At 72.2% G+C, this 57,027-nt stretch carries 51 protein-coding genes and 2 tRNA genes; 27 read left to right on the top strand and 26 right to left on the bottom strand.

Translation table 11 applies throughout. From position 1 onward, the window contains the following. The first annotated feature begins 187 nt into the window (after window positions 1-187). On the top strand, window positions 188-1,480 hold the full coding sequence (locus ABTW72_RS26250; RefSeq protein WP_350862821.1) for a L,D-transpeptidase: 1,293 nt from the start codon (window positions 188-190) through the stop codon (window positions 1,478-1,480). Between the two features lie 110 nt (window positions 1,481-1,590). Here the strand turns inward: ABTW72_RS26250 and ABTW72_RS26245 are convergent. Together ABTW72_RS26245 and orn are read right to left on the bottom strand one after the other, a co-directional pair. After that, window positions 1,591-1,666: transfer RNA gene (locus ABTW72_RS26245), tRNA-His, on the bottom strand. 104 nt (window positions 1,667-1,770) lie between these two features. Beyond that, a complete protein-coding gene (orn, locus tag ABTW72_RS26240) occupies window positions 1,771-2,361 on the bottom strand; it encodes an oligoribonuclease (protein WP_350862818.1) in 591 nt (196 codons plus the stop codon). Window positions 2,362-2,433: 72 nt separating this feature from the next. Between orn and ABTW72_RS26235 the strand changes: the two genes are divergently transcribed. Continuing rightward, a complete protein-coding gene (locus tag ABTW72_RS26235; protein WP_350862815.1) occupies window positions 2,434-3,717 on the top strand; it encodes a glycosyltransferase 87 family protein in 1,284 nt (427 codons plus the stop codon). Between the two features lie 182 nt (window positions 3,718-3,899). Here ABTW72_RS26235 and ABTW72_RS26230 read toward each other — a convergent pair whose 3' ends face one another. The 3 genes from ABTW72_RS26230 to ABTW72_RS26220 all read right to left on the bottom strand — a co-directional run bounded on the left by ABTW72_RS26230 (window position 3,900) and on the right by ABTW72_RS26220 (window position 7,488). Then, on the bottom strand, window positions 3,900-4,919 hold the full coding sequence (locus ABTW72_RS26230; protein ID WP_350863201.1) for a hypothetical protein: 1,020 nt from the start codon (window positions 4,917-4,919) through the stop codon (window positions 3,900-3,902). 149 nt (window positions 4,920-5,068) lie between these two features. After that, window positions 5,069-5,803: a YcnI family copper-binding membrane protein gene (locus ABTW72_RS26225; protein WP_350862813.1), complete on the bottom strand. Its 735-nt coding sequence runs from the start codon at window positions 5,801-5,803 to the stop codon at window positions 5,069-5,071. A 17-nt stretch (window positions 5,804-5,820) separates the two neighbouring features. Continuing rightward, entirely contained in the window at window positions 5,821-7,488 is a 1,668-nt protein-coding gene (locus ABTW72_RS26220) for a copper resistance CopC/CopD family protein (protein ID WP_350863198.1), read from the bottom strand. A 172-nt stretch (window positions 7,489-7,660) separates the two neighbouring features. Between ABTW72_RS26220 and ABTW72_RS26215 the strand changes: the two genes are divergently transcribed. Genes ABTW72_RS26215 through ABTW72_RS26200 form a run of 4 tightly spaced genes read left to right on the top strand, consistent with a single transcriptional unit; the run spans window position 7,661 to window position 10,614 of the window. After that, complete coding sequence (locus ABTW72_RS26215; protein ID WP_350862810.1) at window positions 7,661-8,251, top strand: sigma-70 family RNA polymerase sigma factor; 591 nt, start codon at window positions 7,661-7,663, stop codon at window positions 8,249-8,251. A 32-nt stretch (window positions 8,252-8,283) separates the two neighbouring features. Then, on the top strand, window positions 8,284-8,808 hold the full coding sequence (locus tag ABTW72_RS26210) for a MauE/DoxX family redox-associated membrane protein (RefSeq protein ID WP_350862807.1): 525 nt from the start codon (window positions 8,284-8,286) through the stop codon (window positions 8,806-8,808). Continuing rightward, window positions 8,801-9,517, top strand: a complete 717-nt coding sequence (locus tag ABTW72_RS26205; RefSeq protein WP_350862804.1) for a DsbA family protein — start codon at window positions 8,801-8,803, stop codon at window positions 9,515-9,517. Before ABTW72_RS26210 ends, ABTW72_RS26205 begins: the two co-directional genes overlap by 8 nt. Beyond that, window positions 9,514-10,614, top strand: a complete 1,101-nt coding sequence (locus ABTW72_RS26200; protein ID WP_350862801.1) for a hypothetical protein — start codon at window positions 9,514-9,516, stop codon at window positions 10,612-10,614. Before ABTW72_RS26205 ends, ABTW72_RS26200 begins: the two co-directional genes overlap by 4 nt. Window positions 10,615-10,761: 147 nt before the next feature. Here ABTW72_RS26200 and ABTW72_RS26195 read toward each other — a convergent pair whose 3' ends face one another. From ABTW72_RS26195 to ABTW72_RS26180, 4 genes are read right to left on the bottom strand one after another with little or no spacing between them, the layout of a single operon-like run. Beyond that, the gene (locus ABTW72_RS26195; protein ID WP_350862798.1) at window positions 10,762-11,520 is read right to left on the bottom strand and encodes an energy-coupling factor ABC transporter ATP-binding protein; all 759 of its coding nucleotides are present in this window, start codon (window positions 11,518-11,520) and stop codon (window positions 10,762-10,764) included. Continuing rightward, window positions 11,517-12,287 carry a cobalt ECF transporter T component CbiQ gene (gene cbiQ / locus ABTW72_RS26190; protein ID WP_112601774.1) on the bottom strand — a complete coding sequence of 257 codons (771 nt, stop codon included), beginning with the start codon at window positions 12,285-12,287 and terminating at the stop codon, window positions 11,517-11,519. The genes ABTW72_RS26195 and cbiQ overlap by 4 nt, the downstream gene beginning before the upstream one ends. 14 nt (window positions 12,288-12,301) lie before the next feature. Further along, on the bottom strand, window positions 12,302-12,727 hold the full coding sequence (locus tag ABTW72_RS26185) for a PDGLE domain-containing protein (RefSeq protein ID WP_350862795.1): 426 nt from the start codon (window positions 12,725-12,727) through the stop codon (window positions 12,302-12,304). Continuing rightward, window positions 12,724-13,440 carry an energy-coupling factor ABC transporter permease gene (locus ABTW72_RS26180; RefSeq protein ID WP_350862793.1) on the bottom strand — a complete coding sequence of 239 codons (717 nt, stop codon included), beginning with the start codon at window positions 13,438-13,440 and terminating at the stop codon, window positions 12,724-12,726. Before ABTW72_RS26180 ends, ABTW72_RS26185 begins: the two co-directional genes overlap by 4 nt. Window positions 13,441-13,639: 199 nt before the next feature. Between ABTW72_RS26180 and bcp the strand changes: the two genes are divergently transcribed. From bcp to ABTW72_RS26160, 4 genes are all read left to right on the top strand, one after another. Beyond that, window positions 13,640-14,116: a thioredoxin-dependent thiol peroxidase gene (gene bcp, locus ABTW72_RS26175; RefSeq protein ID WP_091393498.1), complete on the top strand. Its 477-nt coding sequence runs from the start codon at window positions 13,640-13,642 to the stop codon at window positions 14,114-14,116. A gap of 30 nt (window positions 14,117-14,146) precedes the next feature. Then, window positions 14,147-15,070, top strand: a complete 924-nt coding sequence (locus tag ABTW72_RS26170) for an HNH endonuclease (RefSeq protein ID WP_350862790.1) — start codon at window positions 14,147-14,149, stop codon at window positions 15,068-15,070. Further along, window positions 15,056-15,138 (top strand) — tRNA-Leu (locus ABTW72_RS26165). Before ABTW72_RS26170 ends, ABTW72_RS26165 begins: the two co-directional genes overlap by 15 nt. A gap of 150 nt (window positions 15,139-15,288) precedes the next feature. Continuing rightward, complete coding sequence (locus ABTW72_RS26160) at window positions 15,289-15,816, top strand: GNAT family N-acetyltransferase (protein WP_350862787.1); 528 nt, start codon at window positions 15,289-15,291, stop codon at window positions 15,814-15,816. 4 nt (window positions 15,817-15,820) lie between these two features. Here the strand turns inward: ABTW72_RS26160 and ABTW72_RS26155 are convergent, their stop codons facing one another. From ABTW72_RS26155 to ABTW72_RS26145, 3 genes are all read right to left on the bottom strand, one after another. After that, on the bottom strand, window positions 15,821-16,810 hold the full coding sequence (locus ABTW72_RS26155; protein WP_350862785.1) for an expansin EXLX1 family cellulose-binding protein: 990 nt from the start codon (window positions 16,808-16,810) through the stop codon (window positions 15,821-15,823). 111 nt (window positions 16,811-16,921) lie between these two features. Continuing rightward, on the bottom strand, window positions 16,922-17,740 hold the full coding sequence (locus ABTW72_RS26150) for an MOSC domain-containing protein (protein WP_350862782.1): 819 nt from the start codon (window positions 17,738-17,740) through the stop codon (window positions 16,922-16,924). Between the two features lie 4 nt (window positions 17,741-17,744). Next, window positions 17,745-18,578, bottom strand: a complete 834-nt coding sequence (locus ABTW72_RS26145; RefSeq protein WP_350862779.1) for an O-methyltransferase — start codon at window positions 18,576-18,578, stop codon at window positions 17,745-17,747. A gap of 239 nt (window positions 18,579-18,817) precedes the next feature. Here ABTW72_RS26145 and ABTW72_RS26140 point away from each other — a divergent pair, with 239 nt between their 5' ends. The 6 genes from ABTW72_RS26140 to ABTW72_RS26115 all read left to right on the top strand — a co-directional run bounded on the left by ABTW72_RS26140 (window position 18,818) and on the right by ABTW72_RS26115 (window position 26,513). Then, window positions 18,818-19,891: an LCP family protein gene (locus ABTW72_RS26140; protein ID WP_502892246.1), complete on the top strand. Its 1,074-nt coding sequence runs from the start codon at window positions 18,818-18,820 to the stop codon at window positions 19,889-19,891. Window positions 19,892-19,979: 88 nt separating this feature from the next. After that, complete coding sequence (locus tag ABTW72_RS26135; RefSeq protein WP_350862776.1) at window positions 19,980-21,695, top strand: exopolysaccharide biosynthesis polyprenyl glycosylphosphotransferase; 1,716 nt, start codon at window positions 19,980-19,982, stop codon at window positions 21,693-21,695. A gap of 88 nt (window positions 21,696-21,783) precedes the next feature. Then, window positions 21,784-22,749 (top strand): glycosyltransferase family 2 protein, encoded by a 966-nt coding sequence (locus tag ABTW72_RS26130; RefSeq protein WP_350862774.1) that lies wholly within the window; start codon window positions 21,784-21,786, stop codon window positions 22,747-22,749. After that, the gene (locus ABTW72_RS26125) at window positions 22,749-23,816 is read left to right on the top strand and encodes a glycosyltransferase (protein WP_112619611.1); all 1,068 of its coding nucleotides are present in this window, start codon (window positions 22,749-22,751) and stop codon (window positions 23,814-23,816) included. The genes ABTW72_RS26130 and ABTW72_RS26125 overlap by 1 nt, the downstream gene beginning before the upstream one ends. Continuing rightward, a complete protein-coding gene (locus ABTW72_RS26120) occupies window positions 23,813-25,174 on the top strand; it encodes a lipopolysaccharide biosynthesis protein (protein WP_350862771.1) in 1,362 nt (453 codons plus the stop codon). Before ABTW72_RS26125 ends, ABTW72_RS26120 begins: the two co-directional genes overlap by 4 nt. A 1-nt stretch (window position 25,175) precedes the next feature. Further along, complete coding sequence (locus tag ABTW72_RS26115) at window positions 25,176-26,513, top strand: O-antigen ligase family protein (protein ID WP_350862768.1); 1,338 nt, start codon at window positions 25,176-25,178, stop codon at window positions 26,511-26,513. 3 nt (window positions 26,514-26,516) lie between these two features. Here ABTW72_RS26115 and ABTW72_RS26110 read toward each other — a convergent pair whose 3' ends face one another. Continuing rightward, complete coding sequence (locus tag ABTW72_RS26110; RefSeq protein WP_350862765.1) at window positions 26,517-28,694, bottom strand: sialate O-acetylesterase; 2,178 nt, start codon at window positions 28,692-28,694, stop codon at window positions 26,517-26,519. 143 nt (window positions 28,695-28,837) lie between these two features. Here ABTW72_RS26110 and ABTW72_RS26105 point away from each other — a divergent pair, with 143 nt between their 5' ends. Continuing rightward, window positions 28,838-29,866: an acyltransferase family protein gene (locus ABTW72_RS26105; RefSeq protein ID WP_350862762.1), complete on the top strand. Its 1,029-nt coding sequence runs from the start codon at window positions 28,838-28,840 to the stop codon at window positions 29,864-29,866. Here ABTW72_RS26105 and ABTW72_RS26100 read toward each other — a convergent pair. Continuing rightward, window positions 29,863-31,803: a trypsin-like peptidase domain-containing protein gene (locus ABTW72_RS26100; protein ID WP_350862759.1), complete on the bottom strand. Its 1,941-nt coding sequence runs from the start codon at window positions 31,801-31,803 to the stop codon at window positions 29,863-29,865. The two genes, ABTW72_RS26105 and ABTW72_RS26100, sit on opposite strands and share 4 nt — an antisense overlap. A 141-nt stretch (window positions 31,804-31,944) precedes the next feature. After that, on the bottom strand, window positions 31,945-33,549 hold the full coding sequence (locus tag ABTW72_RS26095; protein ID WP_350862756.1) for a DUF6541 family protein: 1,605 nt from the start codon (window positions 33,547-33,549) through the stop codon (window positions 31,945-31,947). Window positions 33,550-33,681: 132 nt separating this feature from the next. Between ABTW72_RS26095 and ABTW72_RS26090 the strand changes: the two genes are divergently transcribed. Genes ABTW72_RS26090 through hutH form a run of 6 tightly spaced genes read left to right on the top strand, consistent with a single transcriptional unit; the run spans window position 33,682 to window position 41,542 of the window. Continuing rightward, window positions 33,682-34,533, top strand: a complete 852-nt coding sequence (locus ABTW72_RS26090) for a MurR/RpiR family transcriptional regulator (protein ID WP_091393544.1) — start codon at window positions 33,682-33,684, stop codon at window positions 34,531-34,533. A gap of 17 nt (window positions 34,534-34,550) precedes the next feature. Beyond that, entirely contained in the window at window positions 34,551-36,209 is a 1,659-nt protein-coding gene (gene hutU, locus ABTW72_RS26085; RefSeq protein ID WP_350862753.1) for a urocanate hydratase, read from the top strand. Window positions 36,210-36,262: 53 nt separating this feature from the next. Continuing rightward, window positions 36,263-37,465, top strand: a complete 1,203-nt coding sequence (locus tag ABTW72_RS26080; RefSeq protein WP_350862750.1) for an allantoate amidohydrolase — start codon at window positions 36,263-36,265, stop codon at window positions 37,463-37,465. Further along, the gene (locus ABTW72_RS26075; RefSeq protein WP_350862747.1) at window positions 37,456-38,823 is read left to right on the top strand and encodes a formimidoylglutamate deiminase; all 1,368 of its coding nucleotides are present in this window, start codon (window positions 37,456-37,458) and stop codon (window positions 38,821-38,823) included. The genes ABTW72_RS26080 and ABTW72_RS26075 overlap by 10 nt, the downstream gene beginning before the upstream one ends. Continuing rightward, window positions 38,820-40,007, top strand: a complete 1,188-nt coding sequence (gene hutI / locus ABTW72_RS26070) for an imidazolonepropionase (RefSeq protein WP_350862744.1) — start codon at window positions 38,820-38,822, stop codon at window positions 40,005-40,007. The genes ABTW72_RS26075 and hutI overlap by 4 nt, the downstream gene beginning before the upstream one ends. Then, on the top strand, window positions 40,004-41,542 hold the full coding sequence (gene hutH / locus ABTW72_RS26065) for a histidine ammonia-lyase (protein ID WP_350862741.1): 1,539 nt from the start codon (window positions 40,004-40,006) through the stop codon (window positions 41,540-41,542). Before hutI ends, hutH begins: the two co-directional genes overlap by 4 nt. 31 nt (window positions 41,543-41,573) lie before the next feature. Here hutH and rdgB read toward each other — a convergent pair whose 3' ends face one another. The 11 genes from rdgB to ABTW72_RS26010 all read right to left on the bottom strand — a co-directional run bounded on the left by rdgB (window position 41,574) and on the right by ABTW72_RS26010 (window position 50,752). After that, a complete protein-coding gene (gene rdgB, locus ABTW72_RS26060) occupies window positions 41,574-42,191 on the bottom strand; it encodes an RdgB/HAM1 family non-canonical purine NTP pyrophosphatase (protein ID WP_350862738.1) in 618 nt (205 codons plus the stop codon). Beyond that, window positions 42,188-42,913, bottom strand: coding sequence for a ribonuclease PH (gene rph / locus ABTW72_RS26055; RefSeq protein WP_091393564.1), 726 nt, complete (start codon window positions 42,911-42,913; stop codon window positions 42,188-42,190). Before rph ends, rdgB begins: the two co-directional genes overlap by 4 nt. 9 nt (window positions 42,914-42,922) lie before the next feature. Further along, the gene (locus tag ABTW72_RS26050; RefSeq protein WP_350862736.1) at window positions 42,923-44,092 is read right to left on the bottom strand and encodes a glycosyltransferase; all 1,170 of its coding nucleotides are present in this window, start codon (window positions 44,090-44,092) and stop codon (window positions 42,923-42,925) included. Further along, window positions 44,089-45,234 carry a glycosyltransferase family 4 protein gene (locus tag ABTW72_RS26045; protein ID WP_350862733.1) on the bottom strand — a complete coding sequence of 382 codons (1,146 nt, stop codon included), beginning with the start codon at window positions 45,232-45,234 and terminating at the stop codon, window positions 44,089-44,091. The genes ABTW72_RS26050 and ABTW72_RS26045 overlap by 4 nt, the downstream gene beginning before the upstream one ends. Window positions 45,235-45,343: 109 nt before the next feature. Continuing rightward, window positions 45,344-46,087, bottom strand: coding sequence for an MBL fold metallo-hydrolase (locus ABTW72_RS26040; RefSeq protein WP_350862731.1), 744 nt, complete (start codon window positions 46,085-46,087; stop codon window positions 45,344-45,346). A 223-nt stretch (window positions 46,088-46,310) separates the two neighbouring features. Further along, window positions 46,311-47,276, bottom strand: coding sequence for a PLP-dependent cysteine synthase family protein (locus ABTW72_RS26035; protein ID WP_350862729.1), 966 nt, complete (start codon window positions 47,274-47,276; stop codon window positions 46,311-46,313). 11 nt (window positions 47,277-47,287) lie between these two features. Continuing rightward, complete coding sequence (locus ABTW72_RS26030) at window positions 47,288-47,659, bottom strand: MoaD/ThiS family protein (protein WP_112698734.1); 372 nt, start codon at window positions 47,657-47,659, stop codon at window positions 47,288-47,290. Between the two features lie 65 nt (window positions 47,660-47,724). After that, a complete protein-coding gene (locus ABTW72_RS26025) occupies window positions 47,725-48,213 on the bottom strand; it encodes a M67 family metallopeptidase (protein ID WP_030487200.1) in 489 nt (162 codons plus the stop codon). Window positions 48,214-48,265: 52 nt separating this feature from the next. Continuing rightward, window positions 48,266-48,766, bottom strand: a complete 501-nt coding sequence (locus ABTW72_RS26020; protein ID WP_091393575.1) for a DUF2017 domain-containing protein — start codon at window positions 48,764-48,766, stop codon at window positions 48,266-48,268. Further along, entirely contained in the window at window positions 48,763-49,053 is a 291-nt protein-coding gene (gene clpS / locus ABTW72_RS26015) for an ATP-dependent Clp protease adapter ClpS (protein WP_088946433.1), read from the bottom strand. Before clpS ends, ABTW72_RS26020 begins: the two co-directional genes overlap by 4 nt. Window positions 49,054-49,201: 148 nt before the next feature. Next, window positions 49,202-50,752: a P-loop NTPase family protein gene (locus tag ABTW72_RS26010; RefSeq protein ID WP_350862724.1), complete on the bottom strand. Its 1,551-nt coding sequence runs from the start codon at window positions 50,750-50,752 to the stop codon at window positions 49,202-49,204. 194 nt (window positions 50,753-50,946) lie between these two features. Between ABTW72_RS26010 and ABTW72_RS26005 the strand changes: the two genes are divergently transcribed. Genes ABTW72_RS26005 through ABTW72_RS25990 form a run of 4 tightly spaced genes read left to right on the top strand, consistent with a single transcriptional unit; the run spans window position 50,947 to window position 56,849 of the window. After that, on the top strand, window positions 50,947-53,625 hold the full coding sequence (locus tag ABTW72_RS26005; RefSeq protein WP_350862721.1) for a LuxR C-terminal-related transcriptional regulator: 2,679 nt from the start codon (window positions 50,947-50,949) through the stop codon (window positions 53,623-53,625). 16 nt (window positions 53,626-53,641) lie between these two features. Beyond that, on the top strand, window positions 53,642-54,928 hold the full coding sequence (locus tag ABTW72_RS26000) for a nicotinate phosphoribosyltransferase (protein ID WP_350862718.1): 1,287 nt from the start codon (window positions 53,642-53,644) through the stop codon (window positions 54,926-54,928). Between the two features lie 51 nt (window positions 54,929-54,979). Beyond that, window positions 54,980-55,561 carry an isochorismatase family protein gene (locus ABTW72_RS25995; RefSeq protein ID WP_350862716.1) on the top strand — a complete coding sequence of 194 codons (582 nt, stop codon included), beginning with the start codon at window positions 54,980-54,982 and terminating at the stop codon, window positions 55,559-55,561. 40 nt (window positions 55,562-55,601) lie between these two features. Then, window positions 55,602-56,849, top strand: coding sequence for an MFS transporter (locus tag ABTW72_RS25990; protein WP_350862713.1), 1,248 nt, complete (start codon window positions 55,602-55,604; stop codon window positions 56,847-56,849). Window positions 56,850-57,027 lie beyond the last annotated feature (178 nt).

Raw genomic sequence — 57,027 nt, 5'->3', positions numbered from 1 at the left:
CGCTCGATGGAAGCGCGGCGACCCCCGCACTCCCGGCACGGAGACGAACCAGACTCACGAAACGCCGAATAGTAGCAGGATTCGGGCACTATTGATGGCGTGTTTCGGTTCACCCTCGGCAACCGGGACCGGCTCTGGCGCGTCAGTAAGAGACGATGGGGCAGCGACCACAACTGTGAGGGAATTCATGCGAGCTAGCCAGGACCAGCTGATCAGGCCCGGTGGGCGACGCCGCGTGTTCGCGGCGGGGCTCCTCGCCGTGGCGCTGGCCTTCACCTCGGCCTGCACCGACGGCGACGGCGGCAAGCCGTCCTCGTGGCACGGTGGCGGCGAGAACCCGGCACCGAAGGCCGCCGCGACGATCAGTGAGCCGGCGGCCGACGCCAAGGACGTGCCCGCGTCCACCGGCATCACCTTCACCACGAAGGACGCCGTGGAGACCGCGGTCGAGCTGAAGGACGCCGCCGGCAAGGCGGTCGAGGGCGCCCTCGCCAAGGACGGCAAGTCGTGGCTGCCGACCGGCGCGCTGGCCTACGGCACGAGCTACACGGCCACCGTGACCGCCAAGGGCGACGACGGACGTCCGGCCACGGCGACGAGCACCTTCACCACCATGGCCAAGCCCGGCAATCAGGTACGGGTGAGCAGCTTCCTCGGTGATAACCAGGTGGTCGGGGTGGGCATGCCGCTGATCGTGAAGTTCAGCCGGGCCATCCCGGAGGACTACCGCGACGACGTGCAGCGCCGGATGACCGTCACCTCGACCCCGGCGCAGGAGGGGATCTGGCACTGGGTCAGCCCCACCGAGATCCGGTACCGGCCGAAGGAGTTCTGGAAGCCCGACAGCAAGGTCTCCTACCGGGTGCAGGCCGGCGGCCTGCCGATGGGTGCGGGTTGGTACGGCCGCGCCGACCTCTCGGTGGACGTCAAGATCGGCGCGGCGGTGGTCATGACGGTGGACAACAAGACCAAGCGGATGACGGTGACCCGCAACGGCTCTGTGATCAAGACCATCCCGGTCAGCCTGGGCAAGAAGAGCACCCCGTCGTCCAGCGGCACCATGGTCGTGATCGAAAAGCTGCGCAAGACGGTCTTCGACACGTTCGAGGAGCTGGGCCCGGAGGAGGGCTACCGCACGAAGATCGACTTTGCCCAGCGCCTCACCTGGGGCGGGGAGTTCATCCACGCGGCACCCTGGTCCGAGGGTCAGCAGGGCACCACGAACGTGTCGCACGGTTGCGTGAACGTGTCGATGGCCAACGGCGACTGGCTCTTCAAAAACACCCAGATCGGCGACCCGATCACGGTCAAGGGCACCGAGCGCAAGCTGCAGAACGGCAACGGCTGGACCGACTGGAACATGAGCTGGGACGAGTACGTCAAGGGCAGTGCCCTTCCGTACGAGCCTCCGGCCGACCCGGACGCCACCACCCCGGCGCCGGGCGGGACGGTCACCCCGTCCCCCACACCGACCGCCTGAGCCAGCCGACGGAAGCCCCCTCCTCGGAGGGGGCTTTCGCGTGCTCCAGTGTTTCGCCCCCACAACGACTCAGGCCCCCTCCGAGGAGGGGGCCTGAGCAGTGAAACCAGTGGGGTGACTGATGGGAATTGAACCCACGACAACCGGGACCACAACCCGGTGCTCTGCCAACTGAGCTACAGCCACCATGCCGCCGTCGCCCGGTCGATCGCTCCGGGCGGGGTGCGGACCAATAATAGCCACACCGCAGCCAGGCACGTCCAGCGGGTTGCCGGTCAGCGCGGCCGGGGTCAGAGTTCGGCGGCGATGGCCTTGGCGGTCTCGACATCGGGGCCGGGCAGCGGAACGAAGACGGTGCGCCGGTAGTACTCCAACTCCCGGATGCTCTCCCGGATGTCGGCCAGCGCCCGGTGCGCGAGACCCTTCTGCGGCTGGCCGAAGTACACCCGGGGATACCAACGACGGCAGAGTTCCTTGATCGACGACACGTCGATCATCCGGTAGTGCAGGTGCGCGTCGAGGCGGGGCATGTCCCGGGCGATGAAGCCCCGGTCGGTGGCGATCGAGTTGCCGCAGAGCGGAGCCGTACGCGGATCCTTGACGAAGGTGCGGATGTAGTCCAGCACCAGGTCTTCGGCCTCGGCGAGGGTGACCGCCGAACGACGGACCTCCTCGGTGAGGCCGGACTTGGCGTGCATGGTCTGCACGATCTCCGGCATCCCCTCCAGTGCCGCCTCGTCGGCGTGGATGACCACGTCGACACCGTCACCCAGCACGTTGAGGTCGGGATCGGTGACCAGTGCCGCAACCTCGATCAGTTTGTCCCTGCCGAGGTCCAACCCGGTCATCTCACAGTCGATCCAGACGAGGAGATCAGCCACCGGGACAGCCTACGCGCAGCCCACACCTCGCGGCTGCGCGCTCTCGGCGGACCGGCCCGCTAGGGTTTCGGGGTGCCAGCAGAACCCGTCGCACCGCCCGCCGTCACCGAAGACGATCCCGGCGGCCGTACGGTCCGTCGTCTGGTCGCGGTGGTGGCCCTCGGGGCTGTGCTGCCAGCGCTGTACCTGCCCGGCCTCGTGCACGACTTCTTCGATCTCAAGATCTACATGTCCGCGATGGACTGGTGGCGCGTCGGCCACCCGCTCTACGACTACGTCCAGCCCGACCGGGTGCAGGGCGAGTTGTACTTCACCTACCCACCATTCAGCGCGCTGCTGCTGTGGCCGTTCGGTCTGCTGCGGCTCGGCGCCACCGTGGCGATCTTCACGGCGCTCACCGTGCTGGCCGTGGTGCTGACCACCCGGTGGCTGGTGACGCCGGTGATTGCCCGACACGACCTGCCCCGAACGTTCACCCTGATCGCCGCCGTACTGCTGGTGCTGGCGGTGGAGAGCATCCGCGAGACGATCACCTTCGGCCAGATCAACATGCTGCTGGTCGTGCTGATCCTCGCCGACCTGCTGTTCGCGGTACCGCAGGCGCGACGCTGGGCCGGGGTGGGAGTGGGGCTGGCGACGGCGCTCAAGCTCTTTCCCGGCATCTTCATCGTGTACCTGCTGGCCACCCGGCGGTGGCGGGCCGCGGCGGTGGCGAGCGCGACCGCGGCGGCGGCGACCCTGCTCGCGGCGGCGATCGCCCCTCGCGACTCGTGGCGGTTCTGGACGCACGAGCTGTGGACCACCGAGCGGGTGGGACGCACCGACATCGTCGGCAACCAGTCGCTGTTCGGCCTGCTCAGCCGGTTCACCGAGCCGGAGAAGCCGGACCGGCTGCTCTGGCTGCTGCTGGTCGCCGCGGTCGCCGGCTACGGGCTGTGGCGGGCCGCCCGCGCGGCGCGGGCCGGTGACCCGTTGACGGGCCTGACGTTGACCGGGTTGGTCGGTTCCCTGGCGAGTCCGATCACCTGGACCCACCACATCTACTGGTTCGTGCCGGCGGTGGTGCTGCTCGCCGACGCGGCGTTGAGCGCGGACCGCCCGGACGAGGCACGCCGGCGTCGGTGGTTGGCCGGGCTCGCGGTGGGCATCACCGCCGTGACCATCTACGGCGTGGTGACGTTCCAGGCCTGGGGCGCGGGACCGGTCCGCACTCACGACCCGGTGGACTTCGTCGTGCAGAACACCTACGTGCTGCTCAGCCTGCTACTGCTGGTGGCGTTGCCGGTGCGCTCGGGACTCGGTGCGGAAAATCGCACCAATTGGACAGACCTCCCGAGTAACCATGTTCGGCGCTAACCTGTCCTCATCTACCTCAAGCGTCGCTCGGGTAGCACCGATCCCCCGGTGAGAGTGGCCCTCCGCGTCGGCAGCGCGGAGGGCCACTCGACGTCTCACCCGCCACAACCGGCCGGGCCGTCACCCGACACGGCCGCCACCGGCCGGGCCTTCACCCGACACGGCCGCCACCGGCCGGGCCTTCACCCGACACGGCCGCCACCGGCCGGGCCGTCGCCCGGTGCGGCCGGCACCGGCCGGGCCGTTGGCTCGTCCACGTCGGCCGGCGGCCAGGCGAGACTCAGCGTCACCTCCGGCGGGCGGGGCAGCCGGACCGGTTCGTCCAGGTCGGCGAGGGTGGCGGCGCGGGCCGCGCCGATCGCCGGCCGGGCGGATTCCGGGGCCCCGGAGCCGACCGGGGCGAGTTGTCGTGCCGGCAACGGTGGGGTCGGATCGGGTTGCCGGAGGCCCAGGCCACTCAGCGAGGTGACACCGAGCCGGCCGGCGAGCACCGGCACCTGATCCGGCTCGACCACGAAGATCACCTCGCGTGGCCGTAGCGGCCGCAGCAGGAGCAGCGCCGCGCACACCACCAGCAGCACGCCGACGGCCAGCAGACCCCAGGCGGTCGGGCCGGTCCACCCGACCCGCAGCTCGGCGCGCAGGTCCAGGGCCAGGTCGCCCTCGCCGTCGGGGCGCATCACCACCAGGCTCATGGGTTCGCCGGCGAGGTCGTCCGCGCTCCACTCCAGCGAGCCGATCCCCTCGCGTACCCAGAAGGGCCGGCCCAGCGGTGTGACCGGCCCGTCGGTCGTCGCGACGCCCGGGGCGTCGGCGGCCGGTCCGGCCGGATCGAGCCGGACCGGCAGCGGACCCCGGGCCAGCGCCACTCGGCGGACCGTGGCGTGCGGCACCGCCTCCAGCCAGCCACGCACCTCTGCGGTGGGCGCCAACCCGACGAAGGCCGGCCCACCCGTGGTGCGGGCGTCCAGGCGCAGCCGGGTCTGTGCGGTACGCGCAAAGGGCGCCTCCTGGCGCAGCAACCGGTCGAGGTCGGTGACGACGATCGCGTGACCGGGCGTGCGGACCGTTTCGAAACGGGCGGCGAAGGACCCGCCGGGGTCGGCGTGTCGGCTCACCAGCCACAGCCCGCCACCGGCGAACAGCGCCGGAATTCCCACGACCAACAGCAGCACTCCGGCGATCATCCGCACGAACCGCATCCGCACCGTCCCCCTCCGTAGCCAAATACCCGGCCGACCTTACCGACGTACACCGTCTGATCAGGGGATATCCACGGCACGGTCGGCATCGGCTCTGGAAAGCACGCTGGCCCGCCGGATGATCCGGCGGGCCAGCGGGTGGCACAGGGTCAGGCCTTGGCGACCGGCTCCCGGCGGGTACGCGCGAACGCCAGCCCGCCCAGCACCAGGCCGGCCAGACCGGCGACGAGACCGGCCACACCGAGGCCGACCGCGAGCCCGTTGCCGTCGTCGTCGTCATCGTCGTCGGGCGAGGCCACGGCTGCGGTCGGCGTGGCCGAACCCGACGGCGCCGCGGCGGCGGCCAGGGTGAGCACCGGAGCCGGGTGCTCCGGCTCCTCGGCACCCGGCGCCGGGTCGTCGATCCACCGCGAGATGTTGCCGTCCGAGTAGGTCTGCAAGGTCTTGAACACCATCGAGTCGACCTGCGGCAGCGGCCCCATCGAGACGGGGAACTCCTGGAACTGACCCGGCTTCACCCCCGCCTCACCGGAGGCCGTCCAAGTGATCTTGGAGACCGCTTCGGTGAGCTGACTGCCGTGCACCTCGATCGGCGGGTCCACCTTGCGCTTCTCCGTGGTGACCGTCCAGCCGGGCACCGGCATCGTCGACACCGAGCCGACCGGGGCGTTCTCCGGCAGTACCACCTCCAGCTTGGTGGTCGACGCGGTGTCGCTCTCGTTGGGCACCCGGAACGCCACCCGGGCGTAGCCACCCTGGGTCGCCTCCTTCGGGTTCACCGTGACGTGTGCGGACGCCGGTCCGGCGAAGCCGAGCACGGCGGTGGCGGCGGCGGTGAACGCCAGGGCGGCAGCGGCGGTTGCGGTACGCCGGAGTCGGGTCATGGGTTTCGCGAACCTCTCTAACGGATGGGCACGGTGGCGGTCACCGTGGCCTGGTCGATGTCGGTCGTTCGGGCGGTGATCTTCAGCTGCCACTCGCCGGGGGTCGGCAGGCTGATGTCGCCGTAGGCGTGACTGTCCGTCAACCGCAGCAACGGCACCTCGATCGGCTCGATCCCGGCCGAGGGCAGCGCTACGGTGGCCTTCCACTCCGCGACCAGCAGCGGCTGGTTGGCCTTGTCGTACGCGTACAGGTGCACCGTGTTGTTGCCCCGCTCGGCCGGGCTCACCTCGACCTCGACGGTCAGCAGTGGGCTGGAGAGCCTGGTGCTGAAGAGGCCGGATTCGGCCCCGGCGGACGGGCCGGCCGCGGCGGTGCGGGCGGGCGTGGTCTGCACTAGCGTGGCGGACACGGCCAGCACCACAACGGTGACGGCCAGCTCCACCAGGACCGCCCGGCGCACCGGCACCGGGCGTTGCGCCGCGACCCGGCTGCGCACCAAGTGCCGGGAGTACGCGGCCACGGCGATGACCAGAACGAACAAGCCGATCTTGGCGAGCAGCAGACGCCCGTACGTGGTGTCGAAGAGCGCCTGCGGGGTGGCCACCTCGATCAGCGCCTGGACGGTGCCGGCCAGCAGCAGTGCCGAGACGGCGAGCGCCGCCCAGCGAGACCAGATCGGCAGGATCGCGCCCAGCTCCCGCTCGTCGGCCTGGCGCAGCAGGAAGACGGCGAGCATGAGCAGACCGCCCAACCAGACCGCCATGCTGCCCAGGTGGACCGCGTCGACCACCACGGAGACCGCCGGCGCCGGGGAGGCCGCCGGGTGCCCGGCCAGTGGCCAGGTCAGCAGGGCGGCGCCGCCGAGCACGGCCAAGATGATCGCGTCCGCGCGGCCGGCGGGCCCTGCCAGCAGCGGGCGGAGCAGGAAGACCGACGCCGCCAGCAGGCCGAGTCGGACCAGGTGGGCGGCGCCGAAGGCGCTGCCGAACACGCTGCCGAACCCCTCGCCGGTGACGTCGAAGAGACCACCGCCGGCCGTGTAGGGCACCTGCAACCACAGGTCGGCGAGGGTGGCGAAGGCAACCAGGCCGAGGCCGGTCCAGGCCAGCCGGGTCGGCCCGCGCCGGGAGAGCCGTCGCGGCCAGAGCGCGGCGAGCACCAGCGCCGGCCCCACCAGCAGCACCAGACCCGCGTAGCCGAGGAAGCGGGCCACCTTCACCGCCGTGCCCACCACCGGGTTGGCGCGGCTGTCCGTGCCGGAGTCGACCGGTGGGGTCGAGGGCGCGCCGACCGAGTAGGTGTACGCCCCGGAGACCGGATGGCTGTCGGCGGAGATCACCCGGAAGCTGACCAGGTAGGTGCCGCGGGCTCCGGCCGGGTCCACCGGAATGGTCACCACACCGCCGCTGAACGATGGTTCACCCCGATCGGCCCGGGAACCGTCCGGCGCGATGACGCGGATCTTGCCGGGCACCTTGCGGACCGACTCGCTGAACGTGAGGACCACCTCGGACGGCCCGCTCGGCACGATGGAGGCGGCGGCCGGGCTGCTGCTCTGCAGCACCGCGTGGGCGCTGGCGGAGGTCGCTGGGGCGATCAACAAGGCGACGACGGTGACCAGGAGGCCGGCGGCTGCGGCCAGCCTGGCGGCCCAGCGGCGGGGGGCGACAGTCATGCCGGCCATGGTCGCCGATGGGTGTCCCATTCGGCGACCCGAGGGGGGTGGTCGCTTCTGTGGTCGCACGTCATGAACTGGTAGTCGGCCCGGGTCGGGGAAAAGTTCCCGACGTGGCGCAGACCATCCAAGGGCCGAACGACCCTGACGCGCCGCCGACTGCCGCGTAACCTGGTGTGTCGTGATCCCTGTCCCGCGTGACTCCGGTGCCGCCGCTGCGGCAGAGCCGGCCGACGAGGTCGCCCGGGACCCGGCAACCGAGTGGGCGCTGACCGCCCGCGACGGTGACCCCACCGCCCAGGCGGCGTTCGTCCGGCTGACCCAGGCCGAGGTCTGGCGGTTCGCCGCCGCCCTGGTCGACCCGGACAGCGCCGACGACCTGGCCCAGGAGACCTACCTGCGGGCGTTCCGGGCACTGCCCGCCTTCGAGGGTCGCTCCAGCGCCCGCACCTGGCTGCTCGGCATCGCCCGGCGGGCCTGCGCCGACCACCTGCGCACCGTCGTCAGGCGGCGGCGGCTCGACGAGCGCCTGACGGCGAACGCGTACACCGACCGACCGCACCCGGACCCGGCCGGCCAGTTCGGCGCCGCCGACCTGGTCCGTCGCCTCGGCCCCGAGCGGCGCTCGGCGTTCGTGCTCACCCAACTGCTCGGCCTGTCGTACGCCGAGGCCGCGGCCGTCGAAGGGGTGCCGGTGGGCACCATCCGGTCCCGGGTCGCCCGGGCCCGAGACGACCTGGTCGAGGCGGTCGGCGACGCCCTGGCCGGCTGAACGCGGAACTTCCGGCGCGGACGGGACGACAAATGAGCGTGACAGCACCTTCCAGCCGGGGTCACCGTTGGCCCCGGGTCCGCCCGTGGCTCGGCGTCGCGGCCCGACTCGGCCTCGCCGCAGTCTGGCTGATCGCCGGCGCGTCGAAGGTCAGCGACCTCGCCGCCTCCGGGCGGGCGGTCAACGCGTACCAGGTGATGCCGTACGACGTGGCGACCGTGATCGGCGCGGCGCTGCCCTTCGTCGAGCTGGCGTTGGGCGTGCTGCTGCTGCTCGGGCTTGCCACCCGGCTCGTCGCCGGGGTGTCCGCCGCGCTGCTGGTGGTCTTCATCGCGGGGATCGCCTCGGCCTGGGCGCGTGGGCTGGCCATCGACTGCGGCTGCTTCGGCAGCGGCGGGCAACTGGCCGCGGGGCAGGCACCCAGTTACCTCCCGGAGATCCTCCGGGACCTGGGATTCTTGGCTCTGGCCGGATTTCTGCTGATCTGGCCGCGTACGCCGGTATCGGTGGACGGGTGGGTGTCCGGCGAACCCGTTGTGGAGGACGAGGATGAGTAGTCGCAAGGGGCAGCGGGACGCCGCCCGGGTGGTCCGCGAGCAGTTGGCCCGCGAGCGGCGCCGCCGCCGCACGATCTGGGTCTCCGCCGCCGCTGTCGTCGTCCTGGTCGTCGCCGGCGTCATCGGGTGGGCCGTCTGGTCCAACCAGCGCTCCGACAGCTTCACCACCCCACCCGGCGCCAACGCGGAGGGCACCGGCATCGTCACCGGCGGCGGGCCGGTCACCGTCGACGTCTACGAGGACTTCCTCTGCCCGGCCTGCAAGCAGTTCGAGCAGGCCAGCGGGTCCACGCTCGAACAGTTGGTGGCCGAGAACAAGGCGAAGGTGGTCTACCACCCGGTCGCGTACCTCAACCGTTTCTCCACCACCGACTACTCCACCCGCTCCTCGGCCGCCTCCGGTTGCGCGGCGGCCGGCGGCAAGTACCACGAGTACGCCAAGGCGCTCTTCGCCCAGCAGCCGCCGGAGGGCAGCGCGGGGCTCACCGACGACAAGCTCATCGACATCGGCACCAGCGTGGGCCTGGACCGGGGCTCCTTCGGCAGCTGCGTCAAGGACGGCACGTACAAGAGTTGGACCGAACACGTCACCGAAGACGCCAGCCAGAGCAACGTCACCGGCACGCCAACCGTCAAGGTCAACGGTCAACCCGTCGAGAATCCCACCCCGGACGCGCTCACCGCAGCCGTGGCGGCGGCCGGCAAGTGATCCGTACCCTGCTGGGCCGCGCCGGCCTGATCGCCGCCGCAGCCGGCCTGGTGACAGTGATCAGCGCGGCGCCCGCCGCCGCGCACGGCGCGGACGCACCGGACGGCACCGACTACCGCACCCGGACAACCGGGGTCGCACCCGCGCGGCCAGGGCTTGAGGCACGCGTCATCGAGGCGGGCGCCCGACTGGAGCTGACCAACCGCACCGGCCGCACCATCGAGGTCATCGGCTACTCCGGCGAGCCGTACCTGCGCGTCGGCCCGGACGGGGTCTTCGAGAACAGCCACTCCCCCGCCACGTACCTGAACCGCACCATCGCCGGGGACACCTCGCTCCCGGCTGAGGCGGACCCGGCCGCCGCACCCTCCTGGCAACGGATCGACGACGGCACCACGGCGCGCTGGCACGACCAGCGCGCGCTGTGGCAGGAGTCGGCACCACCGGCCGCGGTACGCGCCGCACCGGACCGCGAGCACCGGGTCCGGGACTGGGCGATCCCGCTGCGCGACGGCACCGACCCGGTGATGATCGGCGGCACGCTGGACTGGGTGCCGCCGCCGGACGCGTACACCTGGTGGGCCGTGACCATCGTGGGGCTGCTCGCGGTGGGCGCGCTCGGCCTGTTCGCCGCCACCGCCCCGGCCGGCGCCCGCGCGCTGTCCGCGCTCGGCGTGTTGCTGATCGTCGGCGGCGCGCTGGCCGTCGGGTACCCGGTGGGACGGGAGTTGGACGCCGGCGCCCAGGGCGTGGGCGGGGTGCTGGTGGGGCTGCTCTCCGGGCAGATCTGGCCCCTGTTCACCGGCCTCGGCGCGATCGCCGCCGGGTGGTACGCGCTGACCCGCCGCCCGGCCGCCGACTTCGTGATCGCCCTCGCCGGGGCCTGCCTGGCACTCTTCGCCGGAGCGTCGAACGCCGCCGTGTTCTCCCGCGCCATCGCCCCGGTGCCCTGGTCACCCGCGGCCGCCCGGGTGATGGTGGCGCTCTTCCTGATCACCGGCGCCGGCGCGACAGCCGCCGGCATCCTGCGCCTGCACGCCACCTCGCGCACCACCACCACCGCAACAGCAACCCCAACCCCAACCCCAACCCCCTAACCCCCGCGCCCCGCCCCGCCCGCGCCTCCGCGCCCCGCCCCCTGGCCGCGCCGATCTTGCACTTTGGGTTGGCCATATGCGGCTTTCACCCCAAAGGCGGGGACAGAAAGTGCAAGATCGGCAGGGCAGGGCGGGGCAGGGCGGGGGCTAGGGGTTTGGGGTGAAGCCTTGGGGGAGTTCCAGGCGGTGTTTTGCCAGCAGCTCGGCGTCGTTGAGCAGGGTGGTGGTCGGGGCGTCGGCGACGATCCGGCCGTTGTCCAGGATCACCGAGCGCTCACACAGCTCCGCCGCGTACGGCAGGTCGTGCGTGACCATCAGCAGGGTCACCGGCAGGCCGCGCAGGATCTCGGCGAGTTCCCGACGGGCCGCCGGGTCCAGGTTCGACGACGGCTCGTCGAGCACCAGGATCTCCGGGTGCATGGCGAGCACGGTGGCCACCGCCACCCGGCGACGCTGTCCGAACGACAGGTGCTGCGGGGCCCGGTCCCGGTGCTCACTCATCCCCACCGCGGCGAGCGCCTCGTCCACCCGGGTGGCCAACTCGGCCCCGCGCAGACCCAGGTTCGCCGGCCCGAACGCCACGTCCTCCGCCACCGTGGGCAGGAACAACTGGTCGTCCGGATCCTGGAAGACGATGCCCACCCGGCGGCGTACCTCGGCCAGGGTGGCCCGATCCGGGGTGACCGTCAGCCCGCCGACGCTCACGCTGCCCTCGGTCGGGGTGAGGATGCCGTTGAGGTGCAGCACCAGCGTGGTCTTGCCGGCTCCGTTGGGCCCGAGCAGCGCCACCCGGTCGCCACGCGGCACGTTCAGGTCGACCCCCTGCAGGGCGACGTGCCCGTCCGGGTACGCGTAGCGAACGCCCCGAACGTCCAGCGAGACAGCGGTCTGCACGACACCGATCATGACAGCACGACGGCGGTGGCGGCGATGGAGGCCGCCAACACCGGCACGGTCGCCGCGACCAGCCACTGACCGGCGCTCGCCGCACCCTCGCCCTGCCAGACGGCGGGCATCCGCCCGGTGTAGCCCCGGGACAGCATCGCCAGATAGACCCGCTCGCCACGCTCGAAGGCGCGCAGGAACAACGCCCCGATCCCAGCGGCGAAGCCGCGCAGCTGCCACAGGAAGCGCGGGTCGTCGCCACGGGAGATCCGGGCCACCCGCATCCGCCGCGCCTCGCCGACCAGCACGTCGAGGTAGCGCAGCATGAACGTGGCGATCTGGGTGAGCACCTGCGGGCAGTGCAGCCGGTCCAGCCCCACGATCAGGTCCCGGGTGGTGGTGGTCGCGGCGAGCAGCAGCGAGGCGAGCACCCCCAGGGTGCCCTTGGCCAGGATGTTCCACGCGCCGTGCAGCCCGTCCTCGGACAGCCGCAGGCCCAGCACCTCGACCCGGTCGCCGCTGCCGAGGAACGGCAGGGCGACCGCGAACAGCACGAACGGCAGCTCGATCAACGCCCGGCTGAGCAACCACCGTGGGCCCACCCGGGCCAGCGCCGCCACCGCCGCCACCAGCACGGCGTACGCGCCGAAGGCCCAGAACGCCTCGCGTGGAGTGGCCACCACGGCGAGAGTGAAGACCACCATCGCCACGATCTTGACCTCGGGCGGGAGCCGGTGCACCGGCGAGTCCGACTCGCGGTACAGCACGTGCCCGTGACCGGCACCCATCCGCGTACCCCTGCTCAGCTTGCCGCGTCGGCGCGGCGCCGGACGTCGCCGGACGTCGCGGGGTCGCCCCCGGTGGGCGTCGCCGCGTCGGCGTCGGTCGGCGTGCCGCCTCGACGGCGCAGCAGCCAGAACCCGCCGGCCCCGATCGCGAAGGTGACCAGCACCCCGAGCACCCCCGAGAGGCCGGTGGAGACGAAGCTGTTCTCCACGCCCCGTACGCCGTAGTCGGCGAGTGGGCTGTCCCCCAGCTCGTGGTCCTTTACCTGCTGGGCCGGGCAGCTCCCCCCGACGATGTTGTCGTCGGCGTCGACGGTGCAGCCCTTGAGCAGAGACGAGTCCAGTCCATCCGGGTGGGAGGAGGCGTAGTTGCTCACCACGCCGGCGAGCAGCAGGGCGACCAGCAGGCCGCCGGCCAGGAAGGCCCAGGAGCGGTTCTTCATCGGACACCTCCGGCGACCGGGACGGCGGGGGCGGCGGGCGCGCGCAGGGATCGCAGCGCGTACACCAGGTCGGGGCGCACCTTCGCGACGGTGAGCACCGTGGTCGCGGTGATCAAACCCTCGCCGATGCCGATCAGCAGGTGGACGCCGGCCATCGTGCCGGCCAGGCCACCCAGGTTGCTGCCCAGGTCGGTGGTGCCACCCAGCCAGTACTCCAGGACGAAGCCCTGCGACGCCACCACCACACTGAGCGTCGCGGCGACGAACGCGGTGACGGCCAGACCGGCCCGCGTGCGGGGCAGCACCCGCAACATCAGCGCGATCAGCGCGTACGCCGCGGCGGTGCCGAGCAACGCCATGTTCGTGATGTTGAGGCCGAGCATCGCCACGCCGCCGTCGCCGAAGATCAGTGCCTGTACGACCAGCACCACGGCCACGCAGAGCGCGCCGACCCACGGGCCGACCAGCATGGCGGCGAGCGCGCCACCGAGCAGGTGACCGCTGACACCGGCCGTGAAGATCGGGAAGTTGAGCATCTGGACGGCGAAGATGAACGCCGCCACCAGGCCGGCCATCGGGGCCAGCCGGTCGTCCAGGTCGCGCCGGCCGCGCAGAACGCAGGCGGTGAGCGCGGCAAGCGCGAGCGCAGCGAAGATCGCTGCCACGGGACCGTCGATGATCCCGTTCGAGATGTGCATCGCCAGTGTCTCCACGCGACCTCCCACGCGTCAGCGGGCCCGACCGGGCCGGCGTGGGTCAGCCTATTTCCCAACCATCGTTGTTGCCAGACTCTGGCAACAACGCATGGGCTTGATCACTCCAGGTCAGGCCCCACCGGCCCGCGCCGCACCCCCACGACCCGACGCGTCGCGCCGGCGGCGGCGCTCGCCGGCACGGCGGTAGGGTCGGGCCATGACCTCGCCCGACCGCCTCTCCCCCGGTGACCCCGCGCCCGAGTTCACCCTCGCCACCGACACCGGCGACCAGCTCTCCCTCGCCGACCTGCGAGGTCGCAAGGTCGTCCTGTACGCCTACCCGGCCGCGATGACTCCCGGCTGCACCAAGCAGGCCTGCGACTTCCGCGACTCGCTCGCCTCACTCCAGGCCGCCGGCTACGAGGTCGTCGGCATCTCCCCGGACAAGCCGGAGAAGCTGGCGAAGTTCCGTGAGCGCGACGCCATCACCTTCCCGCTGGTGTCGGACCCCGACAAGTCGGTGCTGACCGCCTACGGCGCGTACGGCGAGAAGCAGCTCTACGGCAAGACCGTCACCGGCGTGATCCGCTCGACGTTCGTGATCGACGCCGACGGCAAGGTCGAGCGGGCGCTCTACAACGTCAAGGCCACCGGGCACGTCGCCAAGCTCCGCCGCGACCTCGGCCTGGACTGACCTGTCGTACCGGATCGCTACGGTCCGTCAGTGGTTCGATACAAGTACACGCCCGAAGCGCTGGCCGCCGCTGCCGCCGTCGCCCGCAACATCACCGAGGTGATGCGGTTGCTCGGCGTACGCGTCAGCGGTGGCTCGCACGCGCACATCAGCCGGCAGCTCAAGCGGTTCGGCATCGACACGTCGCACTTCACGAGGCAGGCCCACAACAAGGGGCGGCGTGGCGAACGACGCACCACATCCGCGCAGCTCCTGGTTGTGCTGCCCGACGGGTCCCGCCGGACGCCCGGCGTGCGGTTGAAGTGGGCGCTCGGCACGCTCGGCGTGCCGGAGGAGTGCGAGGGCTGTGGGATAGGGCCGGTGTGGCGAGGCGCGTCGCTCATCCTGCACGTCGACCACATCAACGGGGACTTCCTCGACAACCGACCACCGAACCTGCGAATCCTGTGCCCGAACTGCCACAGCCAGACCGCGACCTACGCCGGGCGAGGAAAACGGGTTTCCGACCTGCCCATCCTCACGACGCCAACCACTGGGGAGGAACGCTACGGCGGGACGACCGGCTCCGATCGCCGATCGGCCACCCGGACGGAACTCGTCGACCTGTTCGGTCGGGTCGACGCACAGCAGGTGACGGCCCGGGAGGCGGCACGGCAGTTGGGCTGGACTCCGGCGTATCTGCACACGGTTCGGCGAAGGCTCGAGCAGGACGGCCTGCTGAAGCCGCGTCGGAGCCGCGGTTGGCGTTCGATGGCTCATCGCGACGCGGTCATAGAACAGGCACTGGCGCACCCGGATGTCGGACCGAAGCGGCTGTCCGACTTTCTCCGCAATCTGCCTGGTGGGGGATGCCGAGTTGGTCACGGCACGATCTCGACCATCCTCAAGGAGGCCGGGCTCAACACCGCCGAAGCCAGACACTCTAAACTCAGGGAGTTGGCGGGAGTGGCGTAATGGCAGCCGCGCAGGTCTTAGGAACCTGTATCCGGAAGGATGTGGGGGTTCGAATCCCCTCTCCCGCACGGTCAGCAAGCACACCGAGCCGGCGCGGCGATCGGCGCCTCACGTCGGGTCTCGTGCCCGCATGACGGTCGCTCGTGGTCGCGGGCGCGGTTGTCGGGCGCGTCACTGTCGCGGGTCGTGGCCCTGGTCGTTGGGTCAGGATGGCGAGCGTGAGTCTGCGCTTCGTCCTCGACCCTGACCTGACCCCGCAGCTGCGTGCCGAGATCGTCGACCTCTGGGTGGACGTCAGCAACGCCGGCGGGGCGGTCGGCTTCGTGCCACCGGTCACCGCCACCGACGTGCACGTCACCGCCGATCCGACCTTCGCCGGCATCGCCGACGGACCGGACCGGCTGCTGGTCGGCTACTCCGGGGACCGGCTGGCGGCAATGCTGATCTTCAGTGACAACCGTTTTCCGCTCACGGCGCACTGGTGTGTGGTGAAGCGGGTGATGGTCCACCCGGACACCCAGGGCGCCGGCTACGGCTCGGCGCTGATGATGGAGGCCGCCCGGCTGGGCAGGGTGTTGGGTCACGAGGCGCTGCACGTCACGGTGCGCGACGGCCTGGGGTTGGACAAGTTCTACGGCCGCCTCGGGTACCGGGAGATCGGCCGGCTGCCGGGCGCGTTGCGGGTGGCCCCCGATGACGACCGGGACGAGATTCTGATGTGGCTCGATCTGACGGTGGCCGACTGAGCGGTCAGCCCCCGCACCACCGGGCGTTGGCCCGGGCCGAGCTGGTGGCCGGCGCGTCGGTGGCCGGAGCGCTCGTCCTCGCCACCTCGACCGAGCGACGGGTCGGCGTCGGCGTGACGGCGGGTCGGCTGCTCGGCGGTCGGGTCGACGCGGGCGTACGGCGTGTGGCGGCCCCGGCGCCGGGTGCGTACATCCGGACCGTGCTGTTCTGCACCTGGCCCGGTGCCATCCGGATGCCGCCGACGGTGACCCGGTTGCCGTACACGTCGGTGACCCGGACGTTGAACGGGCCCGGCCCGGCGCCGGAGGCGATCAGCCAGTAGTTGTAGTCCTGCCGGGCGGCCGACTGCCAGGGGTCGCTGTCACGCTGCCGGACCTCGACGGACCGCAGCGGGTTGCCGTGGTTGCCGACGCGGACGGCGAACCACCACTGCGACGCGCCCTCCTTGATCCGGAAGGTGAGTGGTCCGGGCAACGGCGGGTTGACCACCGCGCGGTAGGTGACCGGAACGAGGCCCTGGACCGGGTCGGCGATCCGGGCGAACGCCTCGCGGGACAGGTCGAGGTGCCCGGGCTCGCACTCCGGGCACTGGTCCATGATGAGCACCCGGACGGTGCCCTTGGGGCCGACGACGTCGAGGAATCCGCCGCAGGCGGCACCGGCGGAGTATTCGGTCGGTCCGAGCGCGACGTAGAGCCGGTTGGCCGGGGCGGCCGGGTTCGAGCAGTTGCCGCCGGCGCCCTTGGAGTCGTAGAAGGTGGCCTTGCCGGTGTGCGTGGCGTTGCCGGTGGGCGGCGCGGCGGCCAGCGTCCGGCCGGCGGCGCAGGCCGGGGTGGAGCCGGAGCGCAGGGTGAGGGTGAGCCCGAGCGTCGCCGCGAGGACGGTGACGCCGGTGGCGACCAGCCAGGGCTTCGCGCCGGACGACGGCGCGGGCCGGTCCTCTGGAGGATGGTCCAGGTCGATGTTGATGTCGACAGCGCTTCCGTCCGTCACGACGGCGATGCTGCCGGACCCGGTCGGGTACCGACAAGCGGGCTAAGCCAAAGCTAAGACAGCATCGACGGACGGTGATCGTGGGGTGCCGATTGCTGGTCGGCGGCCCGGTCAGGGCGCGACGGTGATCGGGGCGTGCACCGCCACGGGTCCGCTGTCGAGCGGCACCAGGTTCAGTCCGAAGAGGAGTTTCTGCTTGACGTTGCGGTGCCGCCCGAGGGTGCGCAGCGGCTCCTTGGTGCGTACCCCGGTCTCCTGGTCGGTGGTGGTCACCACGCAGCGGTCGCACGGCCCGGCGGCCTGGAACGTCCGGTCGCCGATGCGCAGCCGCCGACCCACCCAGTCGTCCTCGGCCCACGCCGGCGCACCACCGACGACCAGGTTGGGTCGGAACCGGGTCATCGGCACCGGTTCCTCGCCCGCCTCGGCCAGCCAGTCGTTGAGGGCGTCGAGGGAGGCGGCGTTCGCCAGCAGCACCGGGTAGGCGTCGGCGAAACTGACCTGGTCACCGGTGTCGTGTTCGCGGGTTCCGGCGGCCAGGTGGCGGGTCGGGTGGGCCAGCCAGACCAGTCGGACCGGTCGGCCGAGCAGGGCGCCGAGCCACTCGTCGGCTGCCTGGCCGGCCGGCAGCGCGGGGACGGGGAAGGTGCGGCTGCGAAAGGTACGCACCGCGACCGGTTCTCCGCCGGTCGGCTCGGGCACGTCGAGGTCGGGTTGCCCGTCGGCGCGCAGCGACAGACCTCCGGGGCGCACGGCGGCGTGCAGGTCGACGAGCCGGGTCGTGTCCCGCTGGGTGACGCCGACCCCGTCGGCGTCCACGACCATCCAGCGCCGGTCGCCGGCCAGGCCCCACTGGTGCACGAACGCGCCGTCGTGGTCGAGCCGGTGACAACCCTTGATGGGGTACGTGTGAATCGAGGTCAGCCGCACCCGGCTACCATGCCACGCCGATCCCGTCGCCCGGGTACCAGTGGTTGGCCGGGCTCTCCCGGTAGGCGAGGAAGCGCCGGCCGGTGCGTTCGGCGTGTTCGGCGAGCACGTTGGTGCTGGTGACGTTGTCGGTGAGCAGGATCGCGCCGGGGGCGAGCTTGGGCTCGACGGCGTCGAACTCACGCTTCTCGTGGGCGCGGCTGTGGTCGCTGTCGTGCAGGAACAGGTCTACCGGGCGGTCCAGCGCGCCGATCGAGGCGATCGAGTCGCCGATCACCAGGTCGACGACCTCCGACCACGGCGCGACCCGGGCGAGGTAGCCGGCCTCGGGGTTGATGTCCAGGGAGGTGACCCGGCCCGGGTGCCCCTCCTGCGCGTTGCGCAGCAGGGCGGACGCCAGGACGACGCTGCCGAGTCCCTTGTCGACACCGGTCTCGACGACATGGGTGGGGCGGGTGGCACGGACGATGGCGTACCAGCCGATCCGCCGGGCGTAGCGGATCTCCTTGTCGGCGAGGCCGCGCCGGTCGGAGGCGGCGATCGCCGCGAGGAGGTGCTGGCGCAGGCCGTCGTCCGACTCGATCTCGCCGAGGTACGCCCGTACCTGTTTGACCGGGATGTCGCAGACCACGCTGACGAACCAGGCGAGGTGGTTGCGGCTCAACGAGGTGAGGTCGTACGTGTAGTTGTGGTGTTCGCGGGAGGTCAGCAGCCAGCGCGCCGAGCGGCCCAGCACCTTCGCGTCGTGCCGTGCGATCGTGCGAAGCCTCTTGGGAAAGGCGGCAATCGGGGCGAGTGGGGTACGCGCGACGGCCCGTCGGAGCTTGATTCGATCCACGGGTGCCGTTGTAGCAGGGTTCGGACGGCGGCGGGAGGGTCATCGCGAAAGCCGATGGTTACGTTGTTTCCGCCCTCCCGCCGGGGCGGCAGAATAGGGCCTGGGAAGCGCTCCCGGGCCGGCGTTACCGGCAGTCCGTCCGAACGCAGGGCCGGGTTCGCCGCACCGGTCGGCAGGCGTGCGATACCCGAAAGGACGAGGGTGCACGGCAGGCACACGCAATCAGTAGCATCGCCGGCATGTCTGGTGCTCAGCGGTACACCGATGCCGACACCGAATTCTTCGATCCACACGCAGTCGATCCGCACGAGGATGTCCCGGCCGGGGGCAAGCGGCGACGTCGTGGTCCTCGCTGGCGTCGCGTCCTCGTCATCTGCCTGGTAGTCGCGGCGATCCTGGGCGGCGGCAGCATGATCGGTGGCGCCCTCTATCTCCGGTCTGTCGAGAAGGACATCGACCGGGTGGATGCCTTCGCCGACGTTCCCGAGGAGGGTCGTCCGCAGGCGGTGGCCAACGGCGCGATGAACATCCTGATCCTGGGGAGCGATTCCCGCGACCCGGAGAGCACTGGCGGCTCGCGCACGGACACCATCATCGTCGCGCACATCCCGAAGGACCGGGCCAGCGCGCAACTCGTCTCGATCCCTCGGGACACCTGGGTGAACGTGCCGAAGGCGAAGAACGGGGGGCACGGCGGCCGCGACGCGAAGATCAACGCAGCGTACGCCTGGGGTGGCATTCCGCTGATGGTGCAAACAGTCGAATCGTTCACCACGGTGCGAATCGACCACGTCATGATTGTGGACTTCGCTGGCTTCAAGGAGATCATCGACGCCCTGGACGGCGTCGACATCAACGCGGAGAAGTCGTTCACGTCGATCCACCCGCCGTTCCGCAAGTTCGAGCAGGGAATGCAGCGGATGGACGGTGAGACGGCCCTGGACTACTCCCGCCAGCGCAAACAGTTCGCCGACGGCGACTTCGCCCGCATCCGTCACCAGCAGCAGGTCATCAAGGCCATCCTCGACAAGGCCGTGTCCGGCGGCATCGTCACCAATCCCGGGCGGCTCAACTCCTTCGTCAAGGCGACCTCGAGCGCCGTGTCGGTGGACGAGAAGATGTCGCTCGTCAGCATGGCGACAGACCTGCGGAGCCTTCGCGGCCGTAACCTCACCTTCGTCACCAGCCCGACGAAGGGCACCGGCCGAGTGGGCAGCGAGAGCGTCGTCTTCGCGAACACCGAGAAGGCGAAGACCTTCTACGATGCCGTGCGCCGGGACTCCGTCGACGAGATTCTCGCCAGTTCCAAGTAACACCCCAGGCCGGCGGCTGTTGCCGGCCGCCGCCTTGTCTCGAATTACGGACCGGCCAGGTCAGCCGGCCCTCACGGGGAGGTCCACAATGTCCAACCAGCCCGCCATGTGGCACCGGCCGGCACCGGCCGATGACCGCGACGGCAACGCCACCGATGCCCAGGGCGACGGTGAGGGGGACGACGAGGGGAGCCTCGGCGGGAGTCGCCCTCCCGCCTACCAATCTCCCGGCTATCAGTCCGCCGGTTACCAGACGCCCGGCTACCAGTCGCACGGCTACCAGACCCCTGGTCACCAGACTCCCGGCTACCAGACGCATGGCTACGAGGCCCCCGGCTACGAGACTCCGGCCTTCCCCTCGCCCGCCGACCGGCGCTCGGCCCCGCCCGCACCGGCACCCGCGCAGGCGCCTGCGCCTGAAGAGCACGAGCCTCGCGCCGGCCTGGACACGACGGCTGTCCTGCCGTACGCCGGCTCGCGCGCCTCGACCCGGACCCGGTGGCTCCGGGCCTGGATGATGACCGCGCCGGTCGACGTCCTGGCGCTGCTGACGCCGCTACTGGTCACCCAGCAGTACTGGCGCGGCACCCTGGCCATGACGGTCCTGACCGTGATCGTCTTCGCCAGCGGCGGCCTCTACCGGGCACGACGGCACGTGAGCTTCCTCGACGAGGTGCCGAGCCTCTGCGGGCGTCTGTTGGCCGCGGCGTCCGCGGTCGCCATCGTCGCGGCGATGCGCCACGAATCCGCCGAGTACGTCTTCAGCTTCACCCGCGGTGTCGCCGCGTCGGCGGGGCTGGTCATCCTGGGGCGGGCTGTCACCCGCGAATTCGCCATCGTCGCCCGCAAGCGCCGGTGGGTCGAGCACAACACCATCATCGTCGGCAGTGGCCCCACCGCCGTGGAACTCGCCCGGCTCCTGCGCCGCTACCCCCAGTACGGCCTGCGCTTCGTGGGTTGTGTCGACACCCCGGACGGCCCGTCGGCGCTGCCGCTGATCGGATCCCTCGACGACCTCGACAGCCTCGTACGGCTGCGCGAGTGCGACGTGGTGATCGTCGCGGACGCGAGCTGCTCCGAGACCTCACTCATGGAGATCCTGGCCCGGCCACGGACGGCAGAGTGCGACCTGTGGGCGGCCACCCCCCTCTGGGGGTCCCGTTCGCACGGCGACCACATCGGCGCCGTCCCGGTCGTCAGCATCGGCGACATCACCCTCTCCGGCCCGCAGTCCGCGCTCAAGCGCGCGTCGGACATCGCGTTCGCCTCCGTGGCGCTGCTCCTGCTGAGCCCGGTGCTCCTCATCTGCGCGGTCGCCACGCTCATCGACGGCGGCCCCGGCATCTTCTTCTACCAGGAGCGCATCGGTCGGCACGGCCGGCCTTTCAACATCATCAAGTTCCGGTCCATGCGCCCCGTCGACGAGCACGAGTCGCAGACCAACTGGTCCATCGCCAACGACCGGCGGGTGGGGCCGATCGGCCGGATCATGCGCAGGACCTCCCTCGACGAGCTGCCGCAGCTCTGGAACATCCTCCGTGGCGACATGAGCGTGGTCGGCCCCCGGCCCGAGCGTCCCTACTTCGTCGAGAAGTTCTCGGCCGAATACCCCCAGTACGCGATGCGCCACCGCGTCCCGGTCGGGCTCACCGGCCTGGCGCAGGTCAGCGGGTTGCGCGGCGACACCCCGATCTCCGACCGGGCCCGCTTCGACAACTACTACATCGAGAACTGGTCCCTCTGGCTCGACGTCAAGGTGGTGCTCCGTACGGTGACCGAGGTGTTCCGCGCCGGCGGCCGCTGATCCGCCCACGCACCGAGACACCGCCGGGTACGGCCGTTGGCCGTACCCGGCGGTGTGCCGGGCGTACCCCCAACGCATGGAGAACGCAATGCCGAACGTATCCGTCGTGATCCCCACCACGGGCCGCCCCAGCATCGCCGACGCGGTGCTCTCCGCCCGATCCCAGCAGGGCGCATCCGTACACATCGTGGTCGTCTGTGACACCCCGGAGGTACCGCAGACGGTGCGGAACCTGGGGCAGCACATCGACCGGGTGGTCTGCACCGGCGGCGGCCGACGCGGGTCGTACGCCCGCAACCTCGGCGTCACCCACGCCATTCCGGGCAGCCACGTCGCGTTCCTCGACGACGACGACACCTGGCTGCCGACCAAGCTCGCGGCACAGGTGCCCGCGCTCGAACGGGTCGCGGCGGCGGGGTTCCGCCCCGTCGTGTCATCCCGGATCCTGCAACGCAAGGACGGCGCCGAGCCGCTGCCGGCACCGGCCCCCGCCGAGGTGATCCCCGACGGCATGCTGCCGGAGGACTACCTGTTCCGCCGCCGTCACCTCGGCATCGGCCGGCAGTCGCTGCCCACGTCGACGCTCCTGACCACGTACGAGTTGGCGACCGAGTGCCGTTGGGACGAGACGCTCCCCCGGCACCAGGACTGGGACTGGCTGGTCCGGGTCGCCCGGCTGCCCCGGGTGAAGATCGTCCAGGTGGAGGAGGCGACGGCCGTCTACACGGTGGGCAGCCCCGGGTCGATCTCGGCCGGCGCCGACTGGCGTACCTCGTGGCACTGGGCGCAGCGCTGGGAGGGAGTGTGGGCGCCGGGGACCTTCTCGGACTTCATCGCCGCCCAGACCCTCCGCTACGCTCTCCAGGCCCGAGACCGGGAGGGCGTGCGGGAGATGGTGCGGGCGATCCGCCGCAACTCACCTCCGTCCGCCCGGAACGCGGTGCTGGCGGCGCTCGGGCTCGTACCCCGGTCGACCCTGGAACGGGTCGCCATGCGCAAGTCGAAGGCCCCCAGCAGCCCCACTCGACCGCTCGAGACCGAACGGCCACACTGATGCGTCTGCACTTCGTACTGCCGCAGCTCGAACCGCTCTACGGCATGGAGCTGGCGGCGGCGCTGCTGATCCGCGGCCTCCAGGCCCAGGGCGTCGAGGTCTCGGCAACCGTCGTGTCCCGGGGGGTCCCCGCCGAACTGGCCGACCTGACCGTGGACACCCTTGGCCTCGGTTCCCGGATCACCCGGTTGATGGAGTCTGTTCCGCCGCTGCGGCGGCGCCTACAGAACCTGGCACCGGACGTCCAGATCGTGGCCAGCGGCCTGTGGGGCAGCGTGCCCGTCGGTGCCGCCCTCGCCGGGTCCGGCCGCAGCTACGTCGCCTGGGAGCACTCCCTGCTGCCGGAGCGTCTGCGGATCGACCGACGAGTGCGCACGCTCGCCCGGTTCTCGCGGCTCAAGGGGTTGCGTCCACGGCTCGTCGTCGCCGTCTCCAACGGTGTCGCCCGCACGGTCCAGGAGTTGGCGCCGGGACAGCCGGTGGTCACCATCACCAACCCGATGCCACCTCGGCCGTTCGTCGCACCGCGCGAGGTGGTGGACCGCCGGCGGATCAACCTTCTCACCACGGCCGCCTTCCGCCCGTACAAGAACCACTCCTGCGCCATCTCCGCGCTGGCCCTGCTGCCGGAGGCGTACCACCTCACGCTCGCCGGCGACGGCGAGGAGCGGGATCTGCTGCACGCGAAGGCCCAGGAACTGGGTGTGCAACACCGGACCTCGTTCCTCGGACGGGTGCCGGGTGTCGCCCAGCTACTCGCCGAAGCGGACCTCCTGGTCCACCCGTCTCGTGCCGAGACCTTCGGCTTCAGCCTGGTCGAGGCCGCCGAGGCGGGCCTGCCGGTGGCGGCCCTTCCGGTGCCCGCGCTGGACGAGATGATCCCGACCTTCGTGCCTGGCGCGTTGGCGGCGGACACGTCGCCGGCCGCCCTCGCGGACACGGTGCTCCGGCTGACCGGTGCCCAGCGGCCGACACTGGCCGACTTCGAGAAGTCCTGGCACGCCAGGTGCGCGGCACTGGACCCCGCCGAGGTCGGCCGCCAGTGGGTGGAGGCGTTGAACCGGTGAGTACGCCCTCCGGTGCGGTCGGCTCCGTCGAGCCGACCGCACCGCGGCCACGGTCGCATCGGCGTCCCCCGAGCGGACGCGACACCTTCCTGAAGCGGTCCGGGAAGTTCTTCACCGGCACCCTGCTACGGACCCTCGCGCAGGGCGTGCTCTTCGTCCTGCTGGCCCGGGAGATGTCGATCGACACCTACGGGCTCTTCGTCGGCGTCACCGCCCTCGTCGCCGTGGTCTCCCCGTTCGCGTCCGCCGGCGCACCGAGTCTGATCTTCCAGAGCTACGCCGAGGCCCCCGGCGAGTGGGCCCGACACCTCACGCGGGGCCTGGTCCTGACCGTCGTCTTCGGTGTGGGCGCGACCGTGTTGGTGAGCGCGGCCGGGGTGGCGATCTGGGGTAGCGAGGTCAGTGCGGTCGACATGCTCTGCCTCGCAGCCGCCGACCTGGTGGCCTGGCGGCTCATCGAGGCCGTGGCCGCGTCGGTGCAGGCCCGGGGCAAGGTCTTCGTCGCCTCGGTCATCCCCGCCCTGCTGCACGTGTTCCGGCTGGTCGGCGCGCTGGTCCTCGCCGCGGCGGACGAGCCGATCTCCCTGCGGAACTGGGCTCTCACCGCGCTGGCGGTCTCCGTCGTGGTCTGCCTGCTGACGACCTGGTACGGATTGCGCGGCGGCGGAGGCGGTTCCTGGTCCGTCGGGCCGGCCCTCAGCCAGGCCCGCAGCGGCCTGCTGTTCGCCGTCGGCCTCTCCGCCCAGACGGTCTACAACGACATCGACAAGGTCATGCTGTCCCGGATCGGCACCACCGAGGCGGCGGCGATCTACGCGGCGGCCTACCGGGTGGTGGACTTCGCGTACACGCCGGCCCGGTCGATGTCCGCGGTCGCCTACCCCCGCTTCTTCGAGGTCGGCCGGGAGGGACCCCGGGCGGCGCTCGGGCTCGCCCGCCGCCTTCTGCCTCGCTTCCTGATGTTCAGCGTGCCGAGCAGCCTGCTGCTGGTCGCGATGGCCTGGACCATGCCGCTGATCTTCGGACCGGAGTACGAGGCGGCGACCCTGGCACTACAGGGCCTCAGCGCGATCCTGGTCCTGAAGTCGATCCACTACCTGGCCGCGGACGCCCTCTCAGGAAGCCGACTCCAGGGCCGTCGTACGGTGTGCCAGATCGCGGTGGGCGTCGTCAACGCGGGGCTCAACGTGTGGCTCATCCCCGCCTACGGATGGCAGGGCGCGGTCGTGTCGAGCCTCCTGTGCGACGCTCTGCTCGGCATCCTGCTGTGGGGGTGCCTCGTCATCGCCCTGCGGCGACACCCGCACCGCGATGCCGTCGTCGAACCGGCAGCGGTACCTGACCGAGAAAGGGTCTGACGTGACCACCATCTTCGGTGTCCTACTGACCGTCGGTGGCGTAGCGGTGGCTCTGTGGTTGATCCGAATGCGGCGGTCCGTCGCCACCGCGTTCGGCGACCCCGCATCGGCGGTCGCCCTGGTCGGATTCGCGGTGCTCACCAACGCGGCACCGGCGCTCGCCGGCAGCCACAGCTCGATGCTGATCGGCGTGCTGGTGGTCGCCCTGCTGGCCTGGCTGGTGCTCTCTGGCCGTGGTGTCCTCCGCGGCCCCTCCGACCTGTGGCTCCGGATCTCGCTGGCGATGGCCGGCGGCCTGCTCGTCTGGTGCGCCTTCATCGACGTCGTCACCGGCACCGGGATCTACGGGTCGCGGTTGCCGGCGTACGGGGCGGCCGGGCTCCTGCTGATCGCCGTCTGGATGATGGCCGCCCGCACCACCGTCAGCGTACGGGCGATGGCCTACACCGGGCTGGCGGTCCTGGCGCTGCTGACCATTCCGACCGCTCTGTACGGGCAGGCGTGGCGGGCGTGCACCGGCGGGAAGCTGGAGAAGTGCTCTCTGGCCGGTGCGCTGTTCAAGAGCTTCTACAACTCCGAGAACTACGCGGCGATGCTGGCGTCGTTCACCCTGGTCGCCGCGTTCTGCGCGATGCGCCGCGCCGAACTGGTGGCGACGGCGTCGTTCTGCCTGCTGGTGATCGTCGCCACCGGCTCCCGCACCAGCTATCTGGCCGTCGGTGCGGTAGCCGTCTGGATGCTGGGCGCACTGCTCGTGCAGCGCCTGCGACCGAGCCCGCGGATCCCCTTCGCGCTCTGCGTGGCGCTCGTCATCGGCGCACTGACAGCCGCCACGTATCTGATGTGGAGCGCGTCGAAGACCACGCTGAGCAACCGCGGCAACATCTGGGTCGCCGCCCGCGAGTACCTCAGCGGCCGGGAGGCCGTCGGCGTGGGCGTCTCGAAGTGGTACTACCTACAGGACATCGAGAAGGCACCGACCCACTTCTTCCACTCCGGGTACGTCCTGGTCATCTTCTCCGGCGGGCTGGTCGCGCTGACCCTGTTCGGTCTGTGGATGGCCACCCTGCTGCACCGCGACGTCGAGGACGGGAACGCCTTCACCGCCAAGGCACCGGTGGTGCTCCTCGTCGTCTACTCGTTCACCGAGGTCGTCTGGAACCCGCTCTCGGTGGACGGGCTGACCTGGATCATCGTGCTGCTGGCCCTCACCGCGTCGGCGTCGGCCGCCCCGGCCCGCACCCCGGCCCCGGGACCGGTGGACCTGGTGGACCGCCCAGGTCGGTTCTCCGCCCTCAAGCGGTTGACAGGACGGCACGACGCCGTCGCCGCGCCGTAGTGACTAGGCAGCACCGATCGGCAGGCCCTTGAAGGCCAGCAGACCGACCCCGGTGGCGTTGACGCACCAGGGCCCGGCGTCGCCCCGGTAACTCAGCCCGGTTGCGCCGTCGGCCGGGCCGGACAGGCTCAGCACGAGCCGCCCTCCCTCGCGGTACTCGACGCCGGTGACGGTGGCGGTGCTGCCGTCGATCGTGAAGTCGGTGCCCGCGCCGACCCGGACGGTCAGCGGGTCAACGCTACGGAGCTGAACCACCACCTGGGTACGCCGAGCGTCGGTGAAGGCGGCCGACCGAGGGTTCGGGGCAGACACGCCCTCGCCGGGGCCGCGGTGGATGTCGCGGGCCAGCACGGCGAACGCCTGATCACCCAACTCGCGGTAGCCCCCTTCCCAGGCGAAGTGGCACGCCTCCCGGCCGGTCAGAGCGCTGGTGGACAGCAGCGTCACCTTCAGGGTGTCGGCCATCCGTCGTTGCGCCTCCCGCAGCGGCCCGCCGGAAGTGTCCCCGCACGGCGAGCTGCCGACCTGGATGACGTAGTACCGGCTGCCACCGTCGACCCGGAACCCCACCTCCCGGCGCCAGTCGGTCAGCAACGCGGTGAACCCGGCGACATGCCCGATGGCGTCGTTGTTGTCGGCCTCACCCTGGTACCAGAACACGCCGCGCACCTCACCGATGACGTTGGCGGCAGTGAGCCGTTGCCGCAACCGGCCGTAGTTGGTGCGCAGGTCACCGGGGTTGCCGTCGTTGCGCTGGAAGAACGACACCACCTTGCTGCTCTCCGCGCCGTTGATCACGGCTACCGGCACCTGGTAGGTGTCCATGAGTCGGTGGGCCGCACGGATCCCCCACTGGCCGACCGAGCCGGGCTGCCGGACCGTACCCGAGACGGCGTAGTTCCAGGTACGGTCCGCGCCGGAGAGGACCCGGTCCCCGGTGGTCGAGCCGAAGCTGCGGACGTACGGGGACTCCTCTCCGATCGACGATCCCCGGTAACTGGCCGCCACCGCGTTGGACTGGCCCTGGATGACGTACACGTCGCCGGACACCACGCCCTCCCACAGGGCGGCCCGTCGGGCGACGCCGTCGCCGAGCACGTGCAACTCGAATCGGTACTCCCGCAGTGCGGCGGTGATCCGCTGCCGGAACGCGAACTCACCGCCGGCCCCCACGGGCACCGTCTCGTCCCAGGCGTCAGCCCCGCTGACGACCTTGAGGCGTACCGCCTTGACCCGTGGGTCGGTCGCCTTGCCGGCCACCGGCACGACCGCGCCGCCGGCCGCGTCCCGGGGGTACAGCTGCCGATCCCGAGGGTGCTGACCGACGGTGAGGACCGAGGCGCGGGCGTAGACCGTCAGCCGACGTTTGGTGTACGTCCCGGCGTTACCGGCGGACGTCCAGTCGGGCTGACCGGTGGGGGCGGTCCCGATGCCCACCGACAGCGGCTGGACGTCCGAGGTGAAGCCGTTGACCGCGAGAACCGTCTGTGGGGCCGACGTGGCCGGGCGGGTGGCCGCGACCGTGTGCACCTGGAAGGAGCCGTACCCGATCGACGAGTACACGTCGTCGTCGGCGTCGAACCGGTCGGCGGCGGCGCCGGGGACCTGGCCGGAGTTGACCGGCCCGTACTTGTTCGGCCACATCTCCAGGTAACCGGTGAGACCGGTGCCGGTGGCCAGGCCCGGCGCGTTGGTGGCTACCTCCAGATCGGCGATCCGTTGCCGGACGATCTGACCGGCCCGGGTCGGTGGGCCGAGGCGTCGGGCGTCGGCCGTGAACGGCGACATGGCGGTCCACACCCATTGCGTACCCGTGGGGCCGGTCAACTCCAGGCAGTAGCCGATCCGGTCGAACCCGCCGGCCACCGCGCCGGTCCGGTCGAACGAGAGGGCAAGCGGCCTCTTGGGGTCGTTGCGCTCGGGCAGGTCGAGGGCACTGACCGGGGTGAAGCCGGCCATGCCGTGCGCGTTGGCGGCACAGGTGGTGCCGTCGATGGGCGCGACGGGCGGCGGGGTGTCCGCGTCGGCTGCCGACCAGGCCGCGTCCGGTGAGCCGGTCCGCGACGGCGACCAGCCGAGCACGGGGACGGCCGCCAGGAGCAGGACGACCACGCCGAAGCCGATCCAGGCCGGTCGGGGGACCGATCGGAGGCGGGCCCACGGAGGGTGGGGACGAGACACCCGGAGAACCTCCACAGTGTGGGCAGCGTGTCGTGCCCCAGATTAGGCGATGCGCCATACCCGACGACGCCGGCACGACCGCCGGCCGAACCGGTGCCGATCCGGGGCGTGGGTCGGTCCCGCTGTCTGAAATGATGCCCGCCATGGCCGCAACGAGCACGACAACGGCGGCGGGTAACCGCTCCGCCGGTGTCGACCTCCTCCGGATTGTCGGAATCGCCGCGGTTGTCGCGGGCCACGTCTGGAGCGACAGCCTGACCCGCGCGTCCATCTACACCTGGCACGTGCCCGTGTTCTTCGTCCTCACCGGCTACTTCTGGTCGCCCGGTCGACCGCTCGGCGGGGAGTTGCGCAAGCGGTGGAAGACCCTGGGCGTGCCCTACGTGGCGTGGTTCCTCATCCTGGTCGCGGCACTGCTCGCCGCGGACGCCGCGACAGGCCAGGTCGCACCGGGGACCATCGGTGACGCGCTCTACGGCGGCACGGCTGCGGTCCGACCGTTCTCCGCCTTCTGGTTCGTCTCGGTGCTCTTCATCGCGGCGGTCGCGTTCCGGTGGCTGGAGCGGTTCCCCGCCGCGGTCGCCTGGACGGTCGCGGTGGTCGGCCTGGTGACCGCGTACCTGGCGCCCGGCGTCGTCACCGCCGGCCCGCTCGGGCTCTTCCTGGTCCCGGCGTGCCTGGTCTTCGTGCTGGCCGGGCGGCTGCTGCGGCGACTCCGCCCGCGCCTCCCGGCCAGCGCCGGTGCGGCGTCACTCTCGATCGGCGTCGGCTTCGTGCTCCTCGGCCTCAACCGGGACCTGGACCTCAAGGCCGGGGACTTCGGCTCCCCGGTGCTGGGGGTGCTGACCGCGATCCTGATCAGCGTCGGTCTCATCCGGCTCGCGGAGGAACTCGACCTGCGCATCGGCGTGCGGGCGTCGCGGGTGATCAGTCGACTGGCCGGCTGCGGCATCGCCGTCGTGCTGAGTCACGCGGGCATCCTGTGGGTGCTGAAGACGCCCAGATCCGGTGGGGTGGTCGACCTGGTCGCCGCTCTCGTGGTCCCTTGGGCGTTCGCGTGGATCGTCATCAGCACGCCGCTGGGCCCGTGGTTGGCCGGCACCCGGATCGGCGGCTCCGCGCGGACCGCCAGCGGCGTGGCGGCTCGGCCCGGCGCCGCCCGGACGCACTAGAAACGGCTGTTGCGCCGCCGCGCCAGGAGCATCGCCACCGCCACCGCGACGGCCACCGCGAGCGCGCCTCCGGCCGCGGCGATCACCGGCACGGCCCAGCTCGACCCGCCTGAATCGTCGCCGGGTCCCCGGCTGTCGATGGCCGCCTGTCGGTACGACTGGGCCAGCAGGTTGGTCGGGGAGTTCCGCGCGGCCTCGTCGAACCGGGCGATGGCTGTCGACTCGTCGCCAGCGAAGTACGCGTCGAGGCCGCTGCGGTACTGGTTGTCGGCCTTGCCGAGCGCGTTGGTGACGCCGGCAGCCTGGAGTAGGGCGGTCATGGCGGAGACCGGCACGACGAGGCGGTTCGCCTTGTCCGGCCGCAGAACGTCGTTGTCCAGCATGCCGACCACCCGGCCGCTCGGGTCGATGGCGATCCCGCCGCGCGAATAGAGCCCGAGATCCTCATTGATCCGGTACGGGTTCAGCGGGGTCGAGGAGTCGATCCCGGTCACGGTCACCGTCTTCGACAGCACCGTGTAGGTGGCGGCGCGGAAGCTGGTGTCGGTGGTGCCGTAGCCCAGGACGAGCAGTGACGTGTCCGGGTTGACGCTGGCCGACGTGTTCAGCTCCGACGTGGGCAGGTTCTTCTGCTCCAGCTTGATCAGGGCGACGTTTCCCGCCTCGATCGGGAGGGCCCGGACGACGGTGCCGGCGATCGCCGGGCTGTCCGTCACCTCGCCCTTGGCGATATTGAGCTGCCCGTACAGCCGGCTCTCTGGCTGATCGCCGGCATTCGCGCCGGTCAGGACCGAGGTGTTCAACCGGCTGCGGGTGTAGGTGCTGATGTCCTTGGCCTGCAAGGTGCCCTCGGCGACGAGCCGGTTGGCCACGGCGTTCAGGGCACCCCCGACCAGGACGTCGGGGGTGGGCTGCACGCACTGGCTGTTGCTGAGGACGTAGCCCTCGTGTTGGACGACCACGCCGCTACAGCGCCGGCTGAAGGTCACCGGGGCCTTGTCCAGCAGGGCGCCACCGGCCTTGTTGCGGACGTACCCGGTGAACATGACCTCCACGAAGACCATGGACGGCCCGGCCACGGCCAGTGCCCGCTCCTCGGGGCTGCGCAGGGCGGCCTGCGCCCAGGGCTTGAGGCCGGGGGCGAGCGGGGTCGCGGCGGGGAAGCCGCTGGAGGTGGCGGTCGGCGGGGTTTCCGGCTCGCCGGGCTCGTCGGAGCTGAGGGCGTAGATGCCGGCGCCGCCACCGACCACGGCCACCAGGGCCAGCGCGGCCACACCAGCCCAGAGGCCGGTACGCCGCTTGGGCGGCGCCGAGGGCTTGATCCGTCGCACCGGGGCGGCGTACGGGTCGAACGGGGGCACGTCGGCCGGTGGGCCCGACACGGTGGCCGGCGTCGGGGCGACGTCGTGGCCGGCCGGCCCCGCGGGCGAGGCGGGTGCACTCGACGCCGGCGCGGCCGAGACGGGGTGGGCCGGCGGCTGGTTCGGGATTGCGGCCGACTGCACCGCCCACGGGGCGTGCGGCATGTCGACGACCGGCTGCGGCGCGCCCGACACGGGCTGCGGCACACCGGACACCGGCTGTGGCACACCCGACACCGGCTGCGGGACGCCGGACACCGGCTGCGGGACGCCGGAGACCGGCTGGGGAGGGGCGGAGACGGGTCGGGGGGCGGCGGGCACCGGTTGGTACTCAACGCCGAGCGCGCGGAACAGCTTCTCCGGGGCGGGCCCGGCCTCGGCGGCGTACGCCACCCAGGGCGCGGCGGCCGAGAAGTCGGCGTACGTGATCGGGGGCCCGTCGGGTGACTGGGCGAGTGCGTTCGCGACCTCGGCGAACGCCTCCCGCCAACCGGGGGCGGCGGCTACCGTCGCGTCCAGCACGGCCACGCTCACGAACCGGCCCTGCTCGTCGATGGCGGCCCAGGCCTTACCCACCGGTGAACCGCCCAGCAAGTGGGTGAACCTGTAGGGGCCTTCCGGCTGCATGCCAACTCCTCCGCTCGACCGCCAGGCGCATGGTACCGACCGGTGCCACAGTCAGTCGCCCGGCGGTCACCCGTCAGTTCGTCGCCTCCGTCACCTTTTGCTGATCACGACCACTGGCTCCGGTCCGGACGTGACGCGTTGCACGCGATAGTCGGCGAGCGCCGCCTGCCACACCGGCTCACTCGGGTGGGTGTACGTGCGGACCAGCCAGACCCGGGTGCCGGGCGGCCGTTTCGCGGCCCGGGCCAGAATCTCGTCGAGGGCGTCCTTGATGGACGGCACATCGGCGGCTTTCGGGAGGATCACATCGGTGCGGGTGGGCATGGTGAGGGTCCAACCGACGGTGCCGGTGACCGGCGCGACCAGCTTCAGCGGATCCCTGTCGGAATAGAGCGTGAACCCGAACCAGGCGGGCCCACTGACCACGACGAGGTCGTGAGGCCCCTTGTGGGCCGCGACGTACCGGGTCGACGACCCGATGTCGGTGATGGCCTGATGTGCCTGCCAGACCCCGGGTTCGTTGCCGTCCGTGCGGTACCAGCGGTGGTTGACGGCGGCGAAGCTGGCGAGCAGGACGGCGCAGGTCGCGGCGGCCACCACGCCCGGTGGTAGCCGGGGCAGCCCTCGGCGGACCAGGGCGACGGCCAGGTCGGCCAGACCGACGATGCCGATGCCGGCCACCAGGCCCGCCACCACGATCAGGAAGTGGGACGTGCGCGGGTCGAGCAGGGGGTAGATCCCCGCGACGCCGAGCCCGATGGCCGCCAACGGCAGGAGGAGAACGGCGATTGCCGGGGCGGCGTGTCCGCGTCGGAACAGCGTGAGGACGCCCAGCACGAGGAGGACGGCGAGGATCGGCACGGGTGCGCCGAGCATCGGCGACAGGGCCTTGATCTGCCGCACGAGGTGCGCGGGCAGTTCGGAGACGCTCGGCAGGAAGGCGTCCCAGTAGTCCCGCATGGCATCGCTGTTACCCCGGGCGGACACTCCGAAGTAGACGGCGGCGACGAGCGCGCCGGCGACCAGGCCGGCGACGGTCGCCTCGACCGTCCTCGCCCACTCCCGGCGCACGGCGACGGAGAGCAGCAGCCCGCCGAGTACGCAGACCGAGACGATGGCGGTGGTGTGACTCAGCAGCATGCCCAGGCCCACCGCGGCCACCACCACCGCGAGTCGTCGCCGAGACCAGGAGCGTTCCGTCCAGGTGGCGAGGGCGAGCAGGCAGACCGCCACGGCGGCGTCGGCGGTGTACTGCTTCAGGTCGTGACGGGTCTGCTGGACCGGAAGGAGCAGGACCGCGAGCCCGGTGACGACGCCGGTGAGGAAGCCCTGCGCCCGCTCGGACGCCAGCGAGCGGCCCAGCAGATACGCCGCGATCACGGTCAGCAGTTGGAAACCCAGGGGTACGACCCGGAGGTGGTCGATGTCCGGGACCAGTCGGAGCAGGAAACTCCACCCGATCGGGCTCGACGAGGTCGTCACCGGCAGGTCGGCGAGGGGGAAGCGGACCGAGAGCGCGACCCACGCCTCGTCGCCCCAGTACTGGGCCGTCAGCCACGACCGGATGTCGTTGACGACGAAGAAGGCCCCGACGAGCGCGATGACCGGCACCGTCTCCCCGACCGCCGCCCGGACGCGTCGAGAAGGGACCGGACGAGAAGCGCGGATGGGCGGGGCGTCCTCGACTGCGACCACGGCGCTCCTTTCCGACGACGCGAATCCTGCTCACGCTGGCCGCCCGCATGTTACGAGTCGCGACGGCGGAACGGGGGGCGGGGGTGACCCGAGGTGGTTGTCTATGAAAGTTTCTATGCATAGAGTCAGCTCATGAATGAAGGAGCTGTCGCGGCACCCGCTGACCGGGTGCTCGACCTGTTCCAAGGGGTGCGGCTCACCCCCACCCAGCGCCGAATCGCGCACTGTCTGGTGCAGCACGCCCCCGGCGTGGCGTACCTGTCCGCCGCCGAGGTCGCCGAGCTGGCCGGCGTGAGTCAGCCGTCGGTCACCCGGTTCGCCGTCGCGCTCGGCCACGACGGCTACCCGGCGCTGCGCCGCCGGCTGCGGGACCTCACCGGCTCGACTCCGGGCGGATCGACGGACGCCGGCAACGAACTCCAGCAGGCGGTACGCGCGGAGATGGGCAACCTGGACCGACTGGCCGGTCAGCTCGCCGACCGGGACCGGATCGCCGAGACCGGGCGGTTGCTCGCCGAGAGTCGTCCACTGCCGGTGCTCGGCCTGCGCGCCGCCGCTCCGCTGGCCGCGTACTTCGCCTACTTCGCGGCGAAGGTGCACCCGGACGTACGGGTCCTCGACGACGGCGGCAGCCTGCTCACCGACCGTTTGGAGCAGGCGGCCGAGGCCGGGGCGTCGGCCGTTCTGGCCTTCGTGCTGCCCCGCTACCCCCGGGAAACCCTGGACGCGCTGCGCGACGCCCGCCACGCCGGGTTGACAGTGGTGGCGATCACCGACTCGCCGGTCAGCCCGGCCACCGAGCACGCCGACGTGGTGCTCGCCGCCGCGGTCGGCGCGCAGCTCGTCTTCGACCTGCACACCGCCCCGATGACCCTGGCCATGGTGCTGTTGCAGGCGATCTGCGACGCCGCGCCGGCCGACACCCAGCGCCGACTGGAGGCGTTCGAAGCCTCCGCGGCCCGCCGACAGTTGTTCCTCGGTTGACCGGAGGAGAAACAGAGATGACCCAGCCCATTCGTGCCGCACGGGGCAGCCAGCTCACCACCCGCGGGTGGCAGCAGGAGGGCGCCCTGCGGATGTTGATGAACAACCTCGACCCCGAAGTGGCCGAACGCCCCGACGACCTGGTGGTCTACGGCGGCACCGGCAAGGCGGCGCGGGACTGGCCGTCGTACCACGCGTTGGTCCGCACGCTGACCGACCTGCGCGAGGACGAGACGATGCTGGTGCAGTCGGGCCGCCCGGTCGGGGTCATGCGCACCCACGAGTGGGCGCCCCGGGTGCTGCTGGCCAACTCGAACCTGGTCGGCGACTGGGCGACCTGGCCGGAGTTCCGCCGCCTCGAACAGCTCGGCCTGACAATGTACGGGCAGATGACAGCCGGTTCGTGGATCTACATCGGCACCCAGGGCATCCTCCAGGGCACCTACGAGACGTTCGCGGCGGTGGCCGCCAAGAGGTTCGACAGCACCCTCGCCGGCACGCTGACGCTGACCGCGGGCTGCGGCGGAATGGGCGGCGCGCAGCCACTCGCGGTCACCATGAACGGCGGCGTCTGCCTGGTCGTGGACGTGGACCGCACCCGGCTCGACCGTCGGGTGCACGACCGCTACCTGGATGAGGTCGCCGACTCCCTGGACGACGCGATCGCCCGGGTCCGCGCCGCGAAGCGGGAGCGCCGGGCCCTGAGCGTGGGCGTGGTCGGCAACGCCGCCGAGGTCTTCCCGGAGCTGCTGAGCCGGGGCGTCGAGATCGACATCGTGACCGACCAGACCAGCGCGCACGACCCACTGGCGTACCTGCCGGTGGGGGTGGAGCTGGCCGAGGCCCGGGACTACGCCGCCGCGAAGCCGGCCGAGTTCACCGACCGGGCCCGCGCGTCGATGGCGAAGCACGTCGAGGCGATGGTCGGCTTCCTCGACGCCGGCGCCGAGGTGTTCGACTACGGCAACTCGATCCGGGGTGAGGCTCAGCTCGGCGGCTACCAGCGCGCCTTCGACTTCCCGGGCTTCGTGCCCGCCTACATCCGGCCGTTGTTCTGTGAGGGCAGGGGCCCGTTCCGGTGGGCGGCGCTCTCCGGCGACCCGGCCGACATCGCGGCCACCGACCGGGCCATCCTCGACCTGTTCCCGGAGAACGAGTCGCTGGCCCGCTGGATCAAGCTGGCGGGTGAGCGGGTCGCCTTCCAGGGCCTGCCGGCCCGGATCTGCTGGCTGGGTCAGGGCGAACGGGACAGGGCGGGCGTGCGGTTCAACGACATGGTCGCCTCCGGCGAACTCTCCGCCCCGGTGGTGATCGGCCGGGACCACCTGGACACCGGCAGCGTCGCGAGCCCGTACCGGGAGACCGAGGGGATGGCCGACGGCTCCGACGCCATCGCCGACTGGCCGCTGCTCAACGCCCTGGTCAACACGGCCAGCGGTGCTTCGTGGGTGTCCATTCACCACGGCGGCGGGGTGGGCATCGGCCGGTCGATCCACGCCGGACAGGTGTGCGTGGCCGACGGCACCGCCCTCGCCGGTCAGAAGATCGAGCGGGTGCTCACCAACGACCCGGCGATGGGCGTCATCCGGCACGTCGACGCCGGCTACGAGAGCGCCCGCGAGGTCGCCGATCGCACCGGGGTCCGGGTCCCGATGACGGAGCAGGGGCCTGCGTGAGCGCGAGGAGTGCAGCGCAGCGGAGCCCCGCAGTCGCGAACGACGGAGGTGCCGTGACCGACGACCTGTCCGCCCGGTTCCGGGCGCTGTGGGACGAGATCGCGCCGATCGGGCGCGACGCCGACAGCGGCGGCTATCTGCGGTACGCGTTGACCGAGCCGGAACGGGAGCTGCGCGGCTGGTTCCGGGCGCAGGCCGAGCGCCGTGCCATGCCGGTCACCGAGGACGGCAACGGCAACCTCTTCGCCCACTGGGGTGACCCGGAGGCGTCCGACGCGGTACTCACCGGCAGCCACTTCGACTCGGTGCCGCACGGCGGGGCGTACGACGGGCCGCTCGGCATCGTGAGCGCGTTCCTCGCCGTGGACGAGTTGCGCGCCGCGGGCGTCACTCCCGGCCGGCCGCTGGTGCTGGGTGCCTTCGTCGAGGAGGAGGGGGCGCGCTTCGGCGTACCGTGCCTGGGGTCACGGCTGCTCACCGGGGCGCTGGCGGCCGAACGCGCGGCCGGCCTGCGCGACGCGGCCGGGGTGAGCTTCGCCGAGGCGCTCGGTGACCGGCCGGCGGGCGCCCGCCCGGAGTTGCTGGGCCGGTTCAGCGCCTTCGTGGAGTTGCACGTCGAACAGGGCCGCGCGCTCGTCGACACGGACGCGCCGGTCGCGGTGGCCAGCGCGATCTGGCCGCACGGGCGGTGGCGCTTCGACGTCGTCGGCGAGGGCAACCACGCGGGCACCACCCGGATGGCCGACCGCCGCGACCCGATGCTGACCTACGCGTTCACCGTGCTGGCGGCCAACAAGGAGGCCCGGCTGCGCGGCGCGCACGCCACCGTGGGCCGCGTCGCCGTCGAACCCAACGCCACCAACGCGATCCCGTCGAAGGTGACCGGCTGGCTGGACGCCCGTGCGGCCGACCCGGAGACGCTGACCGGGCTGGTCGACGCGGTACGCGGCAAGCTCGCCGAGCGGGCCCGCCGCGACGGTACGACGGTGACCGTCACCGAGGAGTCGGCCACCCCGGTGGTCGCCTTCGACGGCGGGCTGGCCGAACGGCTGGCCACCCTGCTCGACGCGCCGGTGCTGCCCACCGGGGCGGGGCACGACGCCGGGGTGCTCGCCGCGTACCTGCCCACCGCGATGCTCTTCGTGCGCAACCCGACCGGCGTCTCGCACTCCCCCGCCGAGGCTGCCACCGACGACGACTGCGCGGCCGGGGTACGGGCGCTGGCCCGGGTGTTGGAGGAGCTGACATGCCGGTGACACCGACCCGTTGGCTCGCCGAGTACGCCTGGCTGCCCGAGCACGCCGAACCCACCCCCGACGTGCTGATCGAGGTCGAGGACGGCCGGATCACGGCGGTGACGCCGCTGACCCCCGGCAGCAGGCCACCGGCCGGGGTCGAGGTGCACGCCGACGCGGTACCGCTGCCCGGCCTCACCCTGCCGGGCCTCGCGAACGCGCACTCGCACGCCTTCCACCGGGCGCTGCGCGGGCGTACCCACGGTGGGCGGGGTGACTTCTGGACCTGGCGGGACCAGATGTACGCCGTCGCGGACCGGCTGGACCCGGACACCTACCTCGCCCTGGCCCGGGCCGTCTACGCCGAGATGGCGCTGACCGGGATCACCTGCGTGGGCGAGTTCCACTACCTGCACCACCGTCCGGACGGCGGCGCGTACGACGACCCGAACGCGATGGGCGCGGCGCTGGTGGAGGCCGCCGCGCACGCCGGGATCCGGCTGACGGTGCTGGACACCTGCTACCTGACCTCCAGCGTGGACGGTCGGCCCCTCGCCGGGCCGCAGCGCCGATTCGGCGACGGCGACGCGGGCCGCTGGGCCGAGCGGGCCACCGCCTTCCAGCCGACGGACCCGCACGCCCGGGTCGGCGCGGCCGTGCACTCGGTGCGGGCCGTCCCGGCCGATCAGTTGCGCACGGTCGCCGACTGGGCCGGGCAGCGGCAGGCCCCGCTGCACGTGCACCTCTCCGAGCAGCCCGCCGAGAACGACGAGTGCCGGGCCGTGCACGGGCGTACGCCCACCGCGCTGCTCGCCGAGCACGGCGTGCTCGGGCCGCACACCGCCGCCGTCCACGCCACCCACCCCACCAGCGCCGATCTGACCCTGCTCGCCGACAGTCGGACCGGGGTGTGCCTCTGCCCGACCACCGAGCGGGACCTCGCCGACGGCATCGGCCCGGCCCGGCGGATGGCCGACGCGGGCATCCGGTTGAGCCTCGGCAGCGACAGCCACGCCGTGATCGACCTGTTCGAGGAGGCCCGGGCGGTGGAGCTGGACGAGCGGCTGCGTACCCGCCGGCGTGGTCACTTCGCGCCGCTCGACCTGCTGAACGCGGCCAGCGTCGCCGGGCACGCCGCGCTGGGCTGGGCCGACGCCGGGAGGATCGCGGTGGGCGCCCACGCCGACCTGGTGACGGTACGCCTGGACAGCGCCCGCACCGCCGGGGTGCCGCCGGTGGGCGCGTTCTTCGCCGCCGGTGCGGCGGACGTCGAGCAGGTAGTGGTGGACGGCCGGGTGGTGGTGGCCGAGGGCCGACACCTGACAGTCGACGTGCCGGCCGAACTGTCGTCCGCGATCGAGGCGGTGACGCCCGCATGAGCGGCAGCCTGCTGGTCGACAACATCGGGGAGCTGGTCACCAACGGTGCCGGCGAGGGCCCGCTCGGCATCCGCCGCAAGGCCGCCGTGCTGGTCGAGGAGGGCCGGGTGGTCTGGGTCGGACCGTCCGCGTACGCGCCGGCCGCCGACCATCACGTCGACGCCGGTGGGGCCGCCGTGCTGCCCGGTTTCGTGGACAGCCACGCCCACCTCGTCTTCGCCGGGGACCGGGCCGCCGAGTTCGCCGCCCGGATGGCTGGTCAGCCCTACACCGGCGGCGGCATCCGGACCACTGTCGGTGCGACCCGGGCCGCCACCGACGAGGAGCTGCGGGCCACAGTGCGCCGGCTGCGCGGAGAGGCGCTGCGCCAGGGCACCACGACCATGGAGATCAAGAGTGGGTACGGCCTGACCGTCGCCGACGAGGCCCGCTCGCTGCGGATCGCCGCCGAGACCAGCACCGAGACCACCTTCCTGGGCGCGCACGTGGTGCCCGCCGAGTACGCCGACCGCCCCGACGACTACGTGGGGTTGGTCTGCGGGCCGATGCTCGCCGCCGCCGCCCCGTACGCGAAGTGGATCGACGTGTTCTGCGAGCGGGGCGCCTTCGACGTGGACCACGCCCGCGCCATCCTGGCCTGCGGTCAGGCCGCCGGGCTGGGCGTACGGCTGCACGCCAACCAGCTCGGCCCCGGCCCCGGGGTGCAGCTGGGCGTGGAACTGGACGCGGCCAGCGTCGACCACTGCACCCACCTGAGCGACGCCGACGTGGCCGCGCTGGCCGACACGGCCCACGGCGACGGGTCGGGCACCCGCACGGTGGCGACCCTGCTGCCCGGCGCGGAGTTCTCCACCCGCTCGCCCTACCCGGATGCCCGCCGGCTGCTCGACGCCGGTGTCACGGTGGCGCTGGCCACCGACTGCAACCCCGGCTCGTCGTACACCTCGTCGATGCCGTTCTGCGTGGCCCTCGCGGTCCGCGAGATGCGGATGACCCCGGCGGAGGCGGTCTGGGCCGCCACCGCCGGTGGCGCGCGGGCGCTGCGCCGCGACGACATCGGTGTCGTCACCCCCGGCGCGCGGGCCGACCTGGTCGTCCTCGACGCGCCGTCGTACCTGCACCTGGCCTACCGGCCCGGTGTCCCCCTGATCCGCCAGGTAATACGCAACGGAGTTCCGCAATGACGAACGTGACCATCCAGCCCACCGGGATCACCGCCGACGACGTGTTCGCGGTGGCCCGCGGCACCTCCACGGTCGTCCTCGCCCCGGCCACCATCGACGCGATGGCGACCAGCCGCGCCATCGTGGACGGCATCGAGTCGTCGGGACGTCCCGTCTACGGGGTCTCCACCGGGTTCGGCGCGTTGGCCAACACCTTCATCGCCCCGGAGCGGCGGGCCGAGCTGCAACACGCGCTGATCCGCTCGCACGCCGCCGGGGTGGGCGCCCCGATGCCGCGCGAGGTGGTCCGGGCCATGATGCTGCTGCGGGTGCGGTCCCTCGCCCTCGGCCGATCCGGGGTCCGACCGCTGGTGGCGGAGGCCCTGGTCGACCTGCTCAACCACGACATCACCCCCTGGGTGCCGGAGCACGGCTCGCTGGGCGCCTCCGGTGACCTGGCGCCGCTGGCGCACTGCGCGCTGGTGCTGCTCGGCGAGGGTTGGGTCCTCGGCCCGGCCGGTGAGCGGCAGGACGCGGCCGACGCGTTGACCGCCGCCGGGCTCAAGCCGATCGAGCTGGCCGCCAAGGAGGGGCTGGCGCTGATCAACGGCACCGACGGCATGCTCGGCATGCTGCTGCTGGCCATCCACGACGCAGCACACCTGTTCGCCATGGCCGACGTGACGGCAGCGCTGGCCATCGAGGCGATGCTCGGCTCGGAGCGGCCGTTCCTGCCCGAGCTGCACGCGATCCGGCCGCACCCCGGTCAGGCGGCGTCGGCGGCGAACATCCACCGCTTGTTGCAGGACTCCCGGGTGATGGACTCGCACCGCGACGACCTGGCCCACGCCGTGCAGGACGCCTACTCGATGCGCTGCGCGCCGCAGGTGGCCGGCGCGGCCCGCGACACCCTGGACTTCGTCCGTACGGTCGCCGGCCGGGAGCTGGTGTCCGTGGTGGACAACCCGGTGGTGTTGCCGGACGGCCGGGTCGAGTCGACCGGTAACTTCCACGGCGCGCCGCTCGGCTTCGCCGCGGACTTCCTCGCCATCGCCGCCGCCGAGGTGGGCGCGATCGCCGAGCGGCGGGTCGACCGGCTGCTCGACGTCACCCGCTCCCGGGAACTGCCGGCGTTCCTCTCCCCCGACGCCGGGGTCAACTCCGGGCTGATGATCGCCCAGTACACGGCGGCCGGGATCGTCGCCGAGAACCGTCGACTGGCCGCCCCCGCCTCGGTGGACTCGCTGCCCACCAGCGGAATGCAGGAGGACCACGTCTCGATGGGCTGGGCGGCGGCCAAGAAGCTGCGCACCGTGCTGGACAACCTGACCAGCCTGCTCGCTGTGGAGCTGCTGGCCGGCGTACGCGGCCTCCAACTGCGCGCCCCGCTGGAGCCGTCGCCGGCCGGCCGGGCGGCCGTCGCCGCGCTCGGTGCGGCAGCCGGCGAGCCCGGCCCGGACGTGTTCCTCGCCCCGGTGATGGAGGCGGCCCGCGCCGTCGTCGCCGGGCCGGAGTTGCGTGCCGCCATCGAACGGGAGGTCGGCCCGCTGGGCTGATCTCCGGCGGGTCGCTGTCGTCCGCCGCGGGTCAGGCGGCGGGCGGCAGCACCTTGGCGATCAGTTTGGCCAGCTCGCGCAGCGCCTTGCCCCGGTGACTGATGGCGTCCTTCTCCGCCGGGGTCAGCTCCGCGTTGGTCCGGTCCTGCCCGTCGCCCAGGAAGATCGGGTCGTAGCCGAACCCACCGTCACCGCGCGGCGCCCGCAGCACCCGCCCGGACTGCCGGCCGTCGACGAGGTGCTCCTTGCCGCCGGGCAGCACCAACGCCACGGTGCAGACGAACGAGGCGGCGCGCTGCTCGTCCGGGACGTCGGCGATCTGGTCCAGCACCAGCTGAAGGTTGGCCCGGTCGTCGCCGTGCCGGCCGGACCAGCGGGCGCTGAACACCCCCGGCATGCCGTTGAGCGCGTCGACCGCGAGCCCGGAGTCGTCGGCGATGGTCGGCAGCCCGCTCTGGCGGCAGCCCTCCCGCGCCTTGATCAGCGCGTTCTCGCCGAAGGTCAGGCCGGTCTCCGGCAGCTCCGCGTACTGCTCGACGTCGTCCAGCCCGAGCAGGGCGATCCGGTGCGCGCCGAGCGCGCCGTCCAGGATCCGCTGTAGCTCGACCAGCTTCTTGCGGTTACGGGTGGCGAGCAGGACCTTGTTCATGCGAGTGCCTTCCGTTGGGCTTCGGCCAACTCGGCGCAGCCGGCGACGGCCAGGTCGAGCAGGGCGTCGAGCTGGTCGCGGGCGAACACGCCCGCCTCGCCGGTGCCCTGCACCTCGACGAAGTCGCCCGCGCCGGTGCACACCACGTTCATGTCCACCTCGGCGGCGACGTCCTCCTCGTAGCAGAGGTCGAGCCGGGCCTCCCCGGCGATGACCCCCACGCTGACCGCGGCCACCGAGCGGTGCATCACCTTCTCCGGCTTGCCGGCCAACGACTTGCGGGCGGCAAGCCAGCCCACCGCGTCGTGCAAGGCGACGTACGCGCCGGTGATCGCGGCTGTGCGGGTGCCGCCGTCGGCCTGGAGCACGTCGCAGTCGAGCACGATCGAGTTCTCGCCGAGCGCCTTGAGGTCGATGCTGGCCCGCAGACTGCGGCCGATCAATCGGGAGATCTCGTGGGTACGGCCACCGACCCGACCCTTGACGCTTTCCCGGTCGGAGCGGGTGTTGGTGGCCCGGGGCAGCATCGCGTACTCGGCGGTCACCCAGCCGAGCCCGGAGCCCTTGCGCCAGCGGGGCACCCCCTCGGTGACGCTCGCCGTGCAGAGCACCCGGGTGCCGCCGAACTCGACGAGCACCGAGCCCTCCGGATGCGTGCTCCAGCCTCGGGTCAGGGTCACCGGTCGAAGTTGAGAGGGCCCTCGCCCGTCAGGTCGCGCCATGCCTGCACCCTATGCGGTGCGGCGATCCACCTCGCTCGCGGTGCCCCGGGGAACGTCCGCGACGTGCACACCGAGGAACCCGGCGACCGCGGCCGGCCAGCCGAACTCCTCGGCCCGCGCACGGGCGGCCCGCCGCCGCTGCGCCTCCGGCCGGGCCGCCAGGCGGGTCACCGCCGCCGCCATCGACACCCCCGAGCCGTACGCCGCGAGCCCGGCCTCGCCGACCACCTCGGGGAGAGCGCTGGCCGCGTTGACCACCACCGGAGTGCCGCAGGCCAGCGCCTCCAGGCCGGCGAGACCGAAGGTCTCCACCGGGCCCGGCGCCAGCACCACGTCCGCGCTGGCCAGCAACGCGGCCACCGTGGCGCGGTCCGGCAGGAAGCCGGTGAACGTGACCGGCAGCCCTGCCGCCCGCCGGGCCAGCGCGCCGCGTAGTGGGCCGTCGCCGACCATCACCAGCACCGCCGGCACGCCGTTCCGGCGCAGCTCGGCGAGGGTCTGCACGGCCAGCTCCGGCCGCTTCTCCGTTGACAGCCGGGCGCAGTGCACCAACAGCACCTCGCTGGAGTCGGCGTACCGCTCGCGCACCAGTGGGTCGGCCCGGTGCGGGGAGAAGGTGTCCAGGTCCACCCCGAGCGGCACCAGACCCAGGTTGTCGACGCCGATCCGGTCGAACTCCTCGGCAGCCCATCGGGTCGTGCAGACGATCCGGTCGTACGCCCGGCTGGTCGCCCGGTTGAGCCGGTCGGCGATGGGCCGGCGCAGCGCGTCCGGCACACCCCACTGGCCGAGCAGCCCGGTCAGCGACTCGTGCGACACCATCACCGACGGCACTCCGTGCGCCCGCGCCCACCGGCCCGTCCAGCGCAGCGACGACCGGTCGGAGACCTCCAACCGGTCGGGCGCCAGGTCGGTGAGGAGCCGGGCCAACCGGCGTCGCCCGGCCAGCAGCCGGTAGCCACCGCTGCCCGGCAGCCGCGGCCCGGGCAGGGTGACCACCCGCCCCCACGGGTACGTCTCGTCGGCGGCCCGCTGACCGGGTATCACCAGCACCGGATCGTGCCCGGCCGCCCGGTAGCCCGCGCCGAGATGCCGCAGCGCGGTACGCAGGCCGCCGGAGCGTTCCGTGACGAAGTTGGCGACCCGCACGATCCGCAGCCCGCGGGCGGCGACGGTCACGAGACGGCCGGCAGGCCGACGGTGGCGGCGACGGCGCGTACCGCCTGGTAATGCCCGATCAGCTCGTCGCCGACAGCCGCCCAGCTACGGCGACGGACCGCGACCCGGGCGGCCAGCCCGTAGGCCCGCCGCCGGTCGGCGTCGCCCGCCAGCTCGGCCACCGCCGCGGCGAGCGCGTCGCCGTCGTTCGGCGGCACCAGCAGCCCGGTCACGCCGTGGTCGACGAGGTCGACCGGGCCGCCGCTCGCCGGCGCCACGACCGGCACCCCCGAGGCCAGCGCCTCCTGGATGGTCTGGCCGAAGGTCTCGTGCGGTCCGGTGTGCACGAACAGGTCCAGGCTGGCGTAGAGCCGCGCCAGGTCCTCGCCCTGCTGCACGCCCAGGAAGGTCACCCCGGGCAGCTCCCGCGCCAACTGGCGGTGGATCGGGCCGTCGCCGGCCACCACCACCCGTACGCCGGGCAGTCGGGACGTCGCCGCCAGCAACTCCACCCGTTTCTCCGGGGCGAGCCGACCGACGTAGCCGACCAGCAGCTCACCGCCGGGCGCCAGCCGGTCCCGCAGCGCCGCACACCGCTTTGCCGGATCGAAGCGAACGGCGTCCACACCGCGCCGCCACAGCCAGATCCGCTGCACCCCGTTCGCGATCAGGTCGGCGGCGGCCCGGGTGGAGGGGGCGAGGGTCCGCTGCGCCGAATTGTGGATCTCGCGGATCCGGCGCCACGCCGCCGCCTCGCCCCAACTGACCCGGTACGCCCTGGCGTACGCCGCCACATCGGTCTGGTAGACCGCCACCGTGGGCAGCCCGTGCCGGCTGGCCAGCATGGCCGCCCGGGCGCCCAGGACGAACGGGCTGGCCAGGTGGACCACGTCCGGCTCGGCCGACAGCAGCGCCCCGGTCAGTCGGGCGGTGGTCGGCACACCCAGCCGGAAGCCCTGGTAGCGGGGCAGCGGCACGCTCGGAATGCGCACCACCGGGTACGGCAGCCGGTCGATGCCCTGGCGACCGGCGGCCGGCGGGGCGGGCGCGATGACCACCGGCTCATGGCCCTGGTCGAGCAGGTGCTCCGCCGTCCGCACCACAGAGTGCGCGACGCCGTTCACATCCGGTGGGAACGACTCGGTCACGATGGCGATCCGCATGCCCACACCGTGCGGGTACCACCGGTGCACCAGACGACCGCCTGCTGACCGGCCGGCGAACAGTACGGCACAACACCGCGGCCCGGCCTCGCGAACCGGGCGTGCTGCGTCAGACGTCGTAGCTGGCGCCGGGCCGAACCACCTCGAGCGGCCCGGCGTACGCGGAAGCGGCCGACTCCAACGTGTGCGCCTCGCTGCCCCAGGCCGGCACCAGGTGGGTGAGCAGCAGCCGACCCACCGCGGCCTTGGTCGCCGCCTCGCCGGCCTCCCGACCGGTCAGGTGCAGATCCGGCGGGTTGTCCATGCCGTCGAGGTAACTGGCCTCGCAGAGGAACACGTCGGCGTTCTGGGCCAGCCGCAGCAGCGCCTCGCAGGGCGCGGTGTCCGACGAGTAGCACAGCGAACGGCCCTCGTGCTCCAGCCGCACACCGTACGTCTCGACGGGGTGGTTGACCCGGTCGACGGTGACGGCGAACGGGCCGATCGGGAAGGTGCCCGGCTGGAGTGCGTAGAACTGGTAGACGTCCTCCACCGAACCGTCGTCGCCGTACGCGGCGCTGAGCCGGTCCGGCGCGCCGGCGGGCGCGTACACCGGCAGCGCCGGGTAGGGGCCGTCCGGGGCGTACCGGCGGACCACCACGTACAGCACGGCGTCGAACATGTGGTCACAGTGCAGGTGGGTCAGCAGGATGGCGTCCGGGGCGTGCAACCCCGCGTACCGCTGGAGGCTGGACAGCGACCCTGAGCCGAAGTCGACCAGGAGCCGGAAGCCGTCGGCCTCGACGAGATAGGCCGAGCAGGGCGACTCGGGGCCAGGGAAACTGCCGGCGCTTCCCAGAACGGTCAGTCGCATCGAGTGGTCTCGCTGTCACTATCAGTAGCACCCGCGCCGGCGACGGTCCCGGCCATGATCTCTACCGACGCGTACGCCACGCTGCGCAGCCTACGCTGGCGCACCCGGCAGCAAGAATCATCCAACGGAAGTTGTCACGAACGTGACACCCGCTCGCGGTACGTCGGGAAGCGCACGGGCCGTCGACGAATGTCGACGGCCCGTAACCGGCAGACCAGATCGGTCAGGCCCAGAGCTGCCCGTCCAGGGCGTCCTCGGCGTCGGCGAGGGTGCCGCCGTACGCGCCGGTGGACAGGTACTTCCATCCGCCGTCGCAGACCACGAAGGCCACGTCGGCCCGGCGGCCGTCGCGCACCGCCTCGTGCGCCACCGCCAGCGCGGCGTGCAGGATCGCACCGGTGGAGAACCCGGCGAAGATGCCCTCCACGTCCACGAGCTGGCGGGTACGCAACACCGCGTCCCGGGTGCCCACAGAGAACCGCCGGGAGAGCACCGAGGCGTCGTAGAGCTCCGGAACGTACCCCTCGTCGATGTTGCGCAGGCCGTAGACCAACTCGCCGTAGCGCGGCTCGGCGGCCACGATCTGGATGCCATCGACCTTTTCCCGCAGGTAACGCCCGGTGCCCATCAGGGTGCCGGTGGTGCCCAGCCCGGCCACGAAGTGCGTGATGCTGGGCAGGTCGTGCAGCAGCTCCGGCCCGGTCGTCTCGTAGTGCGCCCGCGCGTTCGCCTCGTTGCCGTACTGGTAGAGCATCACCCAGTCGGGGTGCTCGACGGCGATCTGCTTCGCCGTGGCGACCGCCTGGTTGGAACCACCCGCCGCCGGCGAGAAGATGATCTCGGCCCCGTACATCCGGAGCAGTTGCACCCGCTCGGTGGAGACGTTCTCCGGCATCACGCAGACCAGCCGGTAGCCGCGCAGCTTCGCCACCATCGCCAACGAGATGCCGGTGTTGCCACTCGTCGGTTCGAGGATGGTGTCACCCGTGCGGAGCCGACCAGCCTCCTCCGCCGCCCGGACCATGAACAGCGCCGCGCGGTCCTTGATGCTGCCGGTGGGGTTGCGGTCCTCCAGCTTGGCCCAGAGCCGCACCGGAGGGGCCCCGTCGGGCACCGTCGGGGAGAGTCGGGGCAGGCCGACCAGCGGCGTACCCCCGCAGGCGTCGAGCAGGCTGTCGTACCGCGCCATGGCGGCCGACCTCAGCGAGCCGCGACGGCGTCGCGGGCCACCGCGGCGGCGGCACTCTGCGAGCTGATGCTGTGCGAGCTGATTGCCGCTGCCGCCGCGAAGCCGAATGCGCCGCCCGCCACCGCCGGCAGGATGGTGACGCTGTCGCCGTCGGAGAGCTTCGCGTCGAGCGCGCCCAGGAACCGCACGTCCTCGTCGTTGACGTAGACGTTGACGAAACGGTGCAGCGTGCCCGCGTCGGTGATCAGCCGGCCGCGCAGACCGCCGTGCCGGGAATCCAGGTCGGTGAGCAGGTCGGCGAGCGTGTCGCCGGTGCCGTCGACGACCTTGGCGCCGCCGGTGTAGCTGCGCAGGATGGTGGGGATGCGAACCTCAATAGCCATGATGGGGAACTCCTCGATCGGGTGTGCCTACGGTGACGGGACGAGACGGCTGCGGCGCTGACAGGTCAGCGGCCGGAACACTCGTAATCGACCGTCGCCGGGCTCTGCCCGAACATGTAGGACTGGACGGCGTGCGGGTCGACACCGGCCTCCACGACACGGACCGGCTCCTCGGTGACCACGCCGTCGACGATCCGGAACGACCGGATCTCCTCCGAGTCGGGCTCACGGGTCGACACGAGCAGGTAGTGCGCCCCCGGCTCACCGGCGAAGGAGACGTCCGTCCGCGACGGGTACGCCTCGGTGGCGGTGTGCGAGTGGTAGATGACGACGGGCTCCTCGTCCCGGTCGTCCATCTCCCGCCACACGCGCAGGTGCTCCATCGAGTCGAACTCGTAGAAGGTCATCGACCGCGCGGCATTGTCCATCGGGATGTGCCGGGTCGGGGTGTCGCTGCCGACGGGACCGGCGACCACGCCGCACGCCTCGTCAGGGTGATCCCGGCGCGCGTGGGCGACGATCGCGTCAATGATCGACCGGTCGATGCTCAGCACGTGCACCAGCCTAACGCCTGCCGGGCACGGGCCGAAGTGGTGCCGGTCACCCCTAGTCGATCAAGGCGTTGAGCAGCGACTCCTGTAGATATCCGAGATAGGCGTAGACCGAAAGCTGGAACACCCGGCTGGAACCTGGGTCCTCAGCGACCGCGTCGTCCAACTCCTCGCCCAGATCCGTGCCGTCCTTGATCTCCAGGCGGACGCCCATCGCGAGCCGGGCGTCGTTCAGTGCCCGCAACCACGCCTCGGCCGCCTCGGCGTCCAGCCGCACCTCGCCACCGGCGTCGTCCGGCAACGCGGCCAGGATCGCCCCCGCCTGATCGATCTTCGCGGTCTTCAGGTCGCCCTCGGTGTAGCGGCGAAACTCGGCGGTGCCCGGAGCGTCCTGTGGGTAGACCGCCGGAAAGAGCCGACCGACCACCGGGTCGGTGTGGTCGAAGCCATCGGTGAGCAGACCCACCACCTCGGAGGCGACCTTGCGCAGCACCCGCACCTCGTCGACGGCGAAGACGGCGACGTAGTGGCCGGCCTGGCGATGGAACATGCTCATGATCTGTCCACCGTCGCCCACAGCCCGTACGCGTGCAGCTGCGACGCGTCGTGCTCCATCCGTTCGCGGGCACCGGTGGAGACCACGGCACGGCCCTTGTGGTGCACGTCCAGCATCAGCTGTTCGGCCCTCTCCCGGCTGTAGCCGAAAAGCTTCTGGAAGACCCAGGTCACGTACGTCATCAGATTGACCGGGTCGTCCCACACGATCGTCACCCACTGCCGGTCGGACGCCGGCACCTCGTCAGTGTCCGGCGTCTCGACCGGTGCAACCTGCGGAGCCGCCATGCCCCCCATCGTGCCACCGGTTTCCCGGAACCGAGGAACCGGAACGCCGGCCCGGCGCGGATCACCCACCCCGGGCCCTCCCGACCCGCCCCGGACGCCATCGGAGGTGGGGTCCGGCCCGGACCCGGACCAACCGGTGGGCGCGCCGTCAGGCGAGCAGAATGCCGTGATCGACTGCATCGGAGAGCACCACGCCCAGCGAGAGGCGGATCACCTCGAACCGTCGGGAGATCTCCCTGGACAACCCCAACTCGACCTCGCGCACCGCCCGTTGGGACCAGGCCCGCGCCGCGCTCTGGTCGCCGTTGCCGGGCGTACGCCACTGCTGCCAGCACCCACCGGAGAGCGCCACCGCAATGGGCGGGAGCACCTCGTCCCGGGACGCCGCCGGATAGCTGGCGGCGGCGTCGATCGCCTCCAGGCCGGTCAACTCGGCCACGCCGGCCGTGCTGGTGATCAACAACACCTTGTCCAGTTCGTGGCCGGGCCGGTGATCGGCCAGGCCGTACTGCACCGCGGCGGCGATCCGGCGGCGCACGCCTTCGGCCGGCGGCGCGCCGAGCACCTGGGACGCGACGTCGGTCATGATGCCGCGCACCGCCTGATCGCACTGCGCGGTGGCCAACAACGACAACGCCGACATCTCCCGGTCGAGGAGATCCGGTAGGCCGGCACAGCCGACTCCGAACACGATCTCCTGAACGGCCCGGAGGTGGATGTTCGCCAACTCCAGGGCGAGGTGCTGGCGGATCCGCTGAGCACACGAGCGGGCGTGGCGGTCGAGCCGCTCGGACCAGTCACCCGGATTGGCGGCCACGGCGACGCGGCCCTGCTGGCCCGGCAGGATCGGTGGGTCGACGCTGGCCCGCTGCAACCCCTCACGCGACGCCCAACCCACCAGCGCCCGCCGCAGGTCGGCGGCGGTGTCGGCCCCGTCGACCGGGAACCACCGCGCCCCGGCCAGCGCCGGCACCGCGGCCAGGAGTGCCGCCCGATGTGCCTCCACCGTCACCGCGACCGCGTCCACCTCGGTCTCCGCACCACCGACCGGCGGGACGGACGCCCCCGCGCCCTCCGTAGTCGCCGTGCCGTCGGCCAACGGAGCCCACCCCGCCGCGCCGGGGGTGACCGCGAAGACGACCTCCACCGAGGTCGGGGCGACTTCGGCGAGCAGGTTCAACTCGGCGGCGGTGAAGGCCTGGTCGGCGGCGATCACGAAGAGCAGCGCGCCGGCTCGGCCCGCCGCTTCGAGCAGCACCCGGGTGCCGGACACGCCGAGGGTGGCGGTGTCCGGAACGTCGACCAGGGTGAAGTGCCGCAGCAGCGGCTGGGGCACGCTCAGCTCGACCCGCCGGGGCGGGCGGGCCAACGCCGGGCCGGCGGCGTCCCGGTCCGCGCCGTACGAGTGCGGCTGGCGGTAACCGGGCACGAACGCCGCACGGGTGGGCACCTTGGCGTCGCGCACCACCAACCAGCTGCCCGCCGGGACGGTGAGCATGACCGGGTCGAGCCCGAGCAGGGTGGCGAGCACGGCACGCCGCTCGGCACCGGCCGGGCCGACGGCGACCACACCGAGCGGCTCGTCCGGGGCGGCGGCGGACACGCCCACCCGGGTGGGGAGAGGGCCGCAGATGGGTACGTCGGTTGGGCCGGCCATGTCGTCCGGCGAATCGACCGAGGGGAGAGGGCCCTGCTTCATCAGGTGCCTCCCGTTGCAGGTGACCGGACGTCCGGTCGCGAAAATTCCGGTGCGTCAACCCGGATGTCGGAAGACTACGGGCGGGCTGACGACCGGGCGGAACACCTCGAATACTCACCGGTAATTGTGCGAATACTCAACTTCGCACCGTGACGGTGCGGGCGCGGACGGATTCCGGTCGATATGCTGCGCGAATGAGTCGATGGGAGTTCGTCGGCCGCACGGGTGAGCTGAACCGCCTGCTGGAGGCGGTGACCGGTGAAGCCGGCCGCGGGCTCTTCTTCAGCGGCAGCGCTGGCATCGGCAAGAGTCGCCTGCTGCGCGAGGGCGTGGGCGCGTTGCCCACCGACCGGTTCGCGATCTGGTCCATCGCCGCCAGCGCCACCACCGCGGCGCTGCCGTTCGGCGGGCTGGTCCAGGTCCTCCCCGCCGAGCAGCCCCAGGGCCTCTCCCCCGCCGGCATCCTGCGCTGGGCCCTCAACGTGCTGCAACAGCAGGCGGCCGGCCGACGGATCGTGCTCGCCATCGACGACGCCCACCTGCTCGATCCCCCCTCGGCCGCACTTGTGCATCTGGTCGCCCGCGCCGAGAACGCCACAGTGGTCGGCACCCTGCGCGACGGCGAGCAGATCCCGCTGCCGATCCGCGCACTCTGGACCGACGACCTGGTCGAGCACGTCGAGCTGACCCCGATGCCGCAGGAGGAGACCACCGACCTGCTGGCGGCGATCCTGGGCGGCCCGGTCGACGCCGGCTCCGCCGACCGGCTCGGCCGGCTGTCGGCCGGCAACCCGCTGCTGCTGCGCGAGCTGGTGCACGCCGCCAACGGCAGCGCCGAGTTGAAGCGCACGTACGGGATCTGGAAGTGGACCGGGCGACTGGAACTGGCGCCCAACCTGACCGACCTCATCGACACCCGGGTCGGCAAGCTCACCGACGGCGTCCGCGCGGTCGTCGAGCTGGTCGCGTTCGGCGAACCACTGGGCCTGCACCTCCTGAGGCAGGCCGCCGAGCAGTCGGACGTGGAGATCGCCGAGGAACGCGGGCTGATCACCGTCATCCAGCACGACCGGCGCACCAACGTCCGGCTGGCGCACCCGCTCTACGGCGAGGTGATGCGCCGCCGCTGCCCGGTCAGCCGCACCCGCCGGCTCCAGGCACACCTCGCCGAGCTGCTCGAGCAGGTCGGCAAACGACGACGCGACGACCTGTTGCGGGTGGCCGTCTGGCGACTCGACTCGGGCACCGCACAGGATCCGGCCCTGCTGCTGGACGCAGCTGTGCAGGCGTTCACCCGCTACGACGTGCCGCTGGCGACCCGCCTGGCGCGGGCCGCGCTGAACGCCGACGGCGGCTACGACGCGGCGGAGCTGCTGGCCACCATCCTGATGTTCGCCGACCGGCCCGACGAGGCCATCGACGTCCTCGACGCGGTCACCCCCGAGCCCGGCGACGAGCGGCGGCTCTGCCGCTGGCTGACCGTACGCGGCATGGTCAGCTACTGGGGGCTGAGCCAGGAGTCCACGGTGGAGGAGATCGCTAGCCGGGTCGAGCAGCTCAGCGACTCCGCCGACCGGTCCCGGGTGCACGCCTTCGAGGCGATCATGCGTCTGCACCGACTGGACACGACCACCGCGGTACAGCTCAGCCGACGGGTGCTGGACCGGCCTGCGGCCGGCGTCGCCGCCCGCGAGCTGGCCCGTTCCACCATCGCGTACGTCCAGGCCGCGCAGGGCGAGCTGACCCGCAGCGGTACGGCCATCGCCCAGGTGCACTCGGCCGCGGCGAGCTGGCGCACCGACATGCCGTACCTCCAGTTGGCCCTGGAACTGGCCCGAGGCACCCGGCTCATGCTCACCGGCGACCTGACCGGGATCGACGCGATCGTGGCCGACGAGTTCGCCGACCTCGCCGGAGCCGGCGACTTTCGCCTCGGCACCGGCTACCTGGCCATCCTCCAGGCGTACGCGGCCCGGCTGCGCGGGCAGAGCGACGCGGCCATGCGTACCTCCCTGGGTGCCTGCGCGGTGCTGGCCACGAGTCGGGTCTACGCCGGTCTGGCCCAGGCCGAACGCGCCCAGGCGGCGGCGCTGCGCGGTGACGCCACGCAGGCGGTTGCGGCGATGGCCGAAGCCGACCGCACCCACGCGCCGGGCATGGCGGTGCTCTACCCGTGGCTGGAGCAGGCCCGGGGCGCGTCACTCGCCGCCTCGGGCGACCTGCCCGGCGCGATCAAACATCTCGGTGACCTGGTGGATCGACTGCGCTCGGACGGCTTCGCCGGGCACGAGGTGCATGTCCTGCACGACCTCGTCCGACTCGACCAGGCGGGCATGGCGGTCGGCCCCACCTGCTCCGACGGTGGTCGGCGCACCGTCGCGCAGCGCCTCGCCGAGCTCTCCGAGCGGGTCGACGGGGTGCTCCCGCCGCTGCTGGCCCGGCACGCCCGCGCCGCGGTGACCGACTCCCCCACCGGTCTGCTCGCGGTCGCCGACGACTATGCCGCCCTGGAGTTGACCGTGTACGCCGCCGAGGCCACCTCCCAGGCCGTCCAGCGGCTGCGCCGGCAGCACTCGGCTGCCGCCAACGACGCCCGGGAGCGCCTCGCCGGGTTGCTCGGGCGCTGTGACCTGATCCGGACGCCGGCGCTCCAGGCCGGCGCGCCCGTGCTCACCGAGCGGGAGTGGCAGGTGGCGCGCCTCGCGGCGCACGGCGCTCCCAGCCGGGCCATCGCCGAGCGGCTCTACCTCTCGGCGCGCACTGTGGAGAACCACCTCCAGCGGATCTACGCCAAGCTCGGCGTCACCGGTCGGGCCGAGCTGTGGGCGGCGTTGCGCTCGATCCCGGGCCACGACGGCGGCGACCCGAGCTGAACCTTAGGCTGGGGCGGTGAGCATCCACCGCCCCGCGCTCCTGACCGACCACTACGAGCTGACCATGGTCAGCGCGGCACTGAAGGACGGCACCGCCGACCGCCGCTGTGTCTTCGAGGTGTTCAGCCGCCGGCTGCCCAGCGGCCGCCGGTACGGCGTGGTCGCCGGGACGGCCCGGCTGATCGAGCTGATCCGCGACTTCCGGTTCGACCCCACCGAGGTCGAGTTCCTGCTGCGGACCGGGGTGGTCGACGAGGCGGCGGCGGCGTGGCTCACCGACTACCGCTTCACCGGCGACATCGACGGGTACGCCGAGGGTGAGCTGTTCTTCCCCGGTTCACCGATCCTCACCGTCTCCGGCGGCTTCGCCGAATGTGTGGTGCTGGAGACGCTGGCGCTGTCCGTGCTCAACCACGATTGCGCGGTGGCCGCCGCGGCGGCCCGGATGGTGACCGCGGCGCGGGGCCGGACGCTGATCGAGATGGGGTCGCGTCGGGCACACGAGGAGGCGGCGGTGGCCGCGGCGCGGGCCGCGTACCTGGCCGGGTTCCGGTTCACGTCCAACCTCGCCGCCGGCGCGCGCTACGGCATCCCCACGGCGGGCACGGCGGCGCACGCGTTCACCCTGCTGCACGACGACGAGCGGGCGGCGTTCGCCTCGCAGGTCGCCACGCTGGGCAAGGACACCACGCTGCTGGTCGACACGTACGACATCAGCCAGGGCATCCGCAACGCCATCGCGGTGGCCGGGCCGGACCTGCGGGCGGTACGGATCGACTCCGGCGACCTCGCGGTGATCGCTCAGCAGTCCCGGGAGTTGCTCGACTCGCTGGGCGCCACCGAGACCAAGATCATTGTTTCCGGTGACCTGGACGAGTACGCGATCGCCGCCCTGGCCGCCGAACCGGTGGACATGTACGGCGCCGGCACGGCGGTGGTCACCGGCTCCGGCGCACCGACCGCCGGGCTGGTCTACAAACTGGTCGAGGTCGAGGGACGGCCGGTGGTGAAGCGCTCCGAGCACAAGGCCACCATCGGCGGCCGGAAGGTCGCGGTCCGCCGGCACAAGCCGACCGGCACCGCCACCGAGGAGGTCATCGTCCCGCAGGGCGTTCCCGACCGGCAGCCCAACGACCGTCTGCTCCAGCAGTCGTACGTGGTCGCCGGTGAGTCGGTGGCGCTGCCCACCCTCGACGAGTCACGGGAGCACCTGCGGGAGTGTCTGATCTCCATCCCGTGGGAAGGGCTGAAGCTCTCGGCCGGCGATCCGGCCGTGCCGGTCACCGTCGTACCCGCTGGCTGAGTCATCCACCGAGCGCCGCCGACCGACCGTGCGGAGAGAGGAAACCCCCCGATGGCCAACGCGCTGATCATCGTGGACGTGCAGAACGACTTCTGCGAGGGCGGCTCGCTGGCCGTCGCCGGCGGCGCGGGCGTGGCCGCCGGGATCTCCCGGTTGCTCGCCGCCGAGCCGGACCGGTGGACGCACGTGGTCGCCACCAAGGACTACCACGTCGACCCGGGTGCCCACTTCGGCGATCCGCCGGACTTCGTGGAGTCCTGGCCCCGGCACTGTGTGGTCGGCACCAGCGGTTCGGAGTTCCACCCGGAACTGGACACCGCCCGGATCGAGGCGATCTTCCACAAGGGCGAGCACGCGGCGGCGTACTCCGGTTTCGAGGGGCATGCCGACGACGGCGAGTGCCTGGCCGACTGGCTGCGCCGGCGCGACGTGGACCGGGTCGACGTGGTCGGCATCGCCACCGACCACTGCGTCCGGGCGACCGCGCTCGACGCCGCCCGGGAGGGTTTCGCCACCACCGTGCTGCTGGAGTTGACCGCCGCCGTCGCCCCGGCGACCACCGACGTGGCCCTGCGCGCGATGGAGGGCGCCGGGGTGATCATGCACGGCCAGCCTGTGATCAGGGCCGCATGAGGCGCTAATTGGTTGGCCAAGGGGCCGCCGCCGGTCGAGGATGTCGCCGGAGGTACGGACCCACGTGAACATGAAACCTTACCGGCGGGCGCTCGCCCTGCCCGGCCTGCGGTCGCTGCTACTGGTTGCCGTCCTCGCCCGCATCCCGCTCACCGCGACCGGGGTGACGCTGACCTTCCACGTGGTGCTCGATCTTGATCGGGGCTACGGGGCGGCCGGCCTGGTGGGTGCGGCGGTCACCGTGGGCGCGGCGATCGGTGGGCCGCTGCTCGGCCGACTCGTGGACCGTCGTGGACTGCGCCCGGTCCTGGTGCTCACCGCCATCGCTGAGGCGATCTTCTGGTCCACCGCGCCGTCGCTGACATACCCGGTGCTCCTGCCGGCCGCCTTCGTGGCCGGCTCCCTGGCCCTGCCCATCTTCTCCGTGGTCCGTCAGTCGATCGCCGCGCTGGTCCCCGAGGATCAACGCCGCCCGGCCTACGCACTGGACTCGATGTCGGTGGAGCTGTCCTTCATGATCGGCCCGGCGTTGGCGGTGGCCCTGGTCACCGCGATCTCCGCGCAGACCACCATGTATCTGGTCGGTGGCGGCATCGTCGCCGCCGGGATCGCCCTGTGGGTGGTCAACCCACCGATCCGGGAGGCCACCGAGCCCACCGGCCCCCAACGCCGGGTGCCGCGCCGGGAGTGGCTGACCCCCCGACTGCTCGCCGTCCTGGCGCTCAGCGCCGCCGCGACCCTGGTGCTCGGGGGGACCGACGTGGCGGTGGTCGCCGTCCTGCGGGCCAGCGGCGAGGTCGAATGGACCGGCGCGGTCCTGGCCATCTGGGCGGTCGCCTCGCTGGCCGGCGGTTTCGCGTACGGGGCCGTGCACCGCTCGTTCTCCCCGCTGGCGCTGACCGCCGCACTGGCCCTGTGCACCATTCCGGTGGGGCTCGGCGGTGCGCACTGGTGGCTGCTGTGCCTGGCGCTGATCCCCGCCGGCGCGCTCTGCGCGCCGACCATCGCGGCCGGCTCGGACGCGGTCAGCCGCCTGGTCCCGGCCGAGGTACGCGGCGAGGCGATGGGTCTGCACGGTTCCGCGGTCACCGTCGGCATCGCGGTCGGCGCACCGCTCGCCGGCGCGGTGATCGACGCCAGCGCGCCACTCTGGGGCTTCGTGGTGACCGGTGCGCTCGGCGCGCTGGTCACCCTGGTGGTGCTCCCGATCGAGCTGCGCCGCCGCCGCATCGCCGAAGCGGCCACCCCGCCGTCCGCCGAGGCCGACCTCGCCCCCGCCGCCCACTGAGCACCTCGCCGTCGCAGCGAACCTGAAGGTCGGCGTCCTCGCCGATCCCTCGCCGCGCTGAATCGCGCTGCCTGGGAGGCACCGCACCGCACCGCACCGCACCGCACCGCACCGCACCGCACCGCACCGCACCGCACCGCACCGCACCGCACCGCACCGCACCGCACCGCACCGCACC

This window comes from Micromonospora sp. NPDC127501 (assembly GCF_040302185.1).
Taxonomy (GTDB): Bacteria; Actinomycetota; Actinomycetes; order Mycobacteriales; family Micromonosporaceae; genus Micromonospora.
This window is presented reverse-complemented; position numbering and strand designations above follow the sequence as displayed.

Coding starts and splice junctions, on each gene's coding strand:
- ABTW72_RS26250 (WP_350862821.1), top strand. CDS start 188: ATGCGAGCTAGCCAGGACCAGCTGATCAGGCCCGGTGGGCGACGCCGC.
- ABTW72_RS26230 (WP_350863201.1), bottom strand. CDS start 4,919: ATGCGGTTCGTGCGGATGATCGCCGGAGTGCTGCTGTTGGTCGTGGGA.
- ABTW72_RS26225 (WP_350862813.1), bottom strand. CDS start 5,803: ATGACCCGACTCCGGCGTACCGCAACCGCCGCTGCCGCCCTGGCGTTC.
- ABTW72_RS26220 (WP_350863198.1), bottom strand. CDS start 7,488: ATGGCCGGCATGACTGTCGCCCCCCGCCGCTGGGCCGCCAGGCTGGCC.
- ABTW72_RS26210 (WP_350862807.1), top strand. CDS start 8,284: ATGAGCGTGACAGCACCTTCCAGCCGGGGTCACCGTTGGCCCCGGGTC.
- ABTW72_RS26205 (WP_350862804.1), top strand. CDS start 8,801: ATGAGTAGTCGCAAGGGGCAGCGGGACGCCGCCCGGGTGGTCCGCGAG.
- ABTW72_RS26195 (WP_350862798.1), bottom strand. CDS start 11,520: ATGATCGGTGTCGTGCAGACCGCTGTCTCGCTGGACGTTCGGGGCGTT.
- cbiQ (WP_112601774.1), bottom strand. CDS start 12,287: ATGGGTGCCGGTCACGGGCACGTGCTGTACCGCGAGTCGGACTCGCCG.
- ABTW72_RS26185 (WP_350862795.1), bottom strand. CDS start 12,727: ATGAAGAACCGCTCCTGGGCCTTCCTGGCCGGCGGCCTGCTGGTCGCC.
- bcp (WP_091393498.1), top strand. CDS start 13,640: ATGACCTCGCCCGACCGCCTCTCCCCCGGTGACCCCGCGCCCGAGTTC.
- ABTW72_RS26140 (WP_502892246.1), top strand. CDS start 18,818: ATGTCTGGTGCTCAGCGGTACACCGATGCCGACACCGAATTCTTCGAT.
- ABTW72_RS26135 (WP_350862776.1), top strand. CDS start 19,980: ATGTCCAACCAGCCCGCCATGTGGCACCGGCCGGCACCGGCCGATGAC.
- ABTW72_RS26130 (WP_350862774.1), top strand. CDS start 21,784: ATGCCGAACGTATCCGTCGTGATCCCCACCACGGGCCGCCCCAGCATC.
- ABTW72_RS26125 (WP_112619611.1), top strand. CDS start 22,749: ATGCGTCTGCACTTCGTACTGCCGCAGCTCGAACCGCTCTACGGCATG.
- ABTW72_RS26105 (WP_350862762.1), top strand. CDS start 28,838: ATGGCCGCAACGAGCACGACAACGGCGGCGGGTAACCGCTCCGCCGGT.
- ABTW72_RS26090 (WP_091393544.1), top strand. CDS start 33,682: ATGAATGAAGGAGCTGTCGCGGCACCCGCTGACCGGGTGCTCGACCTG.
- hutU (WP_350862753.1), top strand. CDS start 34,551: ATGACCCAGCCCATTCGTGCCGCACGGGGCAGCCAGCTCACCACCCGC.
- ABTW72_RS26075 (WP_350862747.1), top strand. CDS start 37,456: ATGCCGGTGACACCGACCCGTTGGCTCGCCGAGTACGCCTGGCTGCCC.
- hutI (WP_350862744.1), top strand. CDS start 38,820: ATGAGCGGCAGCCTGCTGGTCGACAACATCGGGGAGCTGGTCACCAAC.
- hutH (WP_350862741.1), top strand. CDS start 40,004: ATGACGAACGTGACCATCCAGCCCACCGGGATCACCGCCGACGACGTG.
- rdgB (WP_350862738.1), bottom strand. CDS start 42,191: ATGAACAAGGTCCTGCTCGCCACCCGTAACCGCAAGAAGCTGGTCGAG.
- rph (WP_091393564.1), bottom strand. CDS start 42,913: ATGGCGCGACCTGACGGGCGAGGGCCCTCTCAACTTCGACCGGTGACC.
- ABTW72_RS26045 (WP_350862733.1), bottom strand. CDS start 45,234: ATGCGGATCGCCATCGTGACCGAGTCGTTCCCACCGGATGTGAACGGC.
- ABTW72_RS26040 (WP_350862731.1), bottom strand. CDS start 46,087: ATGCGACTGACCGTTCTGGGAAGCGCCGGCAGTTTCCCTGGCCCCGAG.
- ABTW72_RS26035 (WP_350862729.1), bottom strand. CDS start 47,276: ATGGCGCGGTACGACAGCCTGCTCGACGCCTGCGGGGGTACGCCGCTG.
- ABTW72_RS26030 (WP_112698734.1), bottom strand. CDS start 47,659: ATGGCTATTGAGGTTCGCATCCCCACCATCCTGCGCAGCTACACCGGC.
- ABTW72_RS26020 (WP_091393575.1), bottom strand. CDS start 48,766: ATGAGCATGTTCCATCGCCAGGCCGGCCACTACGTCGCCGTCTTCGCC.
- clpS (WP_088946433.1), bottom strand. CDS start 49,053: ATGGCGGCTCCGCAGGTTGCACCGGTCGAGACGCCGGACACTGACGAG.
- ABTW72_RS26010 (WP_350862724.1), bottom strand. CDS start 50,752: ATGAAGCAGGGCCCTCTCCCCTCGGTCGATTCGCCGGACGACATGGCC.
- ABTW72_RS26005 (WP_350862721.1), top strand. CDS start 50,947: ATGAGTCGATGGGAGTTCGTCGGCCGCACGGGTGAGCTGAACCGCCTG.
- ABTW72_RS25995 (WP_350862716.1), top strand. CDS start 54,980: ATGGCCAACGCGCTGATCATCGTGGACGTGCAGAACGACTTCTGCGAG.
- ABTW72_RS25990 (WP_350862713.1), top strand. CDS start 55,602: ATGTCGCCGGAGGTACGGACCCACGTGAACATGAAACCTTACCGGCGG.